This is a genomic window from Aeromonas sp. s4, from assembly GCF_040907855.1.
Classification (GTDB): domain Bacteria; phylum Pseudomonadota; class Gammaproteobacteria; order Enterobacterales; family Aeromonadaceae; genus Aeromonas; species Aeromonas caviae.
Genome location: NZ_JBFOCP010000004.1, coordinates 1 through 54,953, shown reverse-complemented (window position 1 = coordinate 54,953; position 54,953 = coordinate 1). Strand labels below are relative to the sequence as shown.

At 61.9% G+C, this 54,953-nt stretch carries 54 protein-coding genes (1 of these 54 running past the window's edge); 35 read left to right on the top strand and 19 right to left on the bottom strand.

Annotated elements, in window-relative coordinates; translation table 11 throughout:
• Together umuC and umuD are read right to left on the bottom strand one after the other, a co-directional pair.
• Positions 1–1,214 carry the 5' portion of a translesion error-prone DNA polymerase V subunit UmuC gene (gene umuC / locus AB5Y89_RS01530; protein ID WP_368222746.1) on the bottom strand. The gene continues 61 nt to the left of window position 1, outside the view, so 1,214 of the gene's 1,275 nt are visible here — the first part of the coding sequence; its start codon is at positions 1,212–1,214; its stop codon lies off the left edge, out of view.
• Between the two features lie 2 nt (positions 1,215–1,216).
• On the bottom strand, positions 1,217–1,633 hold the full coding sequence (gene umuD, locus AB5Y89_RS01525) for a translesion error-prone DNA polymerase V autoproteolytic subunit (RefSeq protein WP_324062515.1): 417 nt from the start codon (positions 1,631–1,633) through the stop codon (positions 1,217–1,219).
• A gap of 162 nt (positions 1,634–1,795) precedes the next feature.
• Here umuD and AB5Y89_RS01520 point away from each other — a divergent pair, with 162 nt between their 5' ends.
• The gene (locus tag AB5Y89_RS01520; RefSeq protein WP_368222743.1) at positions 1,796–2,428 is read left to right on the top strand and encodes an SOS response-associated peptidase; all 633 of its coding nucleotides are present in this window, start codon (positions 1,796–1,798) and stop codon (positions 2,426–2,428) included.
• A gap of 479 nt (positions 2,429–2,907) precedes the next feature.
• On the top strand, positions 2,908–3,159 hold the full coding sequence (locus AB5Y89_RS01515) for a hypothetical protein (protein ID WP_368222741.1): 252 nt from the start codon (positions 2,908–2,910) through the stop codon (positions 3,157–3,159).
• 76 nt (positions 3,160–3,235) lie between these two features.
• Here AB5Y89_RS01515 and AB5Y89_RS01510 read toward each other — a convergent pair whose 3' ends face one another.
• Positions 3,236–3,742, bottom strand: a complete 507-nt coding sequence (locus AB5Y89_RS01510; RefSeq protein ID WP_368222739.1) for a GNAT family N-acetyltransferase — start codon at positions 3,740–3,742, stop codon at positions 3,236–3,238.
• Positions 3,693–4,052 (bottom strand): DUF1778 domain-containing protein, encoded by a 360-nt coding sequence (locus tag AB5Y89_RS01505; protein WP_368222738.1) that lies wholly within the window; start codon positions 4,050–4,052, stop codon positions 3,693–3,695. The genes AB5Y89_RS01510 and AB5Y89_RS01505 overlap by 50 nt, the downstream gene beginning before the upstream one ends.
• 585 nt (positions 4,053–4,637) lie before the next feature.
• Between AB5Y89_RS01505 and AB5Y89_RS01500 the strand changes: the two genes are divergently transcribed.
• The 23 genes from AB5Y89_RS01500 to AB5Y89_RS01390 all read left to right on the top strand — a co-directional run bounded on the left by AB5Y89_RS01500 (position 4,638) and on the right by AB5Y89_RS01390 (position 25,624).
• Entirely contained in the window at positions 4,638–4,844 is a 207-nt protein-coding gene (locus AB5Y89_RS01500) for a hypothetical protein (protein WP_368222736.1), read from the top strand.
• A 2-nt stretch (positions 4,845–4,846) separates the two neighbouring features.
• Positions 4,847–5,338: a lysozyme gene (locus AB5Y89_RS01495; protein ID WP_368222735.1), complete on the top strand. Its 492-nt coding sequence runs from the start codon at positions 4,847–4,849 to the stop codon at positions 5,336–5,338.
• Entirely contained in the window at positions 5,338–5,877 is a 540-nt protein-coding gene (locus AB5Y89_RS01490; protein ID WP_368222733.1) for a DUF2514 family protein, read from the top strand. Before AB5Y89_RS01495 ends, AB5Y89_RS01490 begins: the two co-directional genes overlap by 1 nt.
• Before the next feature lie 183 nt (positions 5,878–6,060).
• Positions 6,061–6,540, top strand: coding sequence for a terminase small subunit (locus AB5Y89_RS01485; protein ID WP_257710079.1), 480 nt, complete (start codon positions 6,061–6,063; stop codon positions 6,538–6,540).
• A 70-nt stretch (positions 6,541–6,610) separates the two neighbouring features.
• Positions 6,611–8,461 (top strand): phage terminase large subunit family protein, encoded by a 1,851-nt coding sequence (locus tag AB5Y89_RS01480; RefSeq protein ID WP_368222732.1) that lies wholly within the window; start codon positions 6,611–6,613, stop codon positions 8,459–8,461.
• The gene (locus tag AB5Y89_RS01475) at positions 8,458–8,667 is read left to right on the top strand and encodes a hypothetical protein (protein ID WP_163136992.1); all 210 of its coding nucleotides are present in this window, start codon (positions 8,458–8,460) and stop codon (positions 8,665–8,667) included. The genes AB5Y89_RS01480 and AB5Y89_RS01475 overlap by 4 nt, the downstream gene beginning before the upstream one ends.
• Positions 8,664–10,226, top strand: coding sequence for a phage portal protein (locus tag AB5Y89_RS01470; protein ID WP_368222730.1), 1,563 nt, complete (start codon positions 8,664–8,666; stop codon positions 10,224–10,226). The genes AB5Y89_RS01475 and AB5Y89_RS01470 overlap by 4 nt, the downstream gene beginning before the upstream one ends.
• Positions 10,138–12,240, top strand: coding sequence for a ClpP-like prohead protease/major capsid protein fusion protein (locus AB5Y89_RS01465; RefSeq protein WP_368222728.1), 2,103 nt, complete (start codon positions 10,138–10,140; stop codon positions 12,238–12,240). The genes AB5Y89_RS01470 and AB5Y89_RS01465 overlap by 89 nt, the downstream gene beginning before the upstream one ends.
• A 58-nt stretch (positions 12,241–12,298) precedes the next feature.
• Positions 12,299–12,613, top strand: a complete 315-nt coding sequence (locus AB5Y89_RS01460; RefSeq protein ID WP_323929293.1) for a capsid cement protein — start codon at positions 12,299–12,301, stop codon at positions 12,611–12,613.
• Positions 12,610–12,903 carry a hypothetical protein gene (locus tag AB5Y89_RS01455; RefSeq protein WP_368222727.1) on the top strand — a complete coding sequence of 98 codons (294 nt, stop codon included), beginning with the start codon at positions 12,610–12,612 and terminating at the stop codon, positions 12,901–12,903. The genes AB5Y89_RS01460 and AB5Y89_RS01455 overlap by 4 nt, the downstream gene beginning before the upstream one ends.
• Positions 12,904–12,910: 7 nt before the next feature.
• On the top strand, positions 12,911–13,519 hold the full coding sequence (locus AB5Y89_RS01450) for a phage tail protein (RefSeq protein ID WP_368222726.1): 609 nt from the start codon (positions 12,911–12,913) through the stop codon (positions 13,517–13,519).
• A 34-nt stretch (positions 13,520–13,553) separates the two neighbouring features.
• Entirely contained in the window at positions 13,554–13,718 is a 165-nt protein-coding gene (locus tag AB5Y89_RS01445) for a hypothetical protein (RefSeq protein WP_187171361.1), read from the top strand.
• Between the two features lie 32 nt (positions 13,719–13,750).
• Complete coding sequence (gene gpU, locus AB5Y89_RS01440; RefSeq protein ID WP_368222725.1) at positions 13,751–14,152, top strand: phage tail terminator protein; 402 nt, start codon at positions 13,751–13,753, stop codon at positions 14,150–14,152.
• A complete protein-coding gene (locus AB5Y89_RS01435; protein ID WP_045525045.1) occupies positions 14,152–14,613 on the top strand; it encodes a phage tail tube protein in 462 nt (153 codons plus the stop codon). Before gpU ends, AB5Y89_RS01435 begins: the two co-directional genes overlap by 1 nt.
• Positions 14,610–15,035, top strand: a complete 426-nt coding sequence (locus AB5Y89_RS01430; protein WP_368222724.1) for a hypothetical protein — start codon at positions 14,610–14,612, stop codon at positions 15,033–15,035. The genes AB5Y89_RS01435 and AB5Y89_RS01430 overlap by 4 nt, the downstream gene beginning before the upstream one ends.
• Positions 15,036–15,055: 20 nt before the next feature.
• Positions 15,056–15,349: a phage tail assembly protein T gene (locus AB5Y89_RS01425; protein WP_323929287.1), complete on the top strand. Its 294-nt coding sequence runs from the start codon at positions 15,056–15,058 to the stop codon at positions 15,347–15,349.
• Positions 15,346–17,475, top strand: coding sequence for a hypothetical protein (locus AB5Y89_RS01420; protein ID WP_368222722.1), 2,130 nt, complete (start codon positions 15,346–15,348; stop codon positions 17,473–17,475). The genes AB5Y89_RS01425 and AB5Y89_RS01420 overlap by 4 nt, the downstream gene beginning before the upstream one ends.
• Positions 17,475–18,077 (top strand): hypothetical protein, encoded by a 603-nt coding sequence (locus AB5Y89_RS01415; protein ID WP_368222721.1) that lies wholly within the window; start codon positions 17,475–17,477, stop codon positions 18,075–18,077. Before AB5Y89_RS01420 ends, AB5Y89_RS01415 begins: the two co-directional genes overlap by 1 nt.
• On the top strand, positions 18,074–18,667 hold the full coding sequence (locus AB5Y89_RS01410) for a hypothetical protein (RefSeq protein WP_319895037.1): 594 nt from the start codon (positions 18,074–18,076) through the stop codon (positions 18,665–18,667). Before AB5Y89_RS01415 ends, AB5Y89_RS01410 begins: the two co-directional genes overlap by 4 nt.
• A 5-nt stretch (positions 18,668–18,672) precedes the next feature.
• The gene (locus AB5Y89_RS01405; protein ID WP_368222719.1) at positions 18,673–19,074 is read left to right on the top strand and encodes a hypothetical protein; all 402 of its coding nucleotides are present in this window, start codon (positions 18,673–18,675) and stop codon (positions 19,072–19,074) included.
• On the top strand, positions 19,074–23,414 hold the full coding sequence (locus AB5Y89_RS01400; protein ID WP_368222718.1) for a DUF1983 domain-containing protein: 4,341 nt from the start codon (positions 19,074–19,076) through the stop codon (positions 23,412–23,414). Before AB5Y89_RS01405 ends, AB5Y89_RS01400 begins: the two co-directional genes overlap by 1 nt.
• A 57-nt stretch (positions 23,415–23,471) precedes the next feature.
• Complete coding sequence (locus AB5Y89_RS01395) at positions 23,472–25,214, top strand: hypothetical protein (protein WP_368222716.1); 1,743 nt, start codon at positions 23,472–23,474, stop codon at positions 25,212–25,214.
• The gene (locus AB5Y89_RS01390; RefSeq protein WP_323929277.1) at positions 25,211–25,624 is read left to right on the top strand and encodes a hypothetical protein; all 414 of its coding nucleotides are present in this window, start codon (positions 25,211–25,213) and stop codon (positions 25,622–25,624) included. The genes AB5Y89_RS01395 and AB5Y89_RS01390 overlap by 4 nt, the downstream gene beginning before the upstream one ends.
• A 225-nt stretch (positions 25,625–25,849) precedes the next feature.
• On the opposite strand, the gene AB5Y89_RS01385 is transcribed toward AB5Y89_RS01390, so the two are convergent.
• Positions 25,850–26,578 (bottom strand): metallophosphoesterase, encoded by a 729-nt coding sequence (locus tag AB5Y89_RS01385; RefSeq protein ID WP_368222714.1) that lies wholly within the window; start codon positions 26,576–26,578, stop codon positions 25,850–25,852.
• Between the two features lie 219 nt (positions 26,579–26,797).
• On the opposite strand from AB5Y89_RS01385, the gene mprF reads away from it, so the two are divergent.
• Both mprF and AB5Y89_RS01375 read left to right on the top strand, forming a co-directional pair.
• Positions 26,798–29,353 carry a bifunctional lysylphosphatidylglycerol flippase/synthetase MprF gene (gene mprF, locus AB5Y89_RS01380; protein WP_113724925.1) on the top strand — a complete coding sequence of 852 codons (2,556 nt, stop codon included), beginning with the start codon at positions 26,798–26,800 and terminating at the stop codon, positions 29,351–29,353.
• A gap of 10 nt (positions 29,354–29,363) precedes the next feature.
• Positions 29,364–30,077, top strand: a complete 714-nt coding sequence (locus tag AB5Y89_RS01375; RefSeq protein WP_368222713.1) for an AcvB/VirJ family lysyl-phosphatidylglycerol hydrolase — start codon at positions 29,364–29,366, stop codon at positions 30,075–30,077.
• Positions 30,078–30,169: 92 nt separating this feature from the next.
• On the opposite strand, the gene AB5Y89_RS01370 is transcribed toward AB5Y89_RS01375, so the two are convergent.
• Genes AB5Y89_RS01370 through AB5Y89_RS01360 form a run of 3 tightly spaced genes read right to left on the bottom strand, consistent with a single transcriptional unit; the run spans position 30,170 to position 32,969 of the window.
• A complete protein-coding gene (locus tag AB5Y89_RS01370) occupies positions 30,170–30,940 on the bottom strand; it encodes an ABC transporter substrate-binding protein (protein WP_368222711.1) in 771 nt (256 codons plus the stop codon).
• 53 nt (positions 30,941–30,993) lie between these two features.
• Positions 30,994–31,809, bottom strand: coding sequence for a carbon-nitrogen hydrolase family protein (locus tag AB5Y89_RS01365; protein WP_319896773.1), 816 nt, complete (start codon positions 31,807–31,809; stop codon positions 30,994–30,996).
• Between the two features lie 8 nt (positions 31,810–31,817).
• Positions 31,818–32,969, bottom strand: coding sequence for a methionine aminotransferase (locus tag AB5Y89_RS01360; protein ID WP_221366459.1), 1,152 nt, complete (start codon positions 32,967–32,969; stop codon positions 31,818–31,820).
• Between the two features lie 115 nt (positions 32,970–33,084).
• On the opposite strand from AB5Y89_RS01360, the gene AB5Y89_RS01355 reads away from it, so the two are divergent.
• Positions 33,085–33,975, top strand: a complete 891-nt coding sequence (locus AB5Y89_RS01355; RefSeq protein ID WP_041211347.1) for a LysR family transcriptional regulator — start codon at positions 33,085–33,087, stop codon at positions 33,973–33,975.
• A gap of 71 nt (positions 33,976–34,046) precedes the next feature.
• Here AB5Y89_RS01355 and araA read toward each other — a convergent pair whose 3' ends face one another.
• From araA to AB5Y89_RS01340, 3 genes are read right to left on the bottom strand one after another with little or no spacing between them, the layout of a single operon-like run.
• Complete coding sequence (gene araA / locus AB5Y89_RS01350) at positions 34,047–35,546, bottom strand: L-arabinose isomerase (protein ID WP_368222709.1); 1,500 nt, start codon at positions 35,544–35,546, stop codon at positions 34,047–34,049.
• A 14-nt stretch (positions 35,547–35,560) separates the two neighbouring features.
• A complete protein-coding gene (locus AB5Y89_RS01345) occupies positions 35,561–36,259 on the bottom strand; it encodes an L-ribulose-5-phosphate 4-epimerase (RefSeq protein ID WP_045524707.1) in 699 nt (232 codons plus the stop codon).
• Positions 36,256–37,932, bottom strand: coding sequence for a ribulokinase (locus tag AB5Y89_RS01340; RefSeq protein ID WP_368222708.1), 1,677 nt, complete (start codon positions 37,930–37,932; stop codon positions 36,256–36,258). The genes AB5Y89_RS01345 and AB5Y89_RS01340 overlap by 4 nt, the downstream gene beginning before the upstream one ends.
• A 360-nt stretch (positions 37,933–38,292) precedes the next feature.
• On the opposite strand from AB5Y89_RS01340, the gene AB5Y89_RS01335 reads away from it, so the two are divergent.
• The 4 genes from AB5Y89_RS01335 to araC all read left to right on the top strand — a co-directional run bounded on the left by AB5Y89_RS01335 (position 38,293) and on the right by araC (position 42,933).
• Positions 38,293–39,276, top strand: a complete 984-nt coding sequence (locus tag AB5Y89_RS01335) for an arabinose ABC transporter substrate-binding protein (protein ID WP_045524711.1) — start codon at positions 38,293–38,295, stop codon at positions 39,274–39,276.
• Between the two features lie 66 nt (positions 39,277–39,342).
• Positions 39,343–40,839, top strand: a complete 1,497-nt coding sequence (araG, locus tag AB5Y89_RS01330; protein ID WP_213319426.1) for an L-arabinose ABC transporter ATP-binding protein AraG — start codon at positions 39,343–39,345, stop codon at positions 40,837–40,839.
• A gap of 48 nt (positions 40,840–40,887) precedes the next feature.
• Positions 40,888–41,889, top strand: a complete 1,002-nt coding sequence (gene araH, locus AB5Y89_RS01325) for an L-arabinose ABC transporter permease AraH (RefSeq protein WP_010674477.1) — start codon at positions 40,888–40,890, stop codon at positions 41,887–41,889.
• A 132-nt stretch (positions 41,890–42,021) separates the two neighbouring features.
• On the top strand, positions 42,022–42,933 hold the full coding sequence (araC, locus tag AB5Y89_RS01320) for an arabinose operon transcriptional regulator AraC (protein WP_039040092.1): 912 nt from the start codon (positions 42,022–42,024) through the stop codon (positions 42,931–42,933).
• A 68-nt stretch (positions 42,934–43,001) separates the two neighbouring features.
• On the opposite strand, the gene ykgO is transcribed toward araC, so the two are convergent.
• Together ykgO and AB5Y89_RS01310 are read right to left on the bottom strand one after the other, a co-directional pair.
• A complete protein-coding gene (ykgO, locus tag AB5Y89_RS01315; protein ID WP_010674479.1) occupies positions 43,002–43,127 on the bottom strand; it encodes a type B 50S ribosomal protein L36 in 126 nt (41 codons plus the stop codon).
• On the bottom strand, positions 43,124–43,393 hold the full coding sequence (locus AB5Y89_RS01310) for a type B 50S ribosomal protein L31 (RefSeq protein ID WP_039040091.1): 270 nt from the start codon (positions 43,391–43,393) through the stop codon (positions 43,124–43,126). Before AB5Y89_RS01310 ends, ykgO begins: the two co-directional genes overlap by 4 nt.
• A 225-nt stretch (positions 43,394–43,618) precedes the next feature.
• On the opposite strand from AB5Y89_RS01310, the gene AB5Y89_RS01305 reads away from it, so the two are divergent.
• Positions 43,619–43,873, top strand: a complete 255-nt coding sequence (locus AB5Y89_RS01305) for a DinI family protein (protein ID WP_010674481.1) — start codon at positions 43,619–43,621, stop codon at positions 43,871–43,873.
• A 187-nt stretch (positions 43,874–44,060) separates the two neighbouring features.
• On the opposite strand, the gene AB5Y89_RS01300 is transcribed toward AB5Y89_RS01305, so the two are convergent.
• The 5 genes from AB5Y89_RS01300 to dcuC form a co-directional block, all read right to left on the bottom strand.
• Positions 44,061–44,873, bottom strand: a complete 813-nt coding sequence (locus tag AB5Y89_RS01300; RefSeq protein WP_225159468.1) for a DUF2927 domain-containing protein — start codon at positions 44,871–44,873, stop codon at positions 44,061–44,063.
• 20 nt (positions 44,874–44,893) lie between these two features.
• Positions 44,894–45,397, bottom strand: coding sequence for a M48 family metallopeptidase (locus AB5Y89_RS01295; RefSeq protein ID WP_010674483.1), 504 nt, complete (start codon positions 45,395–45,397; stop codon positions 44,894–44,896).
• Between the two features lie 130 nt (positions 45,398–45,527).
• Positions 45,528–47,171: a hypothetical protein gene (locus tag AB5Y89_RS01290; RefSeq protein WP_109112257.1), complete on the bottom strand. Its 1,644-nt coding sequence runs from the start codon at positions 47,169–47,171 to the stop codon at positions 45,528–45,530.
• Positions 47,172–47,451: 280 nt separating this feature from the next.
• Positions 47,452–49,101 carry a bifunctional UDP-sugar hydrolase/5'-nucleotidase gene (locus AB5Y89_RS01285; protein WP_368222706.1) on the bottom strand — a complete coding sequence of 550 codons (1,650 nt, stop codon included), beginning with the start codon at positions 49,099–49,101 and terminating at the stop codon, positions 47,452–47,454.
• Positions 49,102–49,191: 90 nt separating this feature from the next.
• Positions 49,192–50,544 carry an anaerobic C4-dicarboxylate transporter DcuC gene (gene dcuC / locus AB5Y89_RS01280; protein ID WP_368222705.1) on the bottom strand — a complete coding sequence of 451 codons (1,353 nt, stop codon included), beginning with the start codon at positions 50,542–50,544 and terminating at the stop codon, positions 49,192–49,194.
• 323 nt (positions 50,545–50,867) lie between these two features.
• Here dcuC and AB5Y89_RS01275 point away from each other — a divergent pair, with 323 nt between their 5' ends.
• Complete coding sequence (locus AB5Y89_RS01275; RefSeq protein ID WP_045524720.1) at positions 50,868–51,473, top strand: DUF922 domain-containing protein; 606 nt, start codon at positions 50,868–50,870, stop codon at positions 51,471–51,473.
• Positions 51,474–51,591: 118 nt separating this feature from the next.
• On the opposite strand, the gene mnmC is transcribed toward AB5Y89_RS01275, so the two are convergent.
• Entirely contained in the window at positions 51,592–53,607 is a 2,016-nt protein-coding gene (mnmC, locus tag AB5Y89_RS01270; protein WP_368222703.1) for a bifunctional tRNA (5-methylaminomethyl-2-thiouridine)(34)-methyltransferase MnmD/FAD-dependent 5-carboxymethylaminomethyl-2-thiouridine(34) oxidoreductase MnmC, read from the bottom strand.
• A gap of 90 nt (positions 53,608–53,697) precedes the next feature.
• On the opposite strand from mnmC, the gene fabB reads away from it, so the two are divergent.
• Positions 53,698–54,909 (top strand): beta-ketoacyl-ACP synthase I, encoded by a 1,212-nt coding sequence (gene fabB / locus AB5Y89_RS01265; protein ID WP_029314417.1) that lies wholly within the window; start codon positions 53,698–53,700, stop codon positions 54,907–54,909.
• Positions 54,910–54,953: the final 44 nt, after the last annotated feature.

Here is a 54,953-nt window from a genome sequence, read left to right as displayed (position 1 = left end):
CGTTTCATCACCCACCCGCTGGCGTCCCGACCTCTGGCGGCAAAATAGACCTTTCCCAATTTTCCCTGATTTATCTGGTCAATCACCTTCATCAGTGCCTCGCTGCGGGGATCCTGCTGCCGGTCAGCGAATAGGTCTCCCTGGTGCATGCTGGCTGGGCTGAAGTCAGCCAGCATGACGCCCCCCTTCATATAGCGGACATCATCCCGCCAGATCCGACGTAGCAGTGGTTCAACCAGGGCCAGCAGGTCCCGGGTGTCTGAGGTAGCTGTCTGCAGCTTGGCCGATATCTGGTTGCTGTAATAGGTCTCCCGCTCCGAGAAGGGGCTGCTCCTTATAAAGAGGGTGATGTGGCGGCACCGTTGCCCCTCTGCACGCAGCTTCTCGGCGGCCCGCTCCATGTAGCCGGCCAGCGCCTCCCGCATTGGACCAAACGCGGTGATGCGTTCACCAAAGCTCCGGCTGCAGATGACCTGTTGTTTGGCCTGGGCCAATTGCTCCAGCTCGGCACAGGGGATCCCCCGCAGCTCCTGCACGGTGCGCTCGACGACGACCCCATACTGTCGACGCAGGCTCTTGGGGTCTGCACTCACCAGATCAGCCACTGTGTTGATGCCCTGTTTGTTGAGCTTGGCGGTCAGCTTGCGCCCTATCCCCCAGACTTCCTCAACCGGGGTGATGGTCATCAGCTTGGCGCGGCGTCCCTCATCACGCAGATCCACTACGCCGCCGGTAGCCGGCCACTTCTTTGCGGCATAGTTCGCGAGCTTGGCCAGGGTCTTGGTCGGCGCAATGCCCACTCCGACAGTGAGGCCGGTCCACTGCCGCACCCGCTCGCGGATCTGGCGGCCATAGGCCAGCAGGTCGCCAGCCCACGATTCCCCGAGCTCGACGAACGCTTCATCAATGCTGTAGACCTCGACGGTTGGGGCCATGCTCTCCAGGGTGGTCATTACCCGGTTCGACATGTCGCCATAGAGGGCGTAGTTGGAGCTGAACCAGATGCCGCCCTGCTCTTCATAGAGCTCGCGGATCTGGAAGTAGGGCACCCCCATCTTGACCCCCAACCGCTTGGCCTCTGCCGATCTTGCCACGACACAGCCATCGTTGTTGGAGAGCACGACGATCGGCACCCCCTTGAGGTCGGGGCGAAACAGCCGCTCGCAAGAGGCGTAGAAGTTGTTCACGTCGACCAGGGCAATGGCGGTTGGCATGATTACCCTCGCCGGGTTTTGTGCAGGACGAAGGTGACGACGCCGAAGATATCCAGCTCTTGCCCTTCTTGCAGAATGATGGGGGAGAAGTTCGGGTTGGCCGGGAGTAGTGCCGGCGGGTCGGACTGCAAAATCTTGACAGTGAACTCACCGTCCAGACAGGCCAGCACGATGTCGCCGTGGCGAGCCGTGATGGCGCGGTCGATGATCAGCATATCGCCGTCATTTATGCCTTCCCCGATCATGCTGTGTCCGCTGGCCCGCACATAGAAGGTGGCCGCCGGGTGGGGGACGCAGTGTTGGTTGAGGTCGATAGACTGTTCCACATAGTCCTGAGCCGGGGAGGGGAACCCGCAGGCGGCAGGGGTGAGGAACAGAGGGAGCTCTATGATAGGTGCATCGATAGCGTGGGGGATCATGGCAATCATCACTGTATGAACATACAGTTATTTTATCCGAGGGATCCGGAAAGATCACTGGTCGGCAATCGGGTCTTGGCAGTGCGGGCTGTGCCGCGGCGAATTATGCTTGGCAGAAAATGGCTCGGTGAGTCTGGGCTTCATCCGACGGAGGGGCTGTGCATGTGCATCAACTACATCCCGACCACCAAGGCGGTGCTGGTGGAATACTTCGGGGTTGATGACCCCGGTTACGACTGGAAGGAGGAGGTGTGGCAGGACTACCAGGCCCCGATCTTGATCCTGCGAGATGGCCGGCGGCAGGCTCTGATCGCCAGTTATGGGATGGTGCCGAAGAGAAAGGTGCAGCCTGGCCACAAGCACTACACCACGATGAACGCCAGGGCCGAGACGGTGGGTGAAAAGCCGACCTACCGCCACGCTTGGCAGCAGGGGCATCTCTGCTTGGTGCCTATGACCGGTTTCTTCGAACCCTGTTACGAGAGCGGCAAGGCCGAGCGCTGGCGGATCAGCATGGCTGATGGCATGCCCTTTGCGGTGGCCGGCATCTGGCGGGCATGGGAAGAAGAACAGGGCTACTCCTTTAGCTTCTCCCAGCTCACGATCAACGCCGACTCGCACCCGTTGCTGCGACGGGTGCACAAACCTGAGGATGAAAAGCGGTGTCTAGTGATAGTGCCGCAGCAGGATTACGACAACTGGCTTGGATGTCGGGATCCTGAGCTGGCACGAACCTATCTGGTACAGCAGGCCACTGAGCGACTGCTAGGGACGCCAATACCACGCCAACAATGATCGAGGTTATGGTCAGGTCGAGCTGATATTGGAACATTACTTCCGCATGCTAGATACCCCAAGGACAGACTGTCGCCAGAAACTCAGTCGGGGAAGGGGGGTATCCGCGGCAAGGAATTGAGGCGTCTGCATGGCAAGCTATAAACAAAGCCTGTCCGTGGTCCTACACCCGATCCCGGGTGCCCGGTCTCTCAAACCCATGAGCAGCTTGCTGGTGGACTGAGCGGCAGGCGGTGGATCGGGGTTGGTATCCGATCTATCTGGCCGTGTGGGCCAGTTGAGGTTAATGGGCTTTTTAAGCGGGTTACTGCGGTGTGAGAATTTTGTCAATTTTGTGGTGATTTTTGTGGAAGCATAGCTTTTGATGATTGTAGATGATGCCAACGTCTCCTATGTGCTGGGGGTGTTGAATACGTTAAAATAGGGCTACTGCCAGATGACCTGGTGGTCGTAGTTCACACAACAATAAAGGACGGGATATGTCTGATCTGAAGGGTGAGGTTGTTCTTGACGTCGATGGTCAGGAACACATCATTAAAGGTTCTGAGTTCGGTTGGGAAGATGGCGGTGAAGGTGGATCTTCCCGTATCTACATTGCGTTTATCACTATGGAAGATGGTGCTAATCTTCAATTGAAGGTCTATGTGGACGGTAACGACATTAGCGATGCCAGCATTCAGATGTACGATGGCGGCCAAGAAATTGAAGTCATAGAGACCGATTTGAAGTAGTCACATTTGGACGAACTTATCCACTGGGCTAAACCCAGTTATGAAAAAAAGGGGGGCTATGGGCCCCCCTTTTTATCTACTTTACCCTTTTTGGAAAAGGCAGGTACATCGGCGTCGTCCCTGTACTGCCATCTTCCGCTTCGCACTTAACAAAGCCAAGTTTCTCATAAAACCCAATGGCCCCAGGGAGTGAATCCACGAACACTCCAACTGACCCGACTTGCTCTGCAGATGCCATTGCTATGTCGACAAGGCGACCTATGAAAAATGAGCCAATTCCTTGTCCTGAATAGTCTTTATCAACTGCGAAGCGTCCTATTAGAGAGAAAGACACCTCTGGATAGGGTAGTTTTTTACCGAATTTCCCTAATTTCGACTTATCAATCTTAGTTGACGACATGGTGGCAAATGCAATGGTCTCGCCCATGTCATTAACAATCTCGTGTCCAGCCAGTACTCTGTTTTGCCACTGCCTAACAAAGTTGTTGTGGTAGAAGTTGTCCAGAGACTGCTCGCCACTGGAAAAATCATCATCAATCTTGCCTGAAAACGGTGTTACTTTTACTTCTAGTTCTTCGTTCAATCTTCAATACTCCACTACGGGAGCTTTCGATAGCCGCAGTCATTCTTTCGTTGAATTCTGGCGGGTTCGTCAGAAGCTCGATCATCTTGGCGTAGGACTGGGTAGTTAGCCTCAGTGTCCGTTCACTTTCGATAACCTCTTCGGCAACTTTGCGCCCAGCCATCTTGAGAAAAGCTGACACACTGACACCGTTGATGCTTGCTGCCTGCTCGAACAGCTCTTTGATTTCATCAGTTACCCGAAACTCGAATCGCTCCTGTTTCGGCTTTTTAATTGCCGAACTCGCTACTGCGTTAGCGGCATTTTTCATAACGTATTACCTCTTGTATCGTCTTCCTCACCTCGGTGAGGGATGCGATTGCATTTATGTTTTGTCTCTTCGTATAGCACTCCTTAACTAGGGTCTATTTGAGCCCCGTCGTTGTATTGTCTTCATGGAATTTCTCCTAATGGTCATCACTATCTCGCGTTAGATATGCGTTCCTCATGATCTTATGTCATCTCGAAAACGCCTTATTTTGTCCGTAAATTTACCGGACAAATACATACTATCATCAGCCTTAAAAATCGTCAACCAAATTATTGACATGCGAGTGAAGGTATGTTTTTGCCCTTCTGCGTTGGTTGTTTTTTCTTTATATTCAATAGCTTAATTATTTTGTTGTTTCTTGAGCTACTTGGAGAGAGATACGTTGGAGCTAGATTTGTTAGGGGGAGAATATCTTGAAGCAGGTAAACCTACTCAATAGCATATCGGGGATTTGACAGAATCCTGCACAATTGTGTAAATTGGCTCTACATGATGGAAGACTGTACCCGAAAGGGCGCAGTCTTTTTTCTTTTCTGATTCCAAACCTCGGCCTCGCCGGGGTTTTTTCGTTTCTGGGGTGGATTCATGAATCAAGGACATGAGCAGATCGCTACCACAGTGGTCGGTGAAACTGCGAAATCTGCTCCTCCTGTAGCAGTGGTGAGTATGTCGTGGGCTGGTGTCTCTTTGAATGACTGGGTGCTGATCGCGACGCTTGTGTGGCTTTCGATTCAGATCGGCTGGTTTATCTGGTCGAACATCATCAAGCCACGCGCCAAGCAGGTGGGGTAGGCATGACAAAAATGCGAATTGCCATAGCGGCGCTCACGCTCAGTGCCGCTGGCTTTGTTGGGATTCTGAATCGGGAGGGGTGGGGGCCGGTGGCTTACCCCGACCCGGTACACGGGACCAAGCTGCCCACTATCGGATTTGGGAGCACCGAAGGGGTCAAGATGGGTGACACTATCACCCCAGTCGCCGCAGTGAACAGGAGCCTTAGGGAGGTGCGGGTGTTCGAGGATGCCCTCAAGGCCTGCATCCAAGTGCCACTCCACCAGTATGAGTTCGATGCCTATGTCGAGCTCTCCCACAATATTGGCCCCGGCGCCTTCTGCCGTTCCACCATCGTCAAGCGCCTGAACACTGGCGACTACCCAGGTGCCTGCGAAGCGATCCTGATGTTCAAGCGTGTCGGCAAGCAGGACTGCTCTGCACCAGGGAACCGGGTCTGCCCCGGGCTCTGGAAAGACAGGCTACGTCTCAATGCGAAGTGCAAGGGGGAGTGATGGTGACAACTCCGCAGAGCAGGGCGTTGCCATTCCTGGCTGGCGCCTTGGTGATAGCCGCCCTGGTCGGCGGTGGGGTGGCGCTCTATCGCTCCGGTCATGCTGCTGGGGAGGAGGGGGAGCGCAAGACCTGGCAGGCGAAGTGGAATAAAGAGGCTACCCGCCTCGCTACTGCCAGGGCCAAGGCCGAGCAGAAGGCCCGGGAAGAGGAGTTGCGCCGTCAGTCTGAAATCGATGAGGTGAGAGACCATGCACAAGAACAAATCGCCCAAGCACAAACTGATGCCGCTGCTGCTGACCTTGAGTCTGGCCGGTTGCGCGAGCAAGCCCGTCGCCTGGCAGCCCGAGCAAGTCAGTGCGCCGGCAGTTCCAGTGCTGCCCTGGGAGGCCAGGCAGCCGGACAACCTGCCGTGGTGCTCGCCGACCTGCTCAGCCGGGCTGACGAAAGAGCGGGTGAGCTGGCAGCAGCGTATGACCGAGCTCGAGCGTCAGGACTAGCCTGCGAAAGAGCCTATCTCTCATTGACCCAACCCCGTTAACCCAACTACCGCAATACCCCACCCCCCAGGTCAAAGGTACTCCCCCCAGCCCCCCGTCCTCGACGGGTCGTTGAGGCGCGGATTTTCACTACATATGAAACCCCAAAAAGCGAGGTTGTTGTTTCAATGTCAGAGCCATCAGACAAGGGGCTCGCAAAGCCAGGCTGGCTCAATAAGTCCGACATGGCCGCCAGCCTTGGCATATCAGTTCAAGCCTTTGATAAATGGGGGGTTAAGCCGGTCAAGAAGATTGGCCGCAATGTCTATTTTGATGTGCGCTCGGTTGTGGATAACCGACTAGAGAATGCGATCCAGAAACACCAACCAACGGATCCGCAAAACATGGGTGAGGATCAACTGGACTTCCAGCGGTGGCGACTCACCAAGGAGCAGGCCGACAAGGCCGAGCGCGAGAACAAAATCGCTGAGCGCCACCAGGTGCCAACCGAATTTGCCACCTTCGCCTTAACGCGCATAGCCGCCAAGGTCAGCAGTCTGCTCGACACCGTTCCACTCACCATGCGCCGCCGTTACCCCGAATTGCAGACCAAGCACATCGAGGGGATCCAGCGTGAACTGGTCATAGCCAGCAACGAGGCGGCATCCCTGGGTGATCTGCTGCCGGAGTTACTGGATGAATATATCGACAGCACAAGTAAGTAGCCTGGCGGCTGCCGTCACACTTGGTCTGTCGGCCCTGCTCCGCCCGCCGGTTCAGACTGCCGCTGAGTGGATGGATGAGCATTACTATCTGCCGGTTGAGTCCTCCTATCAGGAGGGCCGCTGGAAGTCGCTGCCGTTTCAGGTGGCCATCATCAACGCGATGGCCAACGACGATATCCGCGAGGTCAACTTCGTCAAGTCGGCGCGGGTGGGGTACACCAAGATGCTGCTTGGCGTCGCCGCCTACTTGCTGGAGCACAAGAAACGCAACGGCCTGATCTGGCAGCCGACCGATGGCGATGCCGAGCTGTTCGTCAAAAAGCACGTTGAACCCATGATCCGGGATGTGCCGAAAATTCGGGCGCTCGCCCCTTGGTATGGCAAGAAGCATCGGGACAACACCCTGGAGCTAAAGCGCTTCGCCAACGGTCGGGGACTTGAGCTGCGGGGAGGGAAGGCCGCCAAGAACTACCGGGAGGCGTCGCCTGACTTCGGGATCTATGACGAGCTGGCCGCCTTTGATGATGACATCGAGAAGGAGGGCTCACCCACCTTCCTGGGTGATAAGCGGATGGAGGGTTCGACCCATCCCAAGTCGATCCGTGGTTCAACTCCCAAGATTGCAGGCCAGTGCCAGATAGAGCGGGCGGCGAGTGAATCGCCACACCTGATGCGCTATCACATCAAGTGCCCTCATTGCGAGGCCGAGCAGTACCTCAAGTGGGGCGGCCCGGATGCCGAGTTTGGCATCAAGTGGGATGGCACCAACCACCACTCCGCGTTCTATCTCTGTGAGGCAAATGGCTGCGCCATTCGCCAGCACGAGATGGATTACGAGACGGTAGAGCGCTGGATCTGCGAGCGCACCGGCATCTGGACGCGGGACTCCATCGACTGGTTTGACAGTGACGATCAGCCAATCCCGCCCCCTGAATCGGTCACCTTCCATATCTGGACGGCGTACAGCCCGCTCACGACATGGGTGCGGATTGTCTCTGACTTCCTCAAGGCGAAGGATGACCAGGGCAAGCTCAAGACCTTCGTCAACACCACCCTCGGGGAAACCTGGGAGGATGACACCGGCGAGAAACTGGAGTGGGAGGCCATTGCCGCCCGCCGTGAGGTGTGGCCTGTCGCAGTACCTGACGGCGTGCTTTACATCACCGTGGGGGCTGACACCCAGGATGACCGATTCGAGTTTGAGATCACTGGCTGGGGAGCGGGGGAGGAGTCATGGGTGCTGGACTATCAGCGCCTCTACGGTGACCTGCACCGCTCCGAGATCTGGGAGAGGCTGCATGAGCAATTCTCCCGTCAGTTCGTAAAGGCGTCCGGGGAGGTGCTGGACATCGGCCTGGTGATGATCGACTCGGGCGGCCACTACACCGACGAGGTATATCAGTTCTGCCGTCGCAACCCGCACAAGTACATCCCAATCAAGGGCGCAACCATGATGGGGAAGCCCATCATCACCTTCCCTCGTAAGCGAAACCGCAAGGGGGTTTATCTGTCCGAGGTAGGCACCGACTCCGCCAAAGACGTGCTTTATGGCCGCCTGGGGGATGTACCTACCTCACTGTCTGGCCCGTCACCGGGTTATCGCCACCATCCGGTTGCCGAATGGGCGGACGACTTTTACTTCAAGGGGCTTACCTGCGAGCGCAAGCGGGTGGAGTTCGTCAAAGGCCGCCGGGTGTATCGCTGGGTCGCCCCGTCTGGCGCCCGTAACGAGCCAACCGACTGCGCCGTGTATGCCCTGGCGGGCATTCGCCTCGGGGTGCAGCACCGGGGATGGCGGCTGATAGCCAAGCCGCGCCCGACCACCATCAACCCATCACCGCCTGCCAGCGTCAAGCCCGCCGCGTCCACTGCGGGCAATAGCTGGCTGGGCACATCATCAGGATCAGGAGGCTGGCTGTGAAGCTGGAAGATATTGACAGCATGATCGCGCTCTACCTTCAGGCCGAGCGCGATTTACTGGCAGGCAAGCAGATCACTTTTCAGGGGCGCTCGGTCACCTCTGAAAATCTCAACGAGATCCGCACTGGCCGTCAGGAGTGGGAGCGCCGACGTCAGCAGGTAGCATCACCGCGTCGCCGCCCCTATGCAGTAGCGAGGTTCACATGACAGCGCTGGATAAGCTGCTCGGATTTGTCTCGCCAGGCTGGGCAGCCAACCGAATGCGTGACCGCCTGCGGATGCAAGCCTATGAGGCTGCCATGCCGAGTCGCACCCACAATGCCAAGCGGGAGCGCCGTGGAGCCAACCAGGCGGTGCAGATGTCGGCGATCAGCCTGCGTGAGCAGGCGCGGGCGCTTGATGAAAACCACGACATCGTGATCGGCCTGCTCGACAAGCTGGAAGAGCGGATCGTAGGTGGCAAGGGTATCCAGATCGAGCCGCAGCCCCGGGCGATAGACGGTACCTTGCTGCTGGATCTTGCCAAAGAGATCCGCCGCCGTTGGGCTGCCTGGTCGCTGAAACCGGAAACCACCGGCACGTTCACTCGCCCCGCGATGGAGCGGCTGGTTTGCCGTACCTGGCTGCGCGACGGTGAGATGTTTGGCCGCCGCCTGCTCGGCACGGTGCCTGGCTACAAGCATCACAGCGATACGCCTTACTCGATAGAGCTGTTAGAGCCTGATTTCGTCCCGTTCGACTACAACCAGGTAGCAGAGGGGATCCGGCAAGGCATCAAGTTAGATGGCTGGCGGCGCCCAAAGTCGTACTTTGTGATGTTCGATCACCCCGGTGAGTTGCAGGGGTTCCGCTATCGCCACAAGGAAATCGATGCCGCCGAGATCTACCACCTGGCCTTGCGCAAGCGGATTCATCAGCTGCGCGGCGTGTCTCTGCTCCATGGGGTGATCACCCGCCTGGCCGATTTGAAATCTGTGGAGGAAGCCGAACGTGTGGCGGCCCGCATCAGCGCCTCGCTCGCCTTCTTCATCAAGCGGGAGGTGCCAGACAATTACATCGAGCCGGATGGCGGCGAGGGGGAACGAGCCCCGCGGATGATCGACATCACCCCCGGCACCACGTTTGACGACCTGCGCCCCGGCGAGGATGTGGGCGTGATCCAGTCTAACCGTCCAAACACCGCCCTGAACGTCTGGCGGGCGGGGCAGCTACGGTCGTCGTGTGCTGGCACCCGCAGCCAGTATTCGAGCGTGGCCCGTGACTATGACGGCACTTACTCTGCCCAACGCCAGGAGCTGGTCGAAGGGTGGGAGGGGTTTGCCGTTCTGCAGGATGACTTTGTTGCCCTGTGGTCGCGGCCGGTGTTTCGCGACTGGTTGCTGGCCGAAACCCTGCGCAGCAAAGACCCCCTTGAGTTGCCGCCTGAACTCGACCCCAAAACCCTGTTCGACGCCATCTACCTGGCCCCCGTCATGCCCTGGATTGACCCGGAGCGTGAGGCCAACGGCTGGAAAGCTGTCATTCGCGGTGGGGCCGGGACGGAAACAGAGTGGATCCGGGCTCGCAACCGCAATCCCGACGAGGTACGCGACCAGCGCCTGTCCGAGCTGGAGTGGGCCGAGCGAAACGGCGTGATGACAGATACCAACCCAGCCAATGACCCAGGAGCACAACCCAGTGAAAAAGCACCATCTGACGGCGGCAATTCAGACCGCCCTGATGCCAGCGCGGGCGGCCGCCAGCGGCCACCCCGTACCCGAGCATGAAACCCCCAATGCCAAGAGCTGGTACAGCATCAGCGCCTTATCCGGGGCTGTGCCCACGGTCGAGATCTACATCTACGACGTGATCGGGTACTGGGGTATCTCCGCCCAGCAATTCATCTCGGATTGCAAGGCCGCCGGGGTGTTTGATGCCAAGCAACTCAACATCCACATCCACAGCCCGGGTGGTGATGTGATGGATGGCTTTGCCATTTACAACACCCTGGCCCGCCTGAGCTGCAAGATCGACATCTGGAACGATGGTCTGGCGGCCAGCATGGCGTCGGTCGTCCTCTGCCTGCCCAATGCTACCGTCCACATGCCGAGCAATGCCTGGGTGATGATCCACAAACCCTGGTCTGGCACGGTCGGCAACGCCGACGACCTTCGGGACATGGCGGATTGGCTGGACCGCAACGAGGCGCTGTTGCTCAACGCCTATGAGAAGAAAACCGGCAAGACCCGCGAGGAGCTGGCCGCGCTACTGTCGGCAGACACTTGGCTCGATGGCCCCCAGGCCAAGGAGCTGGGTTTTGTCGATGTCCTGGAAGAGCCGATCTTGGCCGCCGCCTACGTAAATGAGAACAAAATGAACGACTTCACCAATATGCCTACCCAGGCCCGTGCTTTCTTCGGTGCCAAAGCGACCGCTGGCCAGCCTCCCGCACCGGCGGTTCATGCCCACGTCACGGCCCCGCCGGCGTCCGCGCCGAGTCAAGCCGAGGCGATGGCCGCCTTCAAGCAAGCCGAGCAGGGCCGTCGCAACGAGATCCAGGATCTGTTCGCCCTCACCGGCGGCCGCTTCCCTGAGCTGATGGCCGAGTGCCTGGGCGACATGGATGTGACCCCCGCCCAGACCAAAGAGAAAATCAAGGCGGCGCTGGGCAAGCCTGCTAGCGATGCGGGGCCGACTGGCCCGGCAGCCCATATTCATGTGGGCAATGGCAACCTGATCGGTGACTCGATCCGTGCCTCCCTGCTGACCCGTTGCGGCCATGCTGCCGCCGAGCGTGATAACCGCTATGGCGGATACAGCCTGCGCGAGCTGGCCCGCGCCTCGCTGGATGGTCGCGGCATTCAGACCGGTGGCTACTCCCCGATGGCTTATGTTGGCATGGCCTTCACTCACACCAGTTCCGACTTTGGCAAGATCCTGCTGGATGTCGCCAACAAGTCGGTGCTGGAAGGCTGGGAAAATGCCGAGGAAACCTTCGACAAGTGGACGCGCAAAGGCACCCTGTCCGACTTCAAGGTAGCGAGCCGCATCGGTCTGAGCGACATCCCCAGCCTGCGCAAGGTGCGCGAGGGGGCTGAATACAAGCACGTCACCCTGTCCGATACTGGCGCCACCATCCAGCTGGCCACCTATGGCGAGCTGTTTGCCATCACCCGCCAAGCCATCATCAATGACGACCTCGACATGCTGACCCGCGTGCCAACGCTGTTCGGTGCGGCCGCTCGCGGCACCATCGGCGACCTGGTGTATGCGGTGCTTACGGGCAACGTCAAGATGCCGGACAACAAGACGCTGTTCCATGCGGATCACAAAAACCTGCTGACCGGCGCTGATGCCGCGATGGGGATCAAGGGGCTCTCCGCTGCCAAGACCCTGATGCGTGGCCAGCGCGCCGTCGGGGCCGATGACAAGCCGGGCCGTGCCCTCAACATCCGCCCGGGGTTTGCCCTGGTGCCGATTGAGCTGGAAGACACCGCGCTGCAACTCATCAACAGCACCTCTGTCCCGGGCGCGGATGCCAACTCTGGCATAGCCAACCCGATCAAGGGCTTCGTGGATGTGATCGGTGAGCCTCGTCTCTCCGACGCCAGCACCGAGGCGTGGTACTTGGCGGCCAAGGGGGGCGACACCATCGAGGTGGCCTACCTCGACGGCCAGGACACTCCCTGGATCGAGCAGCAAGAAGGTTTCACCGTAGACGGTGTGACCACCAAGGTACGTATCGACGCAGGCGTCTCCGCCCTCGATTACCGTGGTCTGGTCAAGTCCGCAGGCAAGTAATCCCCCCGGCCCGCTCTGCGCGGGCCATCTCTGACAGCCTTAATACAGGAGTAATTCCATGGCTAAAAACTTTGTCGGCACCGGCAGCCAACTGTGCTTCGTGGCCCCCGCCGGCGGCGTAGTATCGGGCAAGCCAGTCAAGATCGGCGCCCTGACCGTCGTTCCCCTTGAGTCGGCGCTGGCCGGCATGGAATTTACCGGTGCCACCGCTGGCGTCTGGTTGCTGCCCTGCGACACCGCCCTGGCCGTCGGTGCTGCCGTCAAATGGGATGGTGCAAAGCTGGTCACGGACACCACCAAGGACGCGGACGACTTCGGCAAGCTGGTCAGCAGCGGCGCCAGCGGTTACGCCGAAGCGCTGATCGTTCAATGACCGGTGCGCGCTGGCAACGTGCCGCCACTCGCCTGAACGCTGCTGTGGATGATGCCCTGGGTATCGCTGTCATCATCGCTGGGGAGCCCTTGGTGGCGCTCTATGATGAAAACCCCGATGCCTTTGGACAGGTGTTGACCACGTTGCGTGAGTTGTCCGTTTCGTCGCCCCCGCCTGGGGTGCGCTTCAAGTCGGGCGACAAGGTTGAGATCCCCAGCCTGTCGCTGGTCACCTCCGTGAGGGAGCCGCCTTTTACCCGATCTGGTCAGCTCGTTATCCCCATCAAGTGAGGTAGCCATGCCCATCAAGCAAGACTTGGACAAGGCGCTGGCGAACCTGAACTTGCTGCCGACCAAGCTGGTGCCGAAGGCGAGCGCCCAAGCGGTCAACCGGGTGGCGGCTGGCGCGTCCAGTCGGGCTATCCGGCTGACCGCCAAGGATAGCCGCGTGCAGGTGCCCGCCAAGTTGCTGCGCCCCCGGGTGAAGATCTTCAAAGCGTCTCAGCAGAAGCCATCAGCCACGATCCGGGTGCGCCGCCGCCCTATCCCCTTGATCAAGGTGGGGGCCGTCCAGCAGCGCCTGGTGCGCTATCGGCACAGCGCCTTCTCGGGGATTGGAGACATGCAGGTTGGGCGCCATCGTGTGCCTGGTGGCTTCATTGCTGACGGTGGCCAAGGCTTTGGCGAATACCGGCGGGGCGGTGGCTATGCGGCCACCAAACTCAAGAGCTGGCAGATCTTGCGCCGGGTCGGCAAAGGCCGTCATGCCCTGGAGGTGATGCGGATCCCGCTGGTGACCCCGATCACCGAGCACTATGAACGGGAATCAAAAGCGGGGATGACCCGTGACATGCCGCGCGAAATGCAGCGGGCGCTGTTGCGTCAGCTTCAATTGACCTTCAAATGAGGATAGGATTCTGATCTTCACGCAAGGAGAGTTCATGATCATCCTGAAAATTGTGGTTGCCCTGGTGATGCTGGCATTGATCGCCGTTGGCACCTTTCAGGGCGGCTGGCTGGGATTTGTCATCACAGTCGGCATGACCCTTATCCTCAATGGCATGTTCAACCGCTGGGACGCCAAACGGCAAAACCCATCACGATAACCCGCTTCGGCGGGTTTTTTATTGGACCCAATATGACAATCCGAACCGACATCCGGGCGGCCCTGGCCGAACGGGTGCGAACCTGTGTGCCCGATCTGCGTGAGGTGTATCCCTCCCGCCCGGTAGACGTCGCCGAAGAAGACCTACCCCTGGCGTTCTGCTACTTCCTGGAAGGGGACGATGGTGAGTTCTCCCTGGATGGGGAAAGCGAGCAGGCCCCGCTGATGGTCTCCCTCTATGTGGCCGAAACCAACCAGGCGGACGCCGATCTGGATGAGCTGGCTGAGAAGCTGGCGCCGCTGTCTGGGGACGACCTTAGCGGGCTGCTGCTGGAAGGGCTGGCCTCGGCGGGCTGGCAATACGGTGCAGATGATCGGGGCACCGGCCTTGCGTCCCTGACCCTCAATTTTAACGCGACCTGGAGCAAACCCTGATGACTGATGTAACCAAGCCCGTGAAGGGCGCCGGGACCGAGCTTTACATGGCCAAGGTGGCGGGCGCCACCAAGCCGGATCTGGCGCAAGCTGATTCGGTAGTCCGTCTGGCGGATGTCAAAGAGATCACGCCGCCGGACATGTCGGTCGAGGTGACCGAAGAGAACTATCTGGATGCGCCCAATCCGGACTGGAAGGAGAAAAGCCCTGGCCAGAAAGATCCCGGTCAGCTCGGGTTCACCCTGGCCTGGAAGCCGGGCGATCCTGCTCAGAAAACCGTGGTTGCCGAGCTGGGTGGTGTCCATCGCTGGTTCCTGCTCAAGTACCCCAATGGCGCGGTCGATGGCTTCTACGGCTTCATCTCCAGCCTGGGTAAGCCCGTCCAGATCAAGGAAACCATCACCCGCACAGTGAAGGTGGATCTCTCCGGCAAGCAAGACCTGGCGGAGACGGCGGCATGAGTGCCCTTATCGAGACGCGCACCTTGACCCTCAAGGGCAAGGGCAAGGGCAAATCTTCCTCCGTGGTGGTGCATCAGCTCAACGGGTTGCAGTTGTTTGACTACCAGATGGCCCTGCTTTCTGTCGAGTGGCCACAGGTGGAGGGGATCACGGCTCCCCTCCAGCAACAAAAAACCCTGCTGACCATCCAGCGCCTCACCTTTGAAATGAGCCTGCTGTTGGCGGCGATGGGGTTGAACCACTATCAGCCGGATCTGGATGTTGAGCAGATGAAAGCCTGGGTGTTGAAAAACTACCCTGACTCGGCCCATGTGCTGCGCATTGCCATGGCAGTGAAAGAGTTGAGTGGCCTGGCCGCGTTGGCGAAAGAGGCGGCCAGTGGTGAGGGCAAGCTGGAGCCGGTAGACCCAAAAAAAGGATAGAGGGGGAGCGGGATTTCGCCATGATGATGGCTCGCCAGTTCCGGCGGCCAGACTGGCGCCGGATGTTGAGCGAGATCAGCGCCGTTGACTATATCGACTGGTGTCGCCACTTCGGGCGGTATCCGGTGGACTACCAAATCAACCAGTTTGCCATGGGGCAGATCTGCGCCACTATCCTGCTTCCCCACGTCCAGCCCGACAACCTCCCTTCCATTTCCGATTTCTACTACAACCGCCCAGAGCCCCCTGAGCAGACCGCTGACGATATGCAGGCGCTGGCAGGCTCTATCCCCGGCATGGAGTCCTTCACATGAGTACACAGATTGCCGATCTGCGGGTGCTACTCAGCGCGGATCTCTCGTCGCTGCCGGCGGATGTCCGCTCGGCTGCAAACGTCCTGAAAAGCTATGCCATCGACGCCAAGAATGCCGAAGACTCGACATTCAACTTTGGCCGCTCGTTCGGTGAAACGGCAGATCTGCTGTCTCACAAATCCGTGGCCATCGTGCAAGGGTTCAGCGTCGTCCAAGGGGCCGTGTTGGGCCTGGTCGGTACTGCGGTGGGTCTGGCAGCCTCCGTCAGTGCGCTGGCTCAGCAGGGGCGTGAGCTGGAGCAAATGTCGCTCAAGGCGGGCGTGTCCGTTGAGACGATGCAAGAGCTGACCTATGCCACCGAGCAATACAATGTCAGCGGCGACCAGTTGGCCGACATGCTCAAGGACGTACAGGACAAGCTCGGCGACTTCTCGGCCACCGGCGGCGGTGAGTTCAAGGACTGGATGGAGAACATCGCCCCCAAAGTGGGGCTGACCATCGGCAAGTTGCAACAGATGGCGGGCCCCGAGGCCCTGATCGCCGTCCAGAACGCCATGGACGCAACCAACGTCAGCGCCTCGGAGCAGGTGTTCTACCTGGAGTCCATCGCCAATGACGTCTCCACGCTCCAGCCCCTGCTGCGCAACAACGGCGCCGAACTCCAACGCCTGACCGGGCACTATCGCAGCCTCAACGTTGCCCTGTCCCAGACCGACATCACCCAGCTCAAGGAGATGGATCAGAAGCTCAAGGATGTGAGCCTGCGCCTGCAAAGCTCGTTCGCCCAGGGCGTGCTGGGGGCATCGGAGCAAATCGACTGGCTGACCGACAAGCTCGGCTATGCGGTCAGCTACTGGGGAACCCTGCTCGATAGCTGGGCCGACAACCCGCGCACCATTGACGGCATGAGCCGCCGCCTCGGCAATCTGCGTGAGGAGCTTGGCGATGTGCAGGAGCAGATCGCCGAAGTGCAATCCCGCTCGAAAAACTTTGGCGGTGTGGGGGTCATTGACGCCCTGCTTGGGAACACCGGCGACAAGGCGGCAGAGCTGGCCGAGTTGAAAAACCGGGCCGTCGAGCTGCAAGCCGAGATCGACAAGGTGCAAGGCAGCTATGAGCGCAAGCGGTTCGGGGTCGGCGAGCAACCCGAATACCAGCCCCCGGAACCGGTCAGTTCCCGTGATACCAGCGCCGACAACAAGAAGGTGCTGGATCAGGGGGCGCAGCGTCTCAGCGCCCTGGACATGCAGTACGCCAACGAGCTGGACAAACTGCGTCTCGCCCATGAGGAGCGCCTGGCAGAAATCGACAGCATGCAGATCAGCGAGGCCGAGCTGCGGCGCCGCGGCTATGAGAGCCTGGAGGAGCTGCGGGAGGAGTACCGCCAGAGAGAGGCGGATTACTTCACCGAGCAGCAAGCCGACTACATGGCCAAGCGTGAAGAGGCGATGGCCAAGGAGCTGGAAGCCGACCAGCGCAAGCAAGATCAGCTTGCCGAGCAAGAGCGTCAGCGGGTTGAGAAGCAGAAGGCATCGCAGCAGCAAGCCGCCCGCGACATGCTCAGCTTCACCAGCCAGACCATCAGCCTCACCACCGATATGTTGCAGCAGTCAGGCAAAGATCAAACCTTCGTGATGAAGGCGCTGCTGGCTGCCCAGAAGCTGCTGGCCATTCCTTCCATCATCGTGGCGGGCCATTTGGCGGAGGCCAACGCCGCCGCCTTCGCCTCCATGACCGGCGGGATGATGTCGGCAGAAACCGCCCGCCAGATGATGCGGGTTCAAACCATGATCTCAGTCGGCCTTGTGGCCGGTACCGCGATTGCGGGCATGGCTCACTCCGGTATCGAAGAGATCCCCAGCGAGGGCACCTGGTTACTCGACAAGGGGGAGCGGGTTTACACCAACAAATCGGCCCAGCGCATCGACCAGATGTATGACCAGATGATGTCCGGCGGCGCGGGAGCCATTGGCGGCGCCGTGTTCGAGCAGCATCTGCATTTCACCGGCGACATGAATGAGACAGAACGGCACCAGATGATCACCGAAGCAGCCAGGCAAGGCTATCAGATGGTGCTCGAAGACGTTGGCAGCTATGGCCAAGTAAGAAAATCACTGGGGGTTTAATGGAAACCTATGACTGGCCCGCCGAGTTTCGGGTGCGGGAGAACACCCTGGCGCTGCAAACGAATCACCGCTCGTTTGAATCGACCTGGACGGGATCCGAGCAAACATCCTCGACGCCTGGCAGCAAGTGGCTGATGGAGCTGACCATGGGGAAAATGGATGCGCCGGTGGCCCGCCGCCTGGAGGCGTTCATCGCCAAGCTGGATGGCCCCTCCAGTCGTGTCCGGTTGTGGGACTTCGCCCATCCGCTCCAGCCAGTCAAGGGGGCCCCGGTCGTCAATGAGGCATTGACGATGCGAACCAGCATGACCAGCAGGGGCTGGACTCCCTCCACTCTGGTGCTGCGAAACGGTGACTGGATCCAGATAGGCGATGAACTCAAGCGGGTGACCGCCGATGTGTGGTCCGATCTTGCTGGCGCCGCCCGCATCAACATCTCCCCGATGCTGCGGGCCAATTACCCCAGCGGCACCCCGTTGGTTGTGGCGAGACCCATGGGGGTGTTCCGGCTCGATGGCGCCGGGGCGGGGAAGTCCCGCCGCCTGAACGGCATGAAGCGTGACCTTGGCACCATCAAGTTTGTGGAGAGCTTCTATCCATGACAGCCCTGTTGACCGGGTTAGACCCGGCGACTATCCATGCGCTCAATCAGCCCCATGTGACCGCCGTCTATGCCCTCAAGCTGGATCTGGTCAGCGGGTTCAGCCGCATTCATTCCGGCTTGGGCCCGCTGGTGATCGGCGGTGAGACCTATTACGGCGTGGGCTCCATGGGGTCTGTCGGCGCCCAGAAAGAGCAGCTATCCACCTCGCCGACCAAGCTGCCGGTGGCCTTGGGCGGGCTGGATGACAGCCTGCTCGCCGAGGTGATGCGCGAGCGCATCGTGGATCGGATGGCCTGGCTCTACCTCGTCGTGATGGGGCCTGACGGGGCACCGCTCAACGCCTGCCTCCAGTTCAAGGGGCGTATCGCCCAGACCCCCGTCAAAGCGGGCAAAACCAACACGATCCAGCTCACCATCAGCAACATTTTCGAGGATTGGCAGCGCGGCTTGAACCTGCGCAACACCGACGAGAGCCACCGCCGCCTATACCCGGACGACCACTTTTTCCGCTATCAGAGCCAGATGGCTGACCGCTCCATCTTCTGGGGCTCGGTCAAGGACGCGCCCGGCTTCGTTTATGAGGACTGATCATCATGCGCCATCCAGACTGGCAACTACGCACCATCCACACCATTCAGGCCGCCTCCGAGCGGCCTTTTTGTTGGGGTGAAAACGACTGTTGCCTGTTCGTGGCAGACGTCTGTCTTGCTGTCTGCGACAAAGACCCGGCGGCGGCGTATCGCGGTCGCTACCGCACCGAGATCGGCGCCAAGCGGGTGTTGGCCAAGACCCACGGCAGCATTGCCGCCGCCCTCGATGTGCTGTTTGAGCGGGTGCCCGTGGCCATGGCCCAACGTGGCGATGCCCTGGTGTTCGACGGCCCCCAGGGCCAGACCGCCGCCGTGATGTGGGCGGGGCAGGTGTGGGCCATGACCGAACAGGGTGCCCGCCCCATTCCTGATGTTGTTCCCCTGTTTGCTTGGAGAGTCGAGTAATGCCCGCTGTCGCCATTCCTGTCATTGCCGGTGTCGCCGCTGGTGCGGGGTCGGCCCTGGTAGTCACCACCGCCACGGCCATCGCCATCGGGACGGCGGTGGCCAGCGCCACCATGATGATCACTGCCAAGAAACCGAACTTGGGAGACTATCGCAGCGCCAACGAACGCAGTCAGATCCTGCGGGCAGCCGCCAGCGACAAGAGCTGTGTCTATGGCCGAGTGATCTCGTCAGGCCTCATGAGCTTTGCCGCCGAGCAAGCTGGCGAGCAGGATGAAGGGGAGTGGCTGCATATCGCGCTGGTGCTGGCTGGCCACAAGCTGAGTCGCATCGGTGATATTTGGCTCGGCGACGATCTGGTGGTCACCTACGGGGCGCTGGTGAGTTACGAGCTGCACGCCGACCGTCAGACCTGTGATCCCTTCATGCTGGCCAACTGTGCGGATTGGCGCTCGGACATGATTGGCAAGGGGATCACATGGCTGCGGATCTCGTGCAAGTTCGACGCCGAAAAGTTCCCCGCCGGGTTGCCCAATATCAAAGTGGAGAAGTTCGGCAAGGAGGTGTGGGATCCCCGAGACGGCAAGTGGAAGTGGAGCGCGAACGCCGCCCTGGTGATCCTCGATTACTACCGCTCCTGGCTCAAGGTGCCGGACGATGAGATCCGGCTCGACGAGTTTATCCAAGCGGCGAACCTCTGTGATGAGCGGGTGGCCATCCCCGGCGGTGGCACCGAGGCTCGTTACACCATCAACATGGAATTTGACCTGAGCGAGCCCAGGGCCAAGGTGTTGGAGGCCATGCACATGGCCTGCGCAGGCCAGCCGACCTATGTGGGCGGCAAGCATGGCATCCTGGCGGGGGCCTACTATGGCCCGGCGAGCGACGAGCTGCGAGCCCATCAGCTCATCGGTGATCTGGAGCTGCTGCCGGAGCCCTCCAGCAGCGACAAGATCAACCAGGTGGCGGGCACCTTCGTCGATCCGGTCAGCTTCAAGAAGACCGATTTCCCCGCCGTCATCGTGCCGGAATGGGTCGAGGAAGACGGCGGCCAGCCCCTGATCGAGGATCTCGATCTGCGCTGTGTCACCAGTGAGCACCAGGCCCAGCGCCTGGCCAATATCATCCTCCGCCAGCGCCGCAATGCCCGCACTCTCACATGCAGCGTCAACCTGTCTGGCTGGCGCTACCGCCCCGGCCAGACCATCAAGCTCTATGTCCCGCCGCTGGGCATCAATGGCGTTGAGTTTCGGGTCACGGACTGGTCTTTCAGCCTCAACGGCGGGGTGGATCTGACCCTGCGGGAGGACTCCCCGCTGTTTTGGGCGGACGCCATTGGCAAGCCCATGCCCCGCCCGGAGATCACTGGCCTGCCCACGGGCGGTGCGGCCATGCCGGATCTGCTGCGCTATGAGGTTGAAACGGTCGGCGAGGTGCTGCAAGGGGTATTGTCCTGGCGCAACACCGGCACCATCGCATACAACCAGGTGATCATTCAGCGCCTGACCCAAGGGGCGGCGCCGGTCACCGTGATGACAGCGCAGGTGCCGGGTCAGTCCTGCCGGGTAAACGGCCTGGCCACGGGCAACTATGTTGCCCTGGTGCGCACCGTGGCGCTCACTGGCGCCCATTCTCCAGTGGCGGCGGTGAACTTCGTGATCACGGCTCCCGCCATGCCCCTAGGGGTGGATGTGGAGGCGGGCAACTGGTCGCTGGCCCTGCGCCCTCGTTTTGCCGGTGGCCACGATTATGGCGTGCTGTGCGAATGGTGGTGGAGCCATATCGATCACCCCCTGGGGGAGGCCATGGCCAAGGCGAATCCTGCGGGGATCTCCAGCTACATGACCCTGCAGGGGCTGCGCCCGGACACGGAATATTTCGTCTGGCTGCGGGCGGTCAACGCCTACGGCAAGTCTGGGCTGCTCGCTGCCAAGGCAAAGACCAGCTACGACGCCGCCTCCATCCTCGATGTGCTGGACGGGGAGATCGGTGCCGAGCACCTGCGCGAGGAGCTGCGCAAGCCCATCGCCGATATTCCCGCACTGAGCAAGTCCGTGACGGATCTGGGGGGCGCTCTGTCGGCCCTGGACAAGCGCGAGAAGGATGTGAAAACCCTGCTGGAGAACACCCAGAACCAGCTCGGGGCGAACTACATCAGCGTGACCCTGATCCAAGAGCAACTGCGCCAGCGCATTGATCGCTACAACCTGGATTTCACCGACTTCCGGGATGCGGTGTTCAAGCTGGACCCCGAAACCGGCCAGATCACCATGGAGGCGATCAACGCGGTGCGCTCGGAACTGGGCGCCGAGATCTCGACCGTCAGCCAGCATCTCGATGCGGTTGAAGCCATCGTGAAAACTTGTGTGACCATGGCAGAGATCAGCGACGATCTGGAGCGCATCACCTCCGTCGAGCAGGCTATCGACGGTATCAACGGCACCTTGGCCCAGACGGCCACCAAATCCGAGGTGACGGCGGTGGGGACGCAAGTCACCCAGGTGGGGCAAGAGCTGAATGCCGTCAAGGGCACGCTGAGCCAGAAGGCGGCCCAGAGCGCGGTGGATGCCCAGGGGCAGCGCCTGACGGCGGCTGAGCAGCAGCTCAGTGCCAACACCACCGCTACCACGGCCACCGCCCAGCGCATCGAGCAGGTCAAGACAGAGTTGCAACAGGCGGACACTGCGATCCGGGCCTCTGTGACTGACTTGGCGCAAGCCGTGGCCACCACGACTGGTGCCCAGGCTCAGCGTCTGCAAGCGCTGGAGGTGCTGACCAATGGCCAATCTGCCGCCATCAGCGAGTTGCAGCAGGTGGTGACCAGTGACGGCCAATCCCTGGCCAGCAAGTTCGAGAACCTGACAGCCAGCCTCGATCTCGCCGCCGAGGCGGAGATATTGGGGACATTGGGGGCGGCAGCCGAGGCGACCCGCCAGCGGGAGGCATCCGGCCAGATCCGCCGCGATCAGAAAGTGATGGCTGACCAGCAGCAGGCGATGGCGCAGACCATTGAGCAGGTTTCCGCTGACTTCCAGACGGCGGATGCGGCCATCAGTGCCAATCTGCTATCGGAGCAGCAGGCCAGAACTACGGCGGATGAAGCCCTGGGCAAGCGAGTGGACACGGTGCAAGCCGAAGTCACCTCGCAGGGGGCGAACCTGGCCGCCGGTCTGCAATCGGAGCAGGAAGCGCGGGTGACGGCAGACGAGGTCCTTGGGCGCCGAGTGGACACGGTGCAAGCCGAAGTCACCTCGCAGGGGTCGAACCTGGCCGCCGGTCTGCAATCGGAGCAAGAAGCGCGGGTGACGGCTGACGCGGCCCTGGCCCAACGGGTTGACACCGTGCAGGCCAAGGCCAATGAGGTTTCGTCTGCGGTGCAGACGGTGGCCGAGGCCCATGCTGGGCTCAACGATGCCGTGGGGGCGGGCTGGTACACCAAGGCCCAGATCAACGGTGAGGGCGGCGGGTTTGGCTTGTCAGTCAAGCTGGCCGCCGATGGCTCAACGCTGACCAGCTTTGTGGTCGATGCCGATGTGTTTGCCGTGCTCTCCCGCACTGCGGGGGCTACATCCAAACGCCAGCCGCTGATCGTCAAAAACGGCAGCGTCTTCTTGAACCATGTCCTGCTCGATACCGCCGAAGCGGGCGCCGTGATCGCCAAGTACATCAAGGTCACGACCCTGGATGCGGCCACCATCACCAACTCCGTGCTCAAGGGGAATGCGGCCGCCTTTGGCGCTGGCGGCCCCCATGCCGCGTTTGGCGCGGGGTGGTACACGGTGATCAGCAGTGACGGCACTCTGAAAACGGCGCGCCTGGAGGCAACGGCAGGCTCGTTCACCGGGGAGGTGAATGCCAACAAGGGCACCATGAACAACGTGGAGGTCAAGGAAAACTGTGTTGTGCGTGGCACCATCTATGCCGCCAAGTTGGTGGGTGACGTCACAAAAGTTAGGGCGTTTGATCTCGGGTTGTTGAGCGGCCAGATCATCCCCGCTGGAACAGCCGTCACCCTGCTATCGGTTAATTTCGCTTCGGCAGACTTTATCCAAGAGCTGACGATTGAGCAGATTAATATCAGGGTATGGGGGTATGAACAGGGGTCAACAACTGCGCGGATGTATGTGAAAGTTGGCTCGGCAGCAGGCGTGCAAATTGACCTGCAATCAAGCTCAGGAGATATATTCTCGGATATATCCCCCCTTACCGTGAGTATTCCGGCAGGCCAGTCCTCCCTGACCATTTATTACGTGGCAGAGAAAAAATCATCGTATAGCCGCCCCGCTCAACGACGGCTGATTTATTTGAACAAGCAAGGCGGAAGTTTCAGCGCAAGCTGAATGCCGCCAACTAACAAACCCGGCCTAGTGCCGGGTTTTTATTTGGAGCCTAAATAGATGGCAGGACTCTGGTATCGCGCTGGCACGATCAGCGTGACGAATGGCAGCAAGAAGATCACCGGTTTTGGCACCTTGTGGAAAACAACGGTGTTAAAGCCGGACAAGGGCCACCCCGTTCATGGCCCTGATGGACGCATTTACGAGCTGGATTACGTCGAGAGCGACACCGTGATGTATATCGTCACGGCGTATGCCGGGGCGACGGCAACGGGCCAGGCATATGCCATCGACATTCCCAGGACTAGCGGCATTCCGGCATTCAGCCGCGATCTGTCGGCGTTTATGGGGTATCACCAGACACAGATGGACGGCTGGCAGCAACTGCTGACCGGGACGGGGGATGCCACGCTCACCGCGCCAGACGGGACCAAGCTGACCCTGCCGACCTGGGATAAGGTGATGAATGTCGGCGCTGGCGTTGTTGCGCAGGCCAAGACCGAAGCAGACCGCGCCAAGGCAGAGGCTGCCAACTCTGCCGCCAGTGCCGCCTCGGCGGGTAATGCGGTCGTCGCGGCCGCGCTCCCCTTGCCTGATGTGTGGGCCCCCTTATCTGACAGCCTGCGGTTTATCACCGGCTACGGTCGCGAGGTGAAGGTGGGGGATGATGTCGTGGCGAGGATGGTCAATTTTTCACGCAGTACCACCGCAACTTATATCGGGAAAGATGGGGCACTGAAAACTGCGGGTGTGAACGAACCACGTTTTGAAAAAGAGGGTTTGTTGATTGAGGGGGCCAGCACGAATTTACGCAGTCAACCGCTGCACCTTGGCAGTGTAGTGGGAGCTAATGGTGAATCGCTTAATGACACACTGGGCGCCATCAATGCGGCAAAATATACAATAACAGCAGATGCAGGGCTTAGGTTGACGTTTATTTGCCAGCCCGCCTCGTCAACTTCGCTGACGTTCAGCATTAAAATACATCAGTCCTCAAGTGTCAGGTCCGGGATCCTGCTTGTTCGCGATCATACCGCAGGGGCTAACCTTGATATCGTCAACTTTAATTTAGATACGGATTCTGATTCTGCTACATGTAAAAAATTCGGACAGTGGAACTGTTACACGGTTACCACCACTCGATTTACGTCAGGTTCTGTTCCATGGGTTTACTTTGGTGCTACGGGTTCCAACTCACCAGGGCAAACCATTGGCAAGTTTTTGGTAATTGGCGATTGCCAAGTTGAGCCACTGCCGTTTGCCAGCTCATACATTCCTACAAACGGGACGGCTGTAACACGTAGTGCAGATGTCGTGAATATTCCTGCCCTTGGGAATATGGTCCCCATCGGGTTCTCGATATCGGCTGAATTCGATACGCTTCGTGGCAGCGTATCTGTTCTGATGGAGAGCGGTTGTGTGGTTTCAATGGAGCAGGAGAATAAAGCCAGGATGGCGATTATTCGCGGAAAGTATGCAAGCGCTGATGCTGATTACGGCTTTTCAACGCATTGTGGCGCGTTTGGGCAGGCCGGTTACGTCACCGCGATCTTGAAGAGTTTTAACGTGAAGGACAGCAAAGGGATCGTCGCCATTTCTGAGGGGGGCGGGCTGTTAAAAATGCGGGTGAATTCCAGCGTGACGAGTGTGTCATCCGCTACAGCAACAGTAGCCCCCTTGCCGAACACGATCAGGGTAGGGGCATTTGGTGATGCCGGATCATTCCCACTGTTTGGCCATGTTCGAAATCTTCGTATCTGGCATAGAACTCTCACTGATGCTCAGCTCAAGGCCATCGCATGACAGACTATATCGACCTCAACCTCAAGGCGGCCGATAAGGCCGCCATGACCAAGGCCCTGCTGGCCGCTGGTTTTGTCAAAGACAGCGAAACCGGCACCCTCTATCACCCGACAGCCTCGCTGCAACTGCTGCCACCTGGCATGGTCACCCGCCCCACCGGCGCGGTGCAGATCGTCGATGGTATCGAGCTGGAGGTGCGTGAGCCCGTGCCCGGCTATCACGCCAACGTGCGCACCACCGACGCCGCCCTGGCCGCTGCCCTAGCGCCTGTGACTGTCGTTGTTGAAACCCCCCAATATGTCTGGGCCTCAGTTCTCGCAGAGCCAGAAATGTTCACAGTTAGTTATGGTACAGAAGATGGTACAAAAAAATTTGGACTGGAAATTAAGGTATTAAATTCAGTTGATTAACGCGCAGTTACATAATCGTGGAAGTAGAAGGTGGGCCCGCTGGCCGGGTGCGCTGATGTGCTCATGTTGCTCGAAAGGAGTATCCGATGACGGCGGCGCCTGGCGCCTGGGTGGGGGTGCCATGCACCGCAATTGCCTGCATGGTAAACCATCGCGCTGGCAGAGCGAAGTCCGGGGCGTTCGCCTGGCGCTTTAATGGGCAGTGGGCGTTGTCCGTGAGCCTGGTCATCCCATCGGTCCGGCTCTGGGCTGGGGAAAGTGAGGAGTCAGGGTATTGAGGTCCAGCAGGGTGAAGTAGCCGCCCTCCTCGGGATACCAGCCGCCGGTGTCGATGTAGTGGACGTTGCCAAGGCGCACCGGCACCCTCACCGGGGTGTGGCCCACCACCAGGGCGGTGAGATCCGCGACCCCGCTCTCGTCCAGCCGTTCGATACGGCGTCTTGACCAGAGGCAGACGTTCTTGATGGCCCGAAGCCGTCCGCCGCTCACCCCGGCATCGAGTTGGTCCAGCAGCCCCTGCCAGGAGGAGAAGGGGCAATCGGCGTGAAGCAGCCCGACGGGGCCCTGGCTGGTCTGCACCTCGATGGCCAGGGGCAGGCTGCGGTAGTGGACGGCGAACGCCGCCTGCTCGGCAGGGGTCAGCTGCTGAAACCAGCCGCCGCCGTTTCGGACCCAGTTCTCCCGATCGCAACTCTCGTAACGGCAGACGTAGTCGTCGTGATTGCCGCAGGCCGGGTGAAACCAGGGCCTGGCCAACCAGTGGATCACCTCGCTGCACTCGGGCCCGCGATCCGCCAGATCCCCGACGCTGAAGAGACGGTCCCGGGCGGGATCAAAATCCAGGGTGTCGAGGGCCTGCTGCAACAGGGCGAAGTGGCCGTGGATGTCGCCGACGGCCAGATCGCGCCCCAGGGCGTTTTGGGGGAAGCGTCTTATCAGGGGGGAGGGTGTCATGGCGTCTCCTGCCTCTATCCCGGACGGGGATGTTTTGTCTGCCTGTACATAAGGTTACAGAAGAAAAGTGGCGAGCGGGCAGGGCCTGGTAAATCATAGGATTGCCCCCGTGAACGTGCGGCGTCACGCGCTGCCTGTGGGGGAGTCACTCCGGGAGGGCGCCTTGTCCGCCCGCTTTCGGAGGCTCTCTTTCTCCACGCTTTTTGACAGGAATCTTGAATGCGGCGTCAGCTGTTGATCTGGATAGGCCCCCTGTGCAGCCTGCTGCTGCTGGGGGCGGCCTTGACCGTCCTCTATCATTTGACCCACCTGTGGCACTGGCACGACATCCGCCAGGCCATCTGGTCACAACCCTTGCCGCAGTTGGGGGGCGCCCTGCTGCTCACCCTGCTCAGCTATGGTTGCCTCTGCTGCTACGATCTGCTGGCCCTGAAGGTGCTGGACAAGCGACTGCCCTGGCAGCAGGTGGGGATGACCTCCTTCATCGCCTACACCTTCTCCAACACCCTGGGCTTTGCGCTGCTCACCGGCTCCTCGGTACGCTACCGGCTCTACTCCTCCCTGGGGCTTGGCACCGGGGAGGTGGCCAGGGTGATCCTCTTTTGCTCCATCACCTTCTTCCTTGGTCTGCTGGGCTGGGGGGGCAGTGCCCTGCTGCTGGGGCAGGGGGCGGCCCTGCTGGTGGACTGGCCCCGCTGGGCGACCGGGTTGTTGCAACTGGCGGGGGGCCTGGCCCTGCTGACGGTGCTGGCGTATCTGGTGTGGCCGGGGACAGCCCTGGTCTGGCGCGGGCACCCGCTGTTCCTGCCGCGCATCAGATACCGCCTGCTGCAACTGCTCATCGCCCTGCTCGACTGGATGGCCGCCGCCGCCGTGCTCTATGTGCTGCTGCCATCGGGCAGCGTGCCCTATCCGGTGCTGCTCAGTGCCTTCGTGCTCTCCAGCCTGCTCGGGGTGCTGGCCCATGTGCCGGGGGGCATCGGGGTCTTCGAGGCGAGCATGAGCCTGCTGCTCACCCACTATCTGCCGGTGGACAAGCTGCTCGCCTCCCTGCTTATCTACCGCTGCGCCTACTACTTCCTGCCCTTCCTCTGTGCCCTGCTGCTGTTCGCAGGTCAGGAGCTGCTGCAACAGCGGGCCCGCCTGCACCGGCTGCAGGGGGTGATGATGGCGACCCGGGAGTTTGTGCCCGCCCTGGTGAGCATGGGTACCTTCGCGGCGGGCACCCTGCTGCTCTGCTCCGGGATGATCCCGACCATGAGGGGGCGGATCGAAGCCTTCCTGGAGGTGCTGCCCCTGCACCTGCTGGAGCTCTCCCATGTGCTCGGCAGCGTCAGCGGCGTGTTGCTGCTGTTGCTGGCCCACAGCCTCTACCGCCGTCATGACGGGGCATTCAGGATCACCCAGTGGCTGCTGGGGCTTGGCATGCTGTTCTCCCTGTTCAAGGGGTTTGACTGGGAGTCGGCCCTGCTGCTCGGGGGCTTCTTGCTCATCATCACCCCCTGCCGCCCTCTCTTTTATCGCAAGGGTTCCCTGCTTCACGCCCGCTTCACCCCTTCCTGGCTGATGTCGGTGGGGGCCGTGCTGCTGGGGGCCTTGTGGTTGCTGCTCTTCTCCTACCGCCATGTGGAGTACGACCCCTCCCTCTGGCTGCACGTCTCGGCCCACGGGCCCGGGGCCGCCTCCCGCGCCCTGCGCGCCATGGGGAGCGTCATCGGGGTGCTGGCGGTGGTCGGGGTGGCCCATCTGCTGGCTCCCTTGCGCCTGGCCGTCGGCAAGCCGGATGCCGAGGCGCTCTCCCGTGCCCATGGGCTGGTGATGCGGGCAGGGGGAGGCCACGGCTACCTGGCCCAGCTCGGTGACAAGTCCCTGCTGTTCCACCCAAGCGGCGAGGCCTTCCTCATGTACGGGGCCGAGGGCAGCAGCTGGATAGTGATGGGGGATCCTGTCGGTCAGCCCTCCCTCGTGGAGGAGCTGCTCTGGCAGTTTCGCGAGCGCTGTGACGAGCACGACGTCAGCCCGGTCTTCTACCAGGTGTCGGCCCGTTATCTGCCTGTCTATCTGGATCTCGGGCTCATCCCCTTCAAACTGGGGGAGGAGGCCATCGTGGATCTGCCGAGCTTCGATCTCGCCGGCAGTCGCCTGCGCAACCTGCGCCAGAGCCACGCCAAGGGCAAGCGGGAAGGGCTGCGCTTCGAGGTGGTGGCCCCCGGTGAGATTGCCCCCCTGCTGCCCGAGTTGAAGGGGATCTCCGACAGCTGGCTGCACAGCAAGCAGGGCAGGGAGAAGGGCTTCTCCGTGGGCAGTTTCGATCCCGCCTACCTCACCCTCAACCCGATGGCGCTGGTGCGGCGGGAGGGGCAAATCGTCGGGTTTGCCAACCTCTGGACCAGCGACAACAAGGAGAGCCTCTCCATCGATCTGATGCGCTACAGCCTGGACACGGGGGCGGCGCCGGTCATGGATTTCCTGTTTGTCGAGCTCCTGCTGTGGGGCAAGCAGGAGGGGTATGCCAGCTTCAACCTGGGGATGGCCCCCATGTCGGGCTTCAACGACAACCCCCTCGGCGGTTACTGGGCCCGCCTTGGCAACACCCTGTTCACCCGGGGCAGCCGTTTCTACAACTTCCAGGGATTGCGGCGTTACAAGGAGAAGTTCGGCCCAAGGTGGGAGCCCCGCTACCTGCTCTGTACCGGTCATCTGGTGCTGCCCCGCACCCTGACCCATCTCGTCTCCCTCATCAGTCGCGGCCCCTTCGGGCTCATGAAAAAATAGGAGTTGGCCCATGAGAGCCATGTTGTTGCTGTTGATTTGCTGTTTCGTCTCTTCGTTCACCTTGCCGGCAGTGGCCGCCCAGCCGGGCCGGGTCGGCGCGGATCTGGGGCTGGTGGAGTTGCCGGTGGTGCAAGCCTCGTCTTCCCCCATGGTGGTCTTCATGAGCGGGGATGGCGGCTGGGCGGCGCTGGACAAGGGGCTCAGCGCCCAGTTGCAGGCCCACGGCATGCCGGTGGTGGGTTGGAGCTCGCTCTCCTATTACTGGAAGAAGAAGACGCCGGAGCAGGCGACGGCGGATCTGGTGCGCATCCTCACCGAGTACCAGTCCCGTTGGGGGCGCCAGCGCTGGTTGCTGGTGGGCTTCTCCTTTGGCGCCGAGATAGTGCCCTTCGTCATCAATCGTCTGCCGCCAGCCTATCGCGACAGCCTGGCGGGGGCCGTGATGCTCTCCCCCTCGACGGCATCGGATTTCGAGATCCACGTCAGCGACATGGTGGTGCACGACAAGGGGGGCCGCTATCCCACCCTGCCGGAAGTGACACGCATCCAGAGTCTGCCGCTGCTCTGCGTGCAGGGAGCGGAGGACGACTCCCCGGTCAAACTCTGTCCGCGCTTGCAGCAGCCGAACGTGACGACGGTGACCCTGCCGGGCTCCCACCACTTCGACGACAACTACCAGACCCTGTATCAGGAGATTGCCGGGCACCTGGGCCTGGCCCAATAACGGCGAGAGGCCGGGAAAACGACACAGGGCGGCCAATGGCCGCCCTGTTGCCGTGGCCCCTTGCAACTGTCCAGGGGGCTGGCATGCCGGGATCAGAGCAGATCTTCGAGCTGGTACTTCTTGAGCAGGGTGTTGAAGGTGCCGTCGGCCTTGACACTCTCGATGGCGGCATCGAAGCGTGCCTTGAGCTTGTCATCGTGTTTGCGAAGGGCCACCGCCACCCCTTCTCCCAGGATCTTGTCCTGGGTGCCGTTGAACTGGGGACCGACGAAGGCGAACTGCTTGCCCATCTCCTTGTCGAGGAAGCCCACCTTCAACTGCACCATGTTGCCGAAGGTGTAGTCGGCGCGGCCGGACTGCAGATCCAGCATGGGGGACTGGGCGTTGACGTAGCGCTTGATCTTGGCCACCTCACCGTAGCGGGCGGTGACGAAGTTGTCCTGGGGAGTGCCCTCCTGCACCGCGATCACCTTGCCCTTGAAATGGGCCGGATCGTCTGCAAAGTCGGCGGCCTTGTCGCTGCGCCCCACGAAGCGGTTCTGCATCATGTAGTAGACCTGGCTGAAGTCCACTTTCTGGCGCCGCTCGTCCGTGATGTTCATGGAGGACATGATGGCGTCGTACTTGCGCACCTGCAGGCCCGGCAGCAGGGCATCCCAGGGCTGGTTGATCACCTGGCACTCGGTCTTCATGGCCGCGCACAGGGCATAGGCGAGATCGACCTCGAAGCCGCCGAGCTGGCCGTTGCTGTCGACCATCTCGAAGGGGGGATAGGTGGCATCGGTGGCGATCACCAGGGGTTTGGCGGCGGCCTGGCCGGCGGTGGCAAGTGCCATCAGCATCATCAGTGTGTTGAGTTTCATGGTCAGTCCCTTGAAGTGTGGTGTCATTCCTAGCGTGCTAAAGGGTGCCGGCCTCAAGGGCCGACGGCTATCTTGCGATGGGTGAGGGCCGGCAACTGGCTGCGCACCGTGCGCTGTGCCGCCAGATCCAGGGTGGCGATGGCCATGCCCTGACCCTCCTCTACCTGGGCCAGTATCCGGCCCCAGGGATCGATGATCATGCTGTGGCCGAAGGTGCGCCGCCCACCGGGGTGGTGTCCCCCCTGGGCACTGGCAAACACGAAGGCCAGGTTCTCTACCGCACGGGCCCGCAGCAGCAGCGCCCAGTGCGCAAGCCCGGTGGTGTGGGTGAAGGCCGCGGGCAGGGCGATGAAATCGGGGGCGGGCCCCAGGCGAAACAGCTCCGGGAAGCGCAGGTCGTAGCAGATCCCGAGGCGCAGCACGCCCCAGGGCAGGGGATGGCTCACCACCTCCCGGCCCGGGGTCATGGTCGCGGCCTCGTCATACTGCTCCTGCCCGGTGCAAAAGCCAAACAGGTGCAGCTTGTCGTAGCGGCTTGCGAGCTGCCCTTGCGGGTCGATGAGCAGGCTGCTGTTGTGCATCTTGCCGGGCTCGTGGCTGGCAAGCGGCAATGTGCCGGCCAGGATCCAGACGCCGAGCTCCCGGGCCAGCCTCTGTACCCAGGCCAGCAGGGGGTGATCGCCAGCGGGGGCGGCCAGGGCCACCCGCGCCCGCTCATCAACCGGCATCAGGTAGAAGTATTCGGGCAGCAGGGCCAGCTCTGCCCCCTCGGCCGCGGCCTGACGCAGCAGCGCCTCGGCCTGGGTCAGGTTGTGGTCAAGGTCATCCCCGGAGACCATCTGGAGGACGGCAACGCGCAGTGAATCCATGGAGCCCCCTAGACGGCGCACAGGCGCTCGGCGCCCGCCAGCAGGGTGTCGTCATCCTTGGAGAAGGAGAGACGGATGACTCTTTGATCCGTGCCGTCGTGATAGAAGGCGGAGACCGGAATGGTGGCGACCCCGTGATCGCGGATGAGCCGCTGCACGAAGAGGCTGTCCGGCTCGTCGCTTACCCGCTCGTAGCTTGCCAGCATGAAGAAGCTGCCCGCCGAGGGGAGCAGGGTCAGGCGCGAACCGGCCAGGGCCGTGGCGAGCAGGTCGCGCTTGCGCTGGTAGAAGGCTGCCAGCCCCTGATAGTGGGCCGGTTGCTGCAACAGGTGGGCGAAGCCGTACTGCATGGGGGTGTCGGCGGCGAACATGGCGAACTGGTGCACCTTGCGGATCTCCTCCATCAGGGGACGGGGAGCCACGCAGTAGCCCACCCGCCAGCCGGTGACGTGGAAGGTCTTGCCGAAGGAGAAGACGGCGACGGAGCGCTCCACCAGCTCCGGATAGCGGATGACGCTCTGGTGCAGGGCGCCGTCGAACACCACGTGCTCGTACACCTCGTCCGAGAGGATCAGGATGTCGGTGCCGCGCACCAGGCGGGCGAGGCGCTCCTGATCCCCTGCCTGCCAGACGGTGCCGGTGGGGTTGTGGGGGGTGTTGAGCACTATCATGCGGGTGCGGGGGGTGATGCGGGCGGCCACCTCGTCCCAGGGAATGGCGAAATCCGGCGCCTTGAGGGCGATCACCACAGGGGTGGCTCCCTGCAACTGGATCATGGGGCGGTAGCTGTCAAACGCCGGCTCGAACATGATCACCTCGTCGCCGGGGTGAACCAGGGCGGTGATGGCGCAGAACAGGGCTTCGCTGGCGCTGGCGGTGATGGTGATCTCCTCGCCCGCGTCATAGTGATGGCCGTAGCTGGCTGCAATCTTGGTCGCCAGTTGTTCGCGCAGGGCAGGCAGCCCCGTCATGGGGGCGTACTGGTTTTCACCGGCCAGCATGGCCTCGTGGGTCACCCGGATGAGCTCGGGATCGCAGGGGAAGCTCGGCGCCCCCTGGGAGAGGTTGATGCTGGGGTGGCGGGCGGCCAGATCCCCGATCACGGTGAAGATGGTGGTGCCCACCTGGGGCAGTTTGCTGGAAACCTGGGGGATGGACATGGCGCCGTCACCTGCGTGTGTGAAAGAGGTCCCTTTTTAGCCCCCCCAAGGCTTGCCGGACAACGGATTATTCGGCATGGTATGCATGAGTTTTTCTCAAGCATGGAGGCTTGTCATGTTGTCCACCCAGCCGCGTACTCAGTTGCCTCTCTATGGCCTGCAGGTCTTCGAGTGTTCTGCCCGCCACCTGAGTTTTACCCTGGCCGCCGACGAGCTGTGCGTGAGCCAGGGGGCGGTGAGCAAGCAGATCGCCCAGTTGGAAGCGCGCCTGGGCCACCTGCTGTTCGTGCGTGGCACCCGTTGTCTCACCTTGACCCCCGCCGCCGAGCGGCTGCTGCCTTTCGTTCGTGAAGGGCTGGCCCGCATGGGGGAGGGGCTCAGCGCCTTGCAGGCCCTGCCCCACGAGCAGGCGATCAGCATCAAGGTGCCCTCCTGCGCCAGCCGCTGGCTGCTGCGGCGGTTGCAGGCGTTCGAGGGGGAGGCGGTGGAGGTGCGTGGCAGCCACAGCCATGGCATCGACTTCTCCCGGGAGCCCTTCGATCTCGCCATCGTCTACCAGCCCTGCCTGGGGCGCTATCCCCACAGCCAGCCCCTGTTTCGGGAACGGTTGACCCCGGTCTGCGCCCCGGCGTTTGCTGCCAAGCATCGTCTGTTCGAGCGCGACCTGAACGAGCTGCCCCTGCTGCCCCTCATCCATGCCAGCGCCGATAGGCGGGACTGGCGCAACTGGTTTGCCGCCTTCCTCGACATCCCCTGGCAGCCCCAGGGGGGGCAGCTGTTCGATACCCTGGACTTGGCGATGAATGCCGCCTTGCAGGGGTTTGGCCTCTCTCTCGGGGATCCCACCATAGTGGCCGAGGAGCTGGAGAGCGGCGCCCTGGTCGCTCCCTTTGCCCCCGTGCTGGAGACGGATCACGAATACGCCCTGCTCGCCCGACCCGACAGCCAGCGCCACGGGGTACAGCGAGTCTGTCACTGGCTGCTGGAGGGGGAGGGCCATCCCTGAGGGGACGCGAAATGAAACAGCCCCGCGGGCGGGGCTGTTGTCATGGTGATGGCCGCTGGCCGATTAAAGGGTCACTGGCAGATCTTGTAGTAGACCTCGTTCCAGCGCAGTTGCTCCTTGAGCGCGGGGATGCGGGTGTGCTCGTCGATGACCACAAACTCGATGCCCATGATGTCGGCGAAGGTGCGCAGCTGCTCGATGTCCACCGCCTGGGTGAACACCGAGTGGTGGGCGGCGCCCGCCAGGATCCAGGCCTCGGCGCTGGTCTGCAGGTCCGGCAGGGGTTTCCACAGGGCGCTGGCCACCGGGAGTTTCGGCATGGCCTCTGGCAGGTCCACCACTTCCAGCTGATTGACCACCAGGCGGAAGCGGTTGCCGAGATCGATGAGGCTGGCGTTGACCGCCTTGCCCGCCGGGGCCGCGAACAGCAGGCGGGCCGGATCGGCCTTCTTGCCTATGCCTAAATGCTGGGCGTCCAGCACGGGTTTGCCTGCGGCGATGGAGGGGCAGACCTCCAGCATGTGGGCCCCCAGCACCAGGTTGTTGCCCGCCTCCAGATGGTAGGTGTAGTCCTCCATGAAGGAGGCGCCTCCCGGCAGGCCTGCGCCCATCACTTTCAGGGTGCGCAAGAGGGCCGCGGTCTTCCAGTCCCCTTCTGCCCCAAAACCGAAGCCTTGCTCCATCAGGCGCTGGCAGGCGAGGCCCGGCAGTTGGTGCAGACCATAGAGATCTTCGAAGGTGGTGGTGAAAGCGCCAAAGCCGCCGTCGGTGAGGAACTTCTTCATCCCCAGCTCCTGGCGCGCCGCCTCGTACAAGGAGGCACGCAGCGGCCCACCCGCCTGCACCGCCTCGGTCAGGGTATAGGTCGCCTCATACTCGGCCAGCAGCGCCTCAACGTCGCTGTCGGGCACGGCATCGATCACCTTGACCAGATCGCCGACCGGGTGGTAGTTCACCTGATAGCCGAACTGGATCTGGGCCTCAACCTTGTCGCCCTCGGTGACCGCCACGTTGCGCATGTTGTCGCCAAAACGGGCGATCTTGAGGTGGCGGCTGTCGTGGATGGCGGCGGCGATGCGCATCCAGTTGCCCATCTTCTGTCTGGCCTCTTCATCCTGCCAGTGACCCACCACCACGGTGCGTGGCAGCCGCAGGCGGGCCCCCATGAAGCCGAACTCGCGTCCGCCGTGAGCGGTCTGGTTCAGGTTCATGAAGTCCATGTCGATCTCGCTCCAGGGGAGATCCCGGTTGAACTGGGTGTGGAACTGCAACAGGGGCTTTTGCAACTTACTCAGCGCCGGGATCCACATCTTGGCGGGGGAGAAGGTGTGCATCCACACCATGAGCCCGGCGCAGCGCTCGTCGTGGTTGGCATCCCGGGCCACCGCGCTGATTTCATCCAGGGTGGTACCGGTGGGTTTGAGCACTATCTTGAGGGGCAGGTTCGCCCCCTCGTTGAGCTGGTTGGTGATGGTATGGGCGTGATCGGCTACCTGCTTCAGGGTGGTTGCGCCATACAGGTGCTGGCTGCCGACCAGGAACCACACTTCCAGCTGTTTCATCAATTCCATGAGTTTGTCCTCTTTTAGGCTTTTGTCTGGCCGTAATAGGCGTGTTTGCCATGCTTGCGCTGGTAGTGCTTCTCCAGCAGGTAATCGGGCAGGGGGCGGGCCCCCGGGTTGATCTGGCCGGTGAGCCAGGCCATGCGGGCCACCTCTTCCAGCACCACGGCGTTGTGCACTGCGTCCTCGGCGCTCTTGCCCCAGCTGAAGGGGCCGTGGTTGGCCACCAGCACCCCCGGCATGGTGAGGATGGGGGTCTGCTTGAGGGTTTCGACGATGAGATGACCGGTCAGCCCCTCGTAATCCTCCTCCACTTCGCCCGGGGTGAGCAGGCGGGAGCAGGGGATCTCGCCGTGGAAGTAGTCGGCCTGGGTGGTGCCGAAAATGGGGATGGGGCGTCCCGCCTGGGCCCAGGCGGTGGCATGGGTGGAGTGGGTGTGCACCACGCCGCCAAGCTCCGGATAGGCGCGATAGAGCACCAGGTGGGTGGCGGTGTCGGAGGAGGGGCGCAAGGCGCCCTCAACCTGCTTGCCCGCCAGATCCAGCACCACCATGTCCTCGACCCGCATCCGCTCGTAGCTGACGCCGCTTGGCTTTATCACCACCAGATTGCGCTCTCGGTCGATGCCGCTCACGTTGCCCCAGGTGAAGGTCACCAGGCCATGGCGCGGCAGATCCAGATTGGCGGCGAGCACCTGCTCCTTGAGGATCTTGAAGTTCATGCCGGCACCCCCCGGTTGTAGAGCGGTTCGGCGGCGGCGCCCCAGGCGAGGTAGCGCTGGTAGAGGCGCTCGTATTCGGCGACCCGCTCAGGGTGTGGCTGGTGGGTGCGCTCCACGGCGCTCGCCATGTGGTGCTGGGCCTTGGCCACATCGGGATGGATCCCGGCCGCCACGGCGGCCAAGATGGCTGCCCCCAGGGCGCAGCACTGATCCGAGGCCACCACCTGGATGGGCCTGTTCATCACATCGGCGCAGGTCTGCATCACAGTCGCTGATTTGCGGGCAATGCCGCCGAGCGCGATCACCTGCTCCACCGGCACCTGCTGGTGGGTCAAACACTCCATGATGCTGCGGGCGCCGAAGGCGGTGGCGGCCACTAGGGCGCCGAACAAGTCGGGGGCATCGGTGCCGAGGTTGATCCCCGTGAGGGTGCCCTGCAGGCGCTGGTTGGCATAGGGGGTGCGGCGGCCGTTGAACCAGTCGAGCACCACCGGCAGGTGGGCGAGATCGCGCTGCTGCTCCCAGGCGGCGGCGAGGCTGGGCAACAGCTCCCGTTTGTGGGCCTCGATGGCGGTACGAAGCTCGGGGTATTGGGCGGCGAGGCTGTCTAGCGGCCAGCCGAGCTGGCGCTGATACCAGGCATAGATGTCGCCGAATGCCGATTGTCCCGCCTCCAGCCCCACCATGCCCGGCACCACGCTGCCGTCCACCTGACCGCAGATCCCGGCAATGGCCCGATCACCGATGGTGGCTTCGTCGGCGATCAGGATGTCGCAGGTGGAGGTGCCGATCACCTTCACCAGGGCATTGTTGCCGGCCCCGGCTCCCACCGCCCCCATGTGGCAGTCAAAGGCGCCGCCGGCGATCACCACCTCGCAGGAGAGGTGCAGCCGCTCCGCCCACTCCGGGGTCAGGGTGCCGACCGGGAGATCGGCGGTCCAGCTGTCGGTAAAGAGGGGGAAGTCGAGATCCTCCGTCAGCAGGGGATCCAGGGCATTGAGGAAGTCGGCGGGGGGCAGGCCGCCCCAGCTCGGGTGCCAGAGGGACTTGTGGCCGGCGGCACAGCGCCCGCGCTTGAGGGTGGCCGGGGCCTGGGTGCCGCTCAGGACGGCGGGTACCCAGTCACACAGCTCGACCCAGTTGCAGGCGGCGGCGCGCACGGCGGCATCGGCTCGGGAGACGTGCAGGATCTTGGCCCAGAACCACTCGGAGGAGTAAATGCCGCCGATGTAGCGGCTGTAGTCGGGGAACTGGCCGCCGTGGCACAGGGCGGTGATGGCCTCCGCCTCCTCGATGGCGGTGTGATCCTTCCACAGCACGAACATGGCGTTGGGGTTGTCGGCAAACTCCGGACGCAGGGCCAGCACGCGCCCCTCTCTGTCGATGGGGGCGGGGGTGGAGCCGGTGCTGTCCACCCCGATGCCGCGCACGGCGGTACGCTGACTCGGCGTGAGCTGGCTCACCACCGCCACCACTGCCTGCTCCATGGACTCCAGATAGTCGAGGGGGTGGTGGCGGAACTGGTTGTTGACCGGTTGGCAGTAGTGGCCTGCCTGCCAGCGCGGGTAATAGACGACATGGGTCGCCAGCTCGGCGCCGTCCTGGCAGCGCACGGCGAGTGCCCTGACCGAGTCGCTGCCGAAATCGAGTCCGATGACGATGTGCTCAGACATAAGTGCTCCTGACCATCAATGAGGGGTGACTGGGGGGAACCATAGGAGATGGGCAGGAGGGGCGGTTAGCCATTGGCTGCTGGAAATATGGATTTTAACGCTGTCAGTGCGACAGGGTGACGGCTCTCTAAAATTCAATATGTGACGAAGTTGCTAATTATATAGACGAAATGGCTGCAATCTCATGGCGTGATCCTGCTCTCCATTTTTAATTGTGAAAACGATTACAACTTGGTTCGCTCAACCAGCAACAACAATAAAGTCCTGTTTAAGCATGTTTTTATATGGCTGCGACTTGATTGACTCAACGAGCAGCACTGCGTGGATACATGGATTGATAGAACCGTTGGAGACATTCGCATGAACAAAATCGTTAAAGGCATGATCGCGATGGGGTTCGCCCTTGGTATGGCAAATTCTGCTTTCTCGGCCGAAGCGCTGAAGCTGGGTTACCTGGTCAAGCAGCCCGAGGAGCCCTGGTTCCAGACCGAGTGGAACTTCGCCGACAAGGCGGGCAAGGATCTGGGCTTCGAGGTGATCAAGATAGCCGTCCCCGACGGGGAGAAGACCCTCAATGCCATCGACAGTCTGGCGGCGAATGGCGCCAAGGGCTTCGTCATCTGTACCCCGGATCCCAAACTCGGTGCCGCCATCATGGCCAAGGCCAACAGCATGGATCTGAAGGTCATCACGGTGGATGACCAGTTCGTCAACGCCAAGGGCCAGCCCATGGAGCAGGTGCCGCTGGTGATGATGGCCGCCACCAAGATTGGCGAGCGTCAGGGGCAGGAGCTCTACAAGGAGATGCAAAAACGCCAGTGGGACGTGAAAGCGACCGGGGTGCTGGCCATCACCGCCGACGAGCTCGACACCGCCCGTCGCCGGGTCGAGGGCTCCTTGAGCGCGCTCAAGGCCGCCGGTTTCCCCGAGGGCCAGATCTTCCGCGCGCCCACCAAGAGCAATGACATTCCGGGGGCGCTGGATGCCGCCAACTCCATGCTGGTGCAACACCCCGAGGTCAAGAACTGGCTCATCGTCGGCATGAATGACAACACGGTGCTCGGCGGCGTGCGCGCCACCGAAGGGCAGGGCTTCAAGGCGGAGAACGTCATCGGTATCGGCATCAACGGGGTGGATGCGGTGAACGAGCTCTCCAAGTCCAGCGCCACCGGCTTCCTCGGCTCCCTGCTGCCAAGCCCGGACGTACACGGCTACAAGAGCATCCAGATGCTCCATGACTGGGTCGTCAACGGCGCCGAGCCTGCCAAGTTCACCGAGGTGACCGACGTGGTGCTCATCACCCGCGACAACTTCAAGGCCGAGCTGCAAAAGAAAGGGCTGTGATCCCCATCCCTTGATACCCATGCCGGCATGGCGGAGTGCGCCGTGCCGGCTGGCTGGAGTCATCTCATGAATCAAGTTCCATATCTGGAGTTTTGCGGCATCAGCAAGGAGTTTCCCGGCGTCAAGGCGCTGCAGAACGTCTCCTTCGCCTGCCAGCAGGGCACGGTACACGCGCTGATGGGAGAGAACGGGGCCGGCAAGTCCACCCTGCTCAAGATCCTGAGCGGTTTTCAGGCGCCCACCCGCGGGGTGGTGAAGCTGGCGGGTCAGGAGAAAGTGTTCCAAAACACGGTCGATGCCCTTGAGAGCGGGATTGCCATCATCTATCAGGAGCTGCACCTGGTCCCTGAAATGAGCGTGGCGGAGAACATCTACCTGGGGCAGTTGCCGACCCGGCGCGGCGTCATCGATCGGGAGAAGCTCTATCAGGATGCAGCCAGGCAGCTGGCGCGCCTCGGGATGGACGTCTCCCCCGAGACGCCGCTCAAGTACCTGTCCCTGGGTCAGTGGCAGATGGTGGAGATCGCCAAGGCCCTGACCCGGGACGCCAGCGTCATCGCCTTCGACGAGCCGACCAGCAGCCTGTCGTCCCGCGAGATTGAGCAGCTGTTTCGGGTCATCCGCCAGCTGCGGGACGAGGGCAAGGTCATTCTCTACGTCTCCCACCGCATGGACGAGATCTTCGCCCTGTGCGATGCCATCACGGTGTTCAAGGATGGCCAGTTCGTGCGCACCTTCGCTTCCATGGCCGAGGTGGACCGGGATCTGCTGGTCAAGACCATGGTGGGGCGCGAGCTGACCGACATCTATGGCTACAACCCAAGGCCGTTAGGCGAGGCGGGCCTCAAGGTGGAGCACCTGATGGGGCCCGGCCTCAAGGCGCCGGTGTCGCTCGAGGTAAAGAGAGGGGAGATCCTCGGCATCTTCGGGCTGGTGGGGGCCGGGCGCAGCGAGCTGATGAAGCTTATCTTCGGCGCCGAGACACCTCGAGGGGGCGAGATATCGGTGTTTGGCAAACAGGTGGTCATTCAGAGCCCCATCGACGCCATTCGCAGCGGCATCATGCTCTGCACCGAAGACAGGAAGGCCCTTGGCATCATCCCCATCCATTCGGTGCAGGAGAACATCAACATCAGCGCCCGCCGCCACCACGCGTGGGGAGGCTTCTGGATCAACCAGCAGTGGGAAGACGAGAACGCGAGGCTGCGGATCCGCGACATGCGGGTCAAGACCCCGTCTCCCCAGCAGGCCATCATGAACCTCTCCGGCGGTAACCAGCAGAAGGCCATTCTGGGGCGCTGGCTGTCGGAAGACATGAAAGTGATCCTGCTCGATGAACCGACCCGGGGCATCGACGTCGGGGCGAAGAACGAGATTTACAACGTGATTTACGATCTGGCCAAGGTGGGCATTGCCGTGGTGGTGGTCTCGAGCGAGCTGCCGGAGGTGCTGGGCATCGCGGATCGGATCCTGGTCATGCGGGAGGGGGAGATCGCCGGAGAGCTTTCCCACGACGAGGCCAACGAGGTCAAGGCGCTCAATCTGGCCATGCCGGCCCGTTGATCTGCTGACCGCAACGAGATAGCACCCGGAATTTTCAGGAGAAATACCATGACAACAACGACCTCGGTCGGCCAAGCCGCCAACGACACCGCGGCGAGCGGTACCCGCCTGCAACTGACCCGCATCTGGGATCAGTACGGCATGCTGGTGATCTTCGCCATCCTGTTCCTGCTCGCCTGCGTGCTGGTCCCCAACTTCGCCAGCCTTATCAACATGCGGGGGCTCGGGCTTGCCGTCTCCATGTCGGGCATGGTGGCCTGCGGCATGCTGTTCTGCCTCGCCTCCGGCGAGTTCGACATGTCGGTGGGCTCCGTGGTGGCCTGCTCCGGGGTTGCCTGCGCGGTGGGCATCAACGCCACCGAGAGCATCCCCCTCGGCATTCTGGCCGGTCTCTCGGTGGGCCTTGTCTTTGGCCTCATCAACGGCATCGTCGTGGCCAAATTCAAGATCAACGCCCTCATCACCACCCTTGCCACCATGCAGATGGCGCGCGGGGTGGGCTACATCATCTCCGACGGCAAGGCGGTGGGCATCGTGGAGGAGGGCTTCTTCGAGCTTGGCAACTCCGCCCTGCTCGGCATCCCGACGCCCATCTGGCTGACGGCTGTCTGCTTCGTGCTGTTCGGGCTGCTGCTCAACAAGACCACCTTCGGGCGCAATACCCTGGCTATGGGGGGCAACGAGGAGGCGGCACGTCTGGCCGGGGTCAACGTGGTGCGCACCAAGATCATCATCTTCACCATGACCGGGCTCATCGCCTCGCTCGCCGGCATCATCCTCGCATCCCGCATGACCTCGGGTCAGCCCATGACCTCCATCGGCTTCGAGCTGGTGGTGATCTCCGCCTGCGTGCTGGGTGGGGTCTCCATGAAGGGGGGGATCGGCAAGATCTCCTACATCATCGCCGGGGTGCTGATCCTGGGGCTGATGGAGAACGCCATGAACCTGCTCAACATCTCCCCGTTTGCCCAGTACGTGGTGCGTGGCCTCATCCTGCTCGCCGCCGTGCTGTTCGACCGCTACAAGCAGGTGCGCAAAGCCCGTATCTGAGCGATGTCTTTCCTCGTCACCGGGCCGGCCTCGCGTCGGCCCGGTGTTTTCCCCGGCAAGCTGTGAGCCAGTTCAACAATTTCACAACGAACAGCTTGCGAACTTAGGGGGTTCCTACGCCGGATCTCTACAATGGCCCATGTCGACTTTTTTACCGAAACCCTGTTTTCCGCCATGTCCTCGATGCAAAAAGAGAAGCCGAAACAACTCAATCCCCTGCTGCCTGGCTACGCCTTCGACGTCTTCCTGGTCTCGGGGATGACTCCCATCGAGCAGGGGAGCGCGCTGGATTTCACCATCGACAGGCCCCACGGCATGAAGGGGTTCATCGTCAATCTGACCATCAAGGGCAAGGGGCAGATCTTTCAGGGGGACAAGGCCTTCACCGTGGAGCCCGGTGACCTGCTGCTCTTTCCTCCAGCGGCGGTGCACCATTACGGCCGGGCGCCGGATGCCCGGGAGTGGTATCACCGCTGGGTCTATTTCCGGCCGCGGGCCTATTGGGCTGACTGGCTCAAGTGGCCCCAGGTGACGGAGCAGGTGGGGCGGCTGCAACTGGCGGACAACCAGCTGCTCACCGAATTCGACGCCCTCTTCCTCGACATCGAGGAGACCCACAAGCAGCTGCGGCCCATGTCGGAGCAACTGGCCATGAACCTCTTGGAGCGGTTGCTCATCCGCTGCTACGAGGCATCGTCCCAGAATGCCTATCCCGCCATCGATCACCGGGTCCACGAGGCGTGCCAGATCCTGAGCGAGTCCCTCTCGGCCGAGATCTCGGTGGAAGCGCTGGCGGAGCAGGTGTTCTTGTCCCCCTCGCGCCTCGCGCACCTGTTTCGCGAGCAGGTGGGGGTGAGCATAGTGCGCTGGCGCGAGGATCAGCGCATCATGCGGGCCAAGCTGCTGCTGCAGACCACGCCGCTGTCGGTTGCCACCATAGGCCAGCAGGTGGGCTATGACGATCAGCTCTACTTCTCGCGGGTGTTCCGAAAGCGGGTAGGGGTCAGCCCCACCGAATACCGCAAGTGCGCCACCCCGCTGTGAGCAGAGCCCAGAGATGACAAAGCCCTCATGACGAGGGCTTTTGTTATCCATGAGGGGCGGATGCGCAATCAGCCCTGACGAGCCTTGAACCTGGGATTGCTCTTGCAGATGACGAACAGCTTGCCGCGTCGACGTACGATCTGGCAATCCGGGTGACGCGACTTGGCGGATTTCAGGGAGGCGAGGACTTTCATTGTTTCTCTTTTCCTTTGCTGAAGAACTGACCGAATCGCTGGCCGAAGCGAGCGACCTGACCTTCCTTGCCGACCTGCTTCTGTTTGCCGGTATAGAAGGGGTGGGACGCGCTGGAGACATCCAGCGTCACATAGGGGTAGGTGTTGCCATCTTCCCACTCTCTGGTGCGATCGGTGGCCAGCGTGGAGCCGATCAGAAAGTAGGTATTGCTGGCGAGATCGTGGAACAGAACCTTGCGGTATTCAGGGTGAATATGGGGGCGCATGATTGCCTCTTTTGTTATGTTATAACATGTCATGAATAATGCGATGGATGAGAATCAATATCAACTGTTTTTTCCATGATGACAGCGATGGGGGAAAATCGGGGCCGTTCGGCTGCACATTGTCAGCAAGAAGGCATGGGCGGTGAGGGCCTATGTGCAGCCACCACCTTTACTTTTCAAAATTACTGTATAAAAATACAGTAAACTATCATGGAGACGTACCCTATGCGCCTGGAAATCATCATCGACAGAAAACACCAGATCCCCACCTCGACCATGGAGGCCTTGCGCCAGGAGCTGCTCAAGCAACTGGGTGAGCGCTTTCCCGATCTGCATGTGCGGGTGGCACCGGGTAGTGCCATGGCTCTGACGGTCAGTCGCGCCAGCAAGGAAGACAAGGAGCTGGCCGAAGCCATGGTGCAGGAGGTGTGGGAAAACGCCGATAGCTGGATGCCGGAAGAAGAGGCTCTGGAAGCCTGAAGATAAGCTCTCAGCGGCAAGCATCGTCGTGATCTGCAGGCCGAGAGGAGGAACCTCCAGTCGGGTGATGATCCCTGTACCGGCTTTGCCGAACCGCTCTTCAAAACACGCAGCCATGGGCTGCGTGTTGCGTTGATGGGGGAGGCGCATGACCATGAAGGCGAAAGAGTAATGTCTCTGGCTGCGCTCAGAGTCCCGCCCAACGCTTGAGGCTGTCGACTTGCACCCGTTGGGTGGCTTGTGCGATGTCGCCATTGGCACGCAGTGCCTTGAGGGCGGTGGGGAGCGCCGCGCGTACCTCGTCTGACGTCATACCCGGTTGCAATGCCGGGTGGTAGGCAAGCTTGAGCAACACGTAGTCGAGCCCGGTCAGAAAGCTGTCGATGCTGCTGTCATTGAAGATGGAGGGGAACACCTTGTCCGAGTCGTTGGGCAGCCCCATCACCTGGCTCAACTCTTCCACTACGCAATCCAGAAAACGGCCCTTTGCCCGGCTGTAATCCACCGGAATGATGATGGTGGCACGGGTGATCTCGTAGCGAGCGTTGGTGGCGAAATTGGCCAGGCAAATCCCCTCCTTGAGGGCGATGCGCACCGACTCGTCCTGGCGCATGGTGCGCGCAGCCCAGCTCGCCATCTGTTTGTGCCGGGTCATGATGAGGGTGAGATTGGGGTTGTCGTTGACAATCTCGATGGGGTGACCGGTGATCCTGCTCAGGTGACGGGTCTGTACCTTGACGACCTCGGCCTGCAGCGGCTTGTCGCCGAATTCGTTGACGAGCTTGAGACGCACGGGGCCCGGCCAGCGGGAGAAGTGCTCCTGTTGTTCATGGCCATACTCCCGTTTCATGGCGATTTCCATGAAGCTCTGGACAAGGTAGTCATCACGCTGCCAGCGTTCGGTGGCCGACAGCGGCAGGGAGAAGAGCCAGAGCATCAGCCCCGGGAGCAACCAGTGCCCATGGCGAACGGGCTGGACAGGTGTGTGCCATGGGCGCATCTTACCTCCTTGCAAGGGGATCAGCGGGCGGTACGCTCGATATCACGCCAGGTGAGCCAGAGCCTGAGATCGAACTCCAGTTGATGATAGTCCGGTTCCATGTGCTGGCAGAGCTGGTAGAAAGCCTTGTTGTGATCCTTCTCCTTCAGGTGGGCCAGCTCATGCACCACTATCATCTTGAGAAAGGCGGGATGGGCCTCCTTGAACAGGGCGGCGATGCGGATCTCGTTCTTGGCCTTGAGCTTGCTGCCTTGCACCCGGCTGACATAGGTGTGCAGTCCCAGGGCATCCTTGATCACGTTGATCTTGCCGTCGAAGATCACCTTGGAAAGCGGCGCCGAGCTTTTCAGGTAGCGGTTCTTCAGCTCCATGGTATAGGCGAGCAGCGCCTTGTCGCTCTGGACGAGGTGGGTTTGCGGGTAGCGTTTGGCCAGCATCTCGCCGAGTTTGCCCGCCGCAATCAACTGCTGTACCTGAGCCTTGAGTGGCTCCGGATAGCCCCCCAGATAAGTCAGCTCCGCCATGATTCTTCCCTCTGCCGCGAAAAAGAGCGTCATTGTAGTCAGGATGGGGCACCTTGAACATGGTCGGCCCCCTCTTTGTGACGGCAACGAAAAGGGGCCATCACCAGGATGGCCCCTTCTGTGTGCCTGATTAGCGGCGCCGGTACAGGCCCGGGTCCACCTCTTCATACTGACCTGCCAGATACTGGTAGAAGGCAAGGTGGGAGGGGGAGGTCGGAGTCTTGAGCTCCTGTGCCACCCGCTCCGGTTTGGCGATGATGAATTTGGGGTGTTGGCGCTGGATGTCAGCCAGCACCCGCTCGCGCACATCGTAGGGCGGGTTGACGTTGGCAAAGAACAAATAGGCGGAGGCCGGCTGGCGATCGGTCCAGAGGTAGTATTGCGGCTGGATGCCATCGACCCAGATCTTGTCGGTGGGGGTCGTCTCGGCGAGGATACGGTCGACCCTGACCTGGGCGGGGGGATTGAACGGCCTGCCCTTGAGATTGCCTTCCCAGGCGTTGTTGACCAGCAGCGCCAGCATGGCCAGCGAGGCGAGCCAGGGGGTGGCGCTTCGCACGTCCCAGGCGCGCCAGAGCGGGACCAGAATGAGCACGGGCAAGGCCCACAGCAGGCTGTTGCCGAGCACCTCGCGCACCCGCTCCAGAGACCACTCCTTGGTGCTCCAGCCATAGCCGAGCTGCTGGGCCAGCAGCCAGCTGGCGGTCAGCACCACCAGGGAGATGCAAAGCAGCCCCAGGGCATCGGATCGCTGCTCGCTTCTGTCCAGCAGGCAGGCGAGCGGCAGCAGGCCAAGCTGCAGATAGAGCACGTCATAGTGATCGAACACATGGCCGGAGACCGAGTTGGCGATCAGGGTGAACAGCACCCCCAGGAGGGTGGCGCACAGCGCGGGGAGATACCACTCCTGGCGGCGCCCGAGCATCAGCACGAGGAAGGCGGGCAGCAGCATGATGAGGCCGGTGCGCAGCAGACCGACGGCGCCCACCTCAGGAGAGAAGCCGTTGCCGTAGCTCCCTTCAAAGAAGATGCCGAAGGCGTAGTATTTGAACTCTGCCAGCACGTCGTGGTGCTGGAAGTAGGCATAGAGCGGGCCGCCGACGAGGGCCAGTCCAAGCAGGCTGGAAAAGAGCAGGGCAAAGGCGCAGCGCCACTGCTCGCGCAGGCACCAGTGACAGAAGAGCACCAGATACCAGGCACCCCAGAAGGCGCCGTTGTTGGTGCGCATCCAGGCCACGATGGCGAAGGTGAGTGCGGCGACCAGGGCCGGTCCCCAGCTGAATCGCTTGTCCAGCAGCAAGGTGATGAAAGCCCACTGGGCGATGAGGGCCAGATGGAATGTCCAGTCCTCTGTCATGTTGCCGTAGTAGTAGCGAGTGCTGTAGAGCGCAAGCAGGGCCAGCATGCTGCCAAGTCGCGCCCGCACCGAGAGCCCGAGCTGCGAAAAAGCCTGCCAGCTCGCCATGAGGCCCAGCCAGCAGAGCACCCACTCCAGCAGCCAGATCCCGAAGAAGCCACCAAGGCCATAGCCCAGTGCATCGAGAGCGAAGATCATGGGACCCTTGATGTCGATCATGTCCCGATAGAGTACGCCCCCCTCGCTCCACATCTTGCCCATTACCGCAAACAGGGAGGCATCAAATCCCGGGGCCATGCCGTGGAACAGCGGATTGCGCAGACAGAACAGCAGAGCCATCAGGGCGGTGAGCAAGATGACCGACGGCCTGATCCCGGGATTGTGGCGGTGCGGGGTAAAGCGGATGGCATGATTCATGGGTGACCTGTTCCTGCGGGAAAGACTGAAAAAGCGGGCTTATCTTGCCGAGCCGGGCTGCACGATGCAATGGAAGAAGTGTAGGCACCTGAAATAATTCGTAAAAGTATCGTTTTCACGCCTCTGGCTGCACTGGCAGGCCCCATCACAAGACAGGGCTGGCACAGTCGGGCGTCACAGCCTGAGGTTGCATGGAAAGGGGGCCTGCGCCTGGGAGCGGACCAGGATTCCCGTATGCGGGGGAAAGGCGGCACCGACCCGGGATGGGTCGGTGCCAGATTCACTGGCCGTGATACTCCACCAGGGCCGGCAGGGGGCTGAGTTTCGGCAGGTGGCGTGCCCAGCGCAGGAAGGCATCCGCCAGGGTGATGCCGAGCTCCTGATTGTGCTGGGTCAGGGTGCGGGCAAGGGCCGTGTAGCCCTCCTTGCCGGAGGCAGTATAGGCACTGGAGACCCCGCGATAGATGGCATCCGGCTCGACGTGCTGCCACTGACCCGGGCTGGCTTCCCATTCCAGGCGAGTGATCCTCTCCCCTTTGGGCCTGTCAGCCTGATAGCAGAAGCGCACCCCGGCGGTGTAGGGGAAGCTGCCGCTGCCATTGCCCGTCACCCCGTTGTTGGTGGCGTTGTCGATGGCCCCCTCCAGCGCCTCGGCCAGTTCATGGCCGTGCACCCGGTAGAGGGTAAGGGGGATGGCAAAGGGCAGCAGGCGTCCGGCAACGTCTGCTTCGGTCAGGGGGCCGGGCTCGAGGGAGCAGCGCACGCCCCCGGCATTGTGCAGGGCAAAGTCCACCTGACCCACCTGTTCGCGTGCACTGGCCAGCATGGCGCTCGCCACCAGGGGGGCGACCTGGCTGCCGGCGGGCAGGGTGGCATCGGGCAGCCGCTGATGGTGCAGTGGCCCGGCGAGGCGGGTCACCACGCGCCGGGTCATGGTTTCGAGCTCGGGGCGATAGCGTCTGGCCAGATGCTGCTCGAGCTCGGGGGCCGGTTCGCAGAAGTGCAGCCCCGCAGGAGGCGGGGAAGCAAAGGGCCAGGGATCCCAGGGTAACCACTCCAGCTGGCCGCGGCTTTGGCACACGCGTCCCTGCTCGTCGAAGGTGAGTTCGCACACCCCGAGACAGAGGGCGCTGTGGGCGGCGTGCAGGATGGCCACCCCGTTCACCATGAGGGGATAGCTGCCTTCGCTGTCGAGCCCGAGCGGCGCCAGATCCCCCAGCAGGCTGTGGGTGTGCCCGCCGACGATGAGGCTGAGCTCGGGGAAGCGTTCAGCCAGACGTCTGTCCTGCGCCAGACCCAGGTGGCTCAGCAGGATGATGTGCTGGATGCCGGCGGCCTTGATCTCTTCGAGGGCGCGGCTCAAGGTCTCTTCGATACCGTGGAAACGGGTGTGGGGATCGGGGCTCGCGATGGCGGCCATCTGCGGCAGCGTGATGCCGAGCAGGGCGAAGGGCACGTCGTCGATGACGCGCTTGTGCCAGGGGCGGCTCGCGTCAAACAGCTGCAGCAGTCCCTGCAGCCGCAGCGGGGCATCGGCGGGCTCCTGACGGTTGTCGATGTTGGCGGCGAGCACCGGGAAATCGAGCTGGCGCAAAAACTCCACCAGCGGCCCGTTGCCCAGATCGAATTCGTGGTTGCCGATCACCATGGCATCCGGTCGCAAGAGGGCCAGCAGGTCCGCATTGGCCCGCCCTTTGAAACGGTTGAAGTAAAGTGACCCCTGGAAGGTATCGCCGCCATGCAGCAGCAGGCAGGTCTGGCCGGCTGCCTCGGCCTGTTGGCGCAGGGCGGTGAGCCGGGTCAGGATGCGGCCATAGCCGCCGCACTGGGTGCGCCATTCGGACTCGCCATCGGGGGAGAAGCGCATGGGGGCGCCATCGAAATGGGAGTGGCAGTCGCTGAAGTGGGCAAGTTGAACCGTCATACTCAAGGCTCGGTCCTCCTTAGGAAAAAAGAGCACCGAGTCTACTGCATGGGGTGGGGGGGATACCAGCCCGGCGGCAGCCGGGCCGGTAAAGAGTCAGGCGGGAACCATGATCTGGGTGGCGAGGATCACTACCAGCAGGCCGACGGCCACCGGCAGCGAGGTACGTTTGACCACCTCGAACGGAGAGAGATTGCCCATCCCCGCACAGGCGACCACCACCCCGGAGACCGGCGAGATGGTGCGGCCGAGGTTGGATGCCTGCAGCATGGGGATCACCAGATAGGCGGGGTTGACGCCGAGGCTGGTGGCCAAATGGGGGATGAGCTCCACGAAGGCGTAGAAGGGGGCGTTGCCGGAACCCGTGGTGAAGGCCGCCAGGGTGGTGATGACCACCAGCACCAGCATGATGACGATGCCGCCGGTACCGAAGCTCTGGGCCAGATCCAGGAGGTTGGCGATGAAACCGAGTCCCATCAGACCCTGGGCAAAGACCCCGGCACCCACCAGCAGCATCACCACGCCGGCGAAGGCGTCGGCCATGTTGCGCCAGCACACCTGCAGCCCGTCCAGCAGCTCGCGGCCGTTGCGCTTGCGCACCAGCTCCAGCAGGGCAGCCAGCACCAGGCAGATGACGATGATGGTGACGATGTCGAGCTTGGGCCCCAGTTTGCCGTCAAACAGCAGCACACCGATGATGGGGGTGAAGGGCAGGATGGCGTAGAAGCCGGGGGCGTCGGTGACGAGATCGCTCGGGGCGACCGCGGCGTTGTGCTCCCCAGCCTTCTGATCCAGATAACGTTGCCAGAAGAAGTGGGTCACCGCCATGGCGGCGATGGCCACCAGGGAAATGGGCAGGGTCAGCTTGAAGGCAAACTCGATGAGCTCCATGTTCGCGGCCTGGGCTGCCATCACCACGTCCCCCGAGGTGGGGGAGAGGATGATGGCGGCCGGCGAGGCGCACACCGCCGCCGCCGCGCCACGGGAGATCCCCATGTTGACCATCAGCGGGAAGAGGGTGGCCATCAGCAGAACCCCGAGGCCGGTCGCGGAGCTCACCGCCAGCGACATGGCGCAGGCGACCAGATAGGCTGCCACCAGCAGGATGTAGGGGGACTTGATGACACCGAGGGGCTTGCTCGCGAGCTTCACCAGTATGGTGTTGGCGCCGATGTGGCTCATGTAGCCGGCAAAGCCGCACAGCACCATGATGAGCATGCCGAGGCCACCCCCCCTGTCGACCAGCAGGAAGCGCACGTATTCGAAGATGTCGGTGGCCATGTGGCCGGTGGAGGGGACGCTCGACGGCAGCACCGCCTTGCCCATCAGGGCGGTGATCGCCAGCAGCAGCAGGCCGCCGCTGAGCAGTACCCCGGTGGCGGAGTAGCCCTTGAAGATGTAGCGACCCACGGCCAGGGTGACCAGGGTGCCGATCAGGAGTTCTATCATAAAACCTTCCCAAGAGTTGAAGTGAGGGGGTGGCCTGCCAGGGCTCACCAGAGGGTTGCGCTGGACTATCCGGTATCGGCCAACAAAAACACTGCGGATATTACCCACTAAGGAGTATTTCACCATCCATTCGATGGCAGCTTGTGATCTCGACTGCAAATCCCCGCCTGAGCCGGGGTGATGACTCGCACGTTTGCAGCAACCGGGTGCCAAGAGCGGATGACAGGGTGCTGGATCAGGGGTAATCTCCCAATCGGGTTATTAATTCATTGATTATTAATTGAAATTAAGCCGGGACTCACAAGGAGCAAAGCCGCGGACAGATGGGACTCTTCAGCAAGACAGGGGTGACGGTGGCCCTCATTTATGCCGCCTCAATCGGTGCTGTACCTTCCCACTATGCCGGTGTGAAGGTCGCCCCCGATATCAAGGTCGACTTCCAGTTCTATCGGGTCTCCGGGGCCGATGTGGGGGCCGTGATGCGCCAGATCACCGCCTTGTCGCCCACCCAGGCGGACGGGCACATCGGCAAGGCCAGCTATCAGCTCTCCTGGCAGTTGCAGACGAAGGCGACGGCGACACGCTGCGAGCTGGAGCAGGCCAGCGTTCGTGCCCGCATCCAGGTCAGGGTGCCCAACTGGATGGACAAGGCCCGTGCGCCCGCGAAGGAGCGCCAGAAGTGGGACAAGCTGGTGGCCGCCATGTTTGACTACGAGAGCCGTCACAAGGATATTCTGCTGGAGAGCGTGAGCCAGCTTGGCACGCGCCTCGCCCAGTTGCCGGTGACCCGGGATTGCCCAACCCTGGAGCATCAGGGCTGGCAGGCAGGGCAGGCGGTGCTGGAGGCAACCCGGGCGCGGTTCGACACCCTGGCCAGCCAGACCGATCAGGGGCGCAAGCTGGGGGTCGTCTGGCCCAGGGCTGGCTGATAACACGTGTACAGGCCCATGGCCACTCATGGGAAACATAAAAAAACGGGCTGATTGAGCCCGTTTTTTTGTTGGTGCGCCAATAGCGTGGAGGCCGGCAGCCCCGGCTCCTGGGTGGCTAGTCGCGCAGTGGCTTGCCCCTGCGCAGTCTTCGCACCCAGTAGCGGGCGGGGTGGAGCGCCTCCAGCAGATCGGCGGCCAGCGGCAGGGGATCGCCGCAGATCTCGCTGGCGACCAGCTCGCCGCACAGGGGCGCCGAGCACAGACCCCGGGAGCCGAGCGCCCCCAGCACGTAGAGGCCGGCGTGCAGGGGCAGCGCGCTCTGCTGATCCGCGGGGGCGTTGACGTCATGATCCGCCAGCGCCGCCAACCGGGCGACGGGTCCGGCGACCGGCAGGTGATCCCGGCTGGCGCAGCGCACCCCGATACGGGCCTGAGCGCCGCTCACATCCACCTCGGCAGGCCAGCGCTGATGGGGCACACAGGCTTGCAGCCGTGCCCTGTTCTGCTCCTGCTCGTCGGCGCGGTAGGCAAGGTCGGTCTGGTTGCGGCCATAGCTGGCCCCGATGCAGTGCGCACCGTTGTGGGCCGGGGTGAGGTAGCCATCGTAGCAGAGCACGGTCTTGAGCTGGCTCAAGCTCGCCGTGGTCGGCACATGGCTCACCTGGCCGCGCACCGGATAGAGGGGAAGCTCGGCAAACGGGAGAAGGGCTGGCAACTGATGCCCGGCCGCCACCACCAGATTGGGGGCGTGCCACTGGCGGCCATCCCGGCTCTCCAGGTGCCAGCCATCGGCCTCTTCGGCAATGCGGGTTACAGCGGCATTGAACACCACTTCCAGCCGCCCGCTGGCCTGCGCCTCCCTGATGGCGGCGCGGGTGAGATCCGCCGGACAGAGCCAGCCCCCCAGGGGATAGCTCACGCCATTCGCATCGCAGGGCAGGCCGACCACCTGCTCCACCTCCGCTGCCGAGAGTGGGTGCATCAGCTCGGGGGGGAAGGGGCCCTGACTCATCTTGGCAAGCTTGGCGGCGGATTTGTCGTCGTAGCCGAGTTGGGTGACGCCACACAGCGAGAAGGCGACGGGGTGGTGCTTTGCCAGGGCCAGCAGCCGATTTCTGGCAAAGCCGAAGGCCAGCGAATAGAAGCGCGACAGGGCATCGTGCTCGCCGTTGAGCAGGGGGTAGAGCGCCCCCTGGCGATTGCCGGAGGCGCCGCTGGCCGGTTCGCCATCTTCGCACAGCAAGGTGATGTGCCGACCCCGCTCCACCAGAGAGAGCGCCGTCATGGCGGAAGCGACGCCGCCACCGATGATGAGCACCTCTCCCTCCCGCCCTGCGGGGCGGGCATACCAGGGGGCGATGCTCTGCTGCGGCACTTTGCCTTCCCGAACACCCGCCAGCATCTCCCGCTTGCTGCCGTGGCCCTTCACCTTCTTCATGGCAAAACCGGCGGCAATCAGCCCCCGTCGCACGAAACCGGCGCAGGTAAAGGTCGAGAGGGTGGCATCGGGGCGGGCGAGGCGGGCGAGATCGTCGAAGAGATCCTGGGTCCACATCTCTGGGTTCTTGGCAGGGGAGAAACCGTCCAGATACCAGGCGTCCACCAGACCGGTTGCCGGATGGGGCACCTGGGGCAGCATCTCCTTGATGTCGCCAAACCAGAGATCGAGGCGGATGCGGCCATCGGCAAAAAGCAGGCGATGGCAGCCGGAGACCGGCAACGGCCACTGGTCGATGAGAGGCTGGCTCAAGGGGGCAAGCTCGGGCCAGGCGGCCAGGGCCTTGCGCAGATCGGCCTGGGTAAGGGGGTATTTCTCGACGCTGATGAAGTGCAGCCGGGATCCGTTGCCGGACAGGGGGGCCTGTTCCAGAAAGGCGGCCATTGTGGCCAGAAAGTTAAGTCCTGTACCGAAACCTGTTTCACCAATCACGAAACTGTCACTATCGTGGTGCGAAAATCGCTCTGGCAGTCGATTTTGCTGCAAAAAGACGTAGCGGGTTTCACTTAGACCGTTATCATTGGAAAAGTACACATCCCCGAACTCACTGGAGACTGGAGTTCCCGCTTCGTTCCAGTCCAATCGGGCATGATGTAAGGATGTTTGACTCACGTTTTCCTCGGCTCGCGTCACAAAATCGCGGGCATTCTACGTGAAAGCAGACCAGTTTGGCAGCCGAAAGCGGGTAGACTCGGTGCCAGTTTTTCCAGACGAGATGAATTAATGAGAAGAGCAGTGATCACCGGTATCGGCGTCATCTCCAGTATCGGCAACAACAAGGAAGAGGTGCTGGCCTCCCTGAAAGCAGGCAAATCCGGCATCACCTATTCCGAGCAGTTCGAGCAGTACAACCTGCGCAGCCGTGTCTGGGGTAACATCAAACTCGATCCGTCTGAACTGATCGACCGTAAAGTCATGCGTTTCATGGGTGACGCCGCGGCCTACGCCTACCTCTCCATGCAGCAGGCCATCGAAGATGCCGGCCTGCCGGAAGAGATGGTCTCCAACGAGCGTACCGGCATCGTGACCGGTTCCGGCGGCGCCTCCGGCAAGAACACCTCCGAATCTGCCGATATCGCCCGTGAAAAGGGCGTCAAGCGGGTGGGTCCCTACATGGTGCCGCGTACCATGTCCTCCACCACCTCCGCCTGTCTTGCCACCCCGTTCAAGATCAAGGGTGTCAACTACACCATCAGCTCCGCCTGTGCGACCTCTGCCCACTGCATCGGTCACGCCCTGGAACTGATCCAGCTTGGCAAGCAGGACATCATCTTTGCCGGTGGCGGCGAGGAGCTGGACTGGTCTTCCACCATCCAGTTCGACGCCATGGGCGCGCTCTCCACCAAGTACAACGACAACCCGGAAAAAGCGTCCCGCACCTATGATGCGGACCGCGACGGCTTCGTCATCTCCGGTGGTGGCGGCATTCTGGTGGTCGAGGAGCTGGAACACGCCCTGGCCCGTGGTGCCCACATCTACGCCGAAATCACCGGTTACGGTGCGACCTCCGACGGCTACGACATGGTGGCCCCGAGCGGTGAAGGCGCCGTGCGTTGCATGAAGATGGCGATGCAGGGTGTCGGCAAGGTGGACTACATCAACACTCACGGTACCTCTACTCCGGTTGGTGACACCAAGGAGCTGGAAGCCATTCAGACCCTGTTTGGCAGCAATGCACCCAAGCTCTCCGCCACCAAGGCGATGACCGGCCATGCCCTGGGCGCCGCCGGCGTGCATGAGGCCGTCTACTCCCTGCTGATGATGGAACACGGCTTCATCGCCCCCAGCATCAACATCGAGAACCTGGACGAGAAAGCCGTGGGCCTGCCCATCGTGCGTGAATACGAAGCGGCCGACCTCAATACCGTCATGTCCAACAGCTTCGGCTTTGGCGGTACCAACGCCTCTCTGGTGTTCAGCAAGTTCAAGGCTTGATCTCCCCGTGGGGAGCACAACGCGAAATAGAAAAAGGCGCCGAA

Excerpts from the sequence above, each read along its gene's own strand:
- AB5Y89_RS01520 (WP_368222743.1), top strand. The coding sequence starts at position 1,796 with ATGTGCATCAACTACATCCCGACCACCAAGGCGGTGCTGGTGGAATAC.
- AB5Y89_RS01490 (WP_368222733.1), top strand. The coding sequence starts at position 5,338 with ATGGTGACAACTCCGCAGAGCAGGGCGTTGCCATTCCTGGCTGGCGCC.
- AB5Y89_RS01375 (WP_368222713.1), top strand. The coding sequence starts at position 29,364 with ATGAGAGCCATGTTGTTGCTGTTGATTTGCTGTTTCGTCTCTTCGTTC.
- AB5Y89_RS01420 (WP_368222722.1), top strand. The coding sequence starts at position 15,346 with ATGAGTACACAGATTGCCGATCTGCGGGTGCTACTCAGCGCGGATCTC.
- AB5Y89_RS01305 (WP_010674481.1), top strand. The coding sequence starts at position 43,619 with ATGCGCCTGGAAATCATCATCGACAGAAAACACCAGATCCCCACCTCG.
- dcuC (WP_368222705.1), bottom strand. The coding sequence starts at position 50,544 with ATGATAGAACTCCTGATCGGCACCCTGGTCACCCTGGCCGTGGGTCGC.
- AB5Y89_RS01455 (WP_368222727.1), top strand. The coding sequence starts at position 12,610 with ATGACCGGTGCGCGCTGGCAACGTGCCGCCACTCGCCTGAACGCTGCT.
- araG (WP_213319426.1), top strand. The coding sequence starts at position 39,343 with ATGAATCAAGTTCCATATCTGGAGTTTTGCGGCATCAGCAAGGAGTTT.
- AB5Y89_RS01445 (WP_187171361.1), top strand. The coding sequence starts at position 13,554 with ATGATCATCCTGAAAATTGTGGTTGCCCTGGTGATGCTGGCATTGATC.
- AB5Y89_RS01400 (WP_368222718.1), top strand. The coding sequence starts at position 19,074 with ATGCCCGCTGTCGCCATTCCTGTCATTGCCGGTGTCGCCGCTGGTGCG.
- AB5Y89_RS01340 (WP_368222708.1), bottom strand. The coding sequence starts at position 37,932 with ATGTCTGAGCACATCGTCATCGGACTCGATTTCGGCAGCGACTCGGTC.
- AB5Y89_RS01425 (WP_323929287.1), top strand. The coding sequence starts at position 15,056 with ATGATGATGGCTCGCCAGTTCCGGCGGCCAGACTGGCGCCGGATGTTG.
- fabB (WP_029314417.1), top strand. The coding sequence starts at position 53,698 with ATGAGAAGAGCAGTGATCACCGGTATCGGCGTCATCTCCAGTATCGGC.
- AB5Y89_RS01415 (WP_368222721.1), top strand. The coding sequence starts at position 17,475 with ATGGAAACCTATGACTGGCCCGCCGAGTTTCGGGTGCGGGAGAACACC.
- AB5Y89_RS01300 (WP_225159468.1), bottom strand. The coding sequence starts at position 44,873 with ATGCGCCCATGGCACACACCTGTCCAGCCCGTTCGCCATGGGCACTGG.
- AB5Y89_RS01395 (WP_368222716.1), top strand. The coding sequence starts at position 23,472 with ATGGCAGGACTCTGGTATCGCGCTGGCACGATCAGCGTGACGAATGGC.
- AB5Y89_RS01410 (WP_319895037.1), top strand. The coding sequence starts at position 18,074 with ATGACAGCCCTGTTGACCGGGTTAGACCCGGCGACTATCCATGCGCTC.
- AB5Y89_RS01480 (WP_368222732.1), top strand. The coding sequence starts at position 6,611 with ATGGATGAGCATTACTATCTGCCGGTTGAGTCCTCCTATCAGGAGGGC.
- AB5Y89_RS01430 (WP_368222724.1), top strand. The coding sequence starts at position 14,610 with ATGAGTGCCCTTATCGAGACGCGCACCTTGACCCTCAAGGGCAAGGGC.
- araA (WP_368222709.1), bottom strand. The coding sequence starts at position 35,546 with ATGGAATTGATGAAACAGCTGGAAGTGTGGTTCCTGGTCGGCAGCCAG.
- AB5Y89_RS01385 (WP_368222714.1), bottom strand. The coding sequence starts at position 26,578 with ATGACACCCTCCCCCCTGATAAGACGCTTCCCCCAAAACGCCCTGGGG.
- AB5Y89_RS01405 (WP_368222719.1), top strand. The coding sequence starts at position 18,673 with ATGCGCCATCCAGACTGGCAACTACGCACCATCCACACCATTCAGGCC.
- AB5Y89_RS01515 (WP_368222741.1), top strand. The coding sequence starts at position 2,908 with ATGTCTGATCTGAAGGGTGAGGTTGTTCTTGACGTCGATGGTCAGGAA.
- araC (WP_039040092.1), top strand. The coding sequence starts at position 42,022 with ATGGCCCATGTCGACTTTTTTACCGAAACCCTGTTTTCCGCCATGTCC.
- AB5Y89_RS01470 (WP_368222730.1), top strand. The coding sequence starts at position 8,664 with ATGACAGCGCTGGATAAGCTGCTCGGATTTGTCTCGCCAGGCTGGGCA.
- AB5Y89_RS01370 (WP_368222711.1), bottom strand. The coding sequence starts at position 30,940 with ATGAAACTCAACACACTGATGATGCTGATGGCACTTGCCACCGCCGGC.
- umuD (WP_324062515.1), bottom strand. The coding sequence starts at position 1,633 with ATGATCCCCCACGCTATCGATGCACCTATCATAGAGCTCCCTCTGTTC.
- AB5Y89_RS01345 (WP_045524707.1), bottom strand. The coding sequence starts at position 36,259 with ATGAACTTCAAGATCCTCAAGGAGCAGGTGCTCGCCGCCAATCTGGAT.
- AB5Y89_RS01495 (WP_368222735.1), top strand. The coding sequence starts at position 4,847 with ATGACAAAAATGCGAATTGCCATAGCGGCGCTCACGCTCAGTGCCGCT.
- AB5Y89_RS01505 (WP_368222738.1), bottom strand. The coding sequence starts at position 4,052 with ATGAAAAATGCCGCTAACGCAGTAGCGAGTTCGGCAATTAAAAAGCCG.
- AB5Y89_RS01390 (WP_323929277.1), top strand. The coding sequence starts at position 25,211 with ATGACAGACTATATCGACCTCAACCTCAAGGCGGCCGATAAGGCCGCC.
- AB5Y89_RS01485 (WP_257710079.1), top strand. The coding sequence starts at position 6,061 with ATGGCCGCCAGCCTTGGCATATCAGTTCAAGCCTTTGATAAATGGGGG.
- AB5Y89_RS01450 (WP_368222726.1), top strand. The coding sequence starts at position 12,911 with ATGCCCATCAAGCAAGACTTGGACAAGGCGCTGGCGAACCTGAACTTG.
- AB5Y89_RS01435 (WP_045525045.1), top strand. The coding sequence starts at position 14,152 with ATGACTGATGTAACCAAGCCCGTGAAGGGCGCCGGGACCGAGCTTTAC.
- AB5Y89_RS01310 (WP_039040091.1), bottom strand. The coding sequence starts at position 43,393 with ATGCGCCCCCATATTCACCCTGAATACCGCAAGGTTCTGTTCCACGAT.
- AB5Y89_RS01335 (WP_045524711.1), top strand. The coding sequence starts at position 38,293 with ATGAACAAAATCGTTAAAGGCATGATCGCGATGGGGTTCGCCCTTGGT.
- mprF (WP_113724925.1), top strand. The coding sequence starts at position 26,798 with ATGCGGCGTCAGCTGTTGATCTGGATAGGCCCCCTGTGCAGCCTGCTG.
- gpU (WP_368222725.1), top strand. The coding sequence starts at position 13,751 with ATGACAATCCGAACCGACATCCGGGCGGCCCTGGCCGAACGGGTGCGA.
- AB5Y89_RS01500 (WP_368222736.1), top strand. The coding sequence starts at position 4,638 with ATGAATCAAGGACATGAGCAGATCGCTACCACAGTGGTCGGTGAAACT.
- AB5Y89_RS01275 (WP_045524720.1), top strand. The coding sequence starts at position 50,868 with ATGGGACTCTTCAGCAAGACAGGGGTGACGGTGGCCCTCATTTATGCC.
- AB5Y89_RS01360 (WP_221366459.1), bottom strand. The coding sequence starts at position 32,969 with ATGTCCATCCCCCAGGTTTCCAGCAAACTGCCCCAGGTGGGCACCACC.
- AB5Y89_RS01365 (WP_319896773.1), bottom strand. The coding sequence starts at position 31,809 with ATGGATTCACTGCGCGTTGCCGTCCTCCAGATGGTCTCCGGGGATGAC.
- AB5Y89_RS01295 (WP_010674483.1), bottom strand. The coding sequence starts at position 45,397 with ATGGCGGAGCTGACTTATCTGGGGGGCTATCCGGAGCCACTCAAGGCT.
- araH (WP_010674477.1), top strand. The coding sequence starts at position 40,888 with ATGACAACAACGACCTCGGTCGGCCAAGCCGCCAACGACACCGCGGCG.
- AB5Y89_RS01460 (WP_323929293.1), top strand. The coding sequence starts at position 12,299 with ATGGCTAAAAACTTTGTCGGCACCGGCAGCCAACTGTGCTTCGTGGCC.
- AB5Y89_RS01355 (WP_041211347.1), top strand. The coding sequence starts at position 33,085 with ATGTTGTCCACCCAGCCGCGTACTCAGTTGCCTCTCTATGGCCTGCAG.
- AB5Y89_RS01290 (WP_109112257.1), bottom strand. The coding sequence starts at position 47,171 with ATGAATCATGCCATCCGCTTTACCCCGCACCGCCACAATCCCGGGATC.
- ykgO (WP_010674479.1), bottom strand. The coding sequence starts at position 43,127 with ATGAAAGTCCTCGCCTCCCTGAAATCCGCCAAGTCGCGTCACCCGGAT.